The sequence below is a fragment of the Methanosarcina sp. UBA5 genome, from assembly GCF_002505485.1.
Taxonomy (GTDB): Archaea; Halobacteriota; Methanosarcinia; order Methanosarcinales; family Methanosarcinaceae; genus Methanosarcina.
In genome coordinates this window covers 37,738-80,734 of record NZ_DAVG01000028.1, presented here as the reverse complement: position 1 = coordinate 80,734, position 42,997 = coordinate 37,738, and the positions used below count along the sequence as shown (strand labels likewise).

The following is a 42,997-nucleotide window of genomic DNA, read 5'->3' as shown; positions in this document are numbered from 1 at the left end:
ATAAAAAAGCAGCGAAGAGATTTTTCAAAAAAGCTTTGAACTCTAATCATAATCAAATTCCAAGAGTAATAACAGTTGACAAAAATCCAGCTTATCCACCTGCTATAGATAAACTGAAAAATGATAAAATACTACCTATAAACGTAGGCATCCGACAAATCAAATATTTGAATAACATCATAGAACAAGATCATAGATCCATTAAACGAATAGTTAATCCAATGTTAGGATTTCAGTCTTTTCAATCTGCTAATAAAACTTTAAAAGGAATTGAAGCAATGAATATGATTAAAAAAGGACAAATCAAGAACTTAAATTACTCTGGCTTTAATGAAGCTAAATATATTAATCAATTATTTGGAATAGTTCTATAATATTAATACTTCTTCTTAAATATTTTAACTTTTATTCATTGTCTGTAGATTTACATGCTTATTCTGAGATTTTTTGCAACGGAACCAAATATAGCGATCTATTGAAATTTATGAATTTACAGGACCATTTAGCACACTGCCATTATCTAGGAAAAAGCAAATCTCAAATATTGGTAGAGTTTTTTGTATCTTTCACTTGTTCATCATCTGAGTTTTCAAAAATATTCCTTATAAAATACGTCATCAGAGCAACAAGTAACCCAAAGAAACCTGATATTATAAAAACCGTGTCAAGGTCAAAATGCAACAGGACTATACCAAGCACTACAGGAGAAAGACTCATACCAACGTACTTCATGGCGTTGTGAATAGCTAACACACCCCCTTTTGATTCTGAAGGGGCAATATGAATAATCTGTGCATCAATTGCTGTTTGAGCAAGCCCATAACCTGCTCCTGATAACAACATTAAAAGAAGAACTAAGACAATTGAAAATGCAACTGACATAGATAATAATGCCAATCCAAAAAGTACAAAACCAGTAGCAATAATTAATATTCTTGAATACTTAATAGCTAGAATCTTCACGCGGGACACAGTAAGAATAACAGCTATTCCCTGAAAAGCCAATATAAGCCCTGCTTCCTTTGCAGTATAGCCAAATATATTCTTAAGCATAAAGGGCGTGTAGATGATCACTGAATATAGTAAAAAGAAAATCGCAAAACTCAGGAATATCGTGTAAATTATTCTCAATTCCTTGAGTGCTTTAAACCCATCAAATATGCCTTTGTGATCATCATTGTCCTTCTGAATTCTTGTCTCTGGAAGGAAGGCCATCACAACAAAAGCAAATGGAAGTGAAAGTACATAGAAAAGGAATGGGTAATTCCATCCCAAACTGGCTAGTCCTCCGCCTATAAGAGGGGCAGATATCGAGCCGATGGCAATAGCCATACTAACCTTGCTCATAGCATGTAAACTTTCATGGCCTTTTTTGTACACATCTGCTATGACTAACATAGGCAAAGACGTCATCCCTGCTACCCCAATGCCCTGTATGAACCTTAAGATAAGAAGTAATTGCAGGTTAGAGGTAAAATAACTTACAAGTCCTGTTAGACCGTAAATCACAAGGCAGGGAACAAGTATATTCTTACGGTTCACACGGTCAAGAAAATGTCCAAATTGCTATTTAGCTACATTACAAGAACTAGATAAAGTAGGTAAATTTTTAGATATGATTTTTCATGAACCGTGCTCAGAAGCCTCTGGAATTGTCACTGACATGTTAAAATCTAAACGGTGGATGATCAATTTCAATCGCTTATTAAGAATGTCTGATGAGGTTACTAAAACTCTCGGTGAAGGGAAAATAAAAAGTACTCAGTATATTCCCCTAAAATTAGCAATACCAATGTTTGAACAAGCTTGTTTAGAAGAAGATGACGAATTACAAGATATTTGGTGTAAGCTAATATCTAAAAGCTTGGATCCAGAATTCGACGTAGCGATAAAACCTGCTTTTATTGATATCTTGAAAAGTATAACGTCATTAGATGCTAAAATATTAAAATATACGTTTGATTTTGTTTCGGAAAATTCCGCACCGAATCAAGAAGTTGATTTAAATAATTGTCCTGTAAGTTTGGATGAAATAAAAGATAAATTTTCCACAGTTCCATATTCGGATATTATGGTAAGTATTTACAATTTGAAAAGAGTTCAATGCATACAGGAGTATCTATATAAAAGCAGAGCCGTAAACGATTTTTCTTTTTCTGTAGGACGTGATCTGTATTATGTACTTACATATTTGGGGTCGGCATTGGTTGAAGCATGTATGAAATAACACCTTTCAATCATCAAAAACCATTTAGAATATTGACATTCTTTTCACCTTTTTCTCGTACTGAGGTTTATTAGATTGTAGCTGCAAAATTATGTAAAACCTATAAATCTACCAAAAAAACTAATTTTTCAGGGTGCTTTAATATCCGAACTTTTTGACCTACAAAGTTCGGATATTGAAGTGCCCTAAGAAATTAGATTCTTGCAACGGAATCACTCAAAGCTTTCTTAAAGAATCTCTTCGCTGCTTTTCTATTTCTTTTTGCACTTAACATGAAATCAATTGTATCTCCATTGATAAATTTTTGGAAAAAATAGAAATTTGAGGATTTACTTTGAGGCGGTAGCGTACCGAAAGTTCTGTAAAATATGATTGACTCTGTATCCTTTTTCTTTCACTACAAAAAACAGGATGCAGAGTCAATGGTTAATATGGTACTGTCAAGTTGACGGNNCCGTCAACTTGACAGTACCATAAAATGTACTTTTCTGAAAACAATCCTGAAAAAATCTACCTGTAAGCAACTTAATTTTCTTTATTTGATGTAATTATATCTTTAAAGTTCCTAGTGTCCCATAGGTTTTCAAAATCTTTATCTTTTTTTGCATATTCTTTATATTTAGGATCAAGTTCAATTGCACTTTTCAAATCTGTTAAAGCCTCATTTTTCTTGTTCATCAAAGACTGAGTACATGCTTTATTATAATATGTATTCGGAGCTTCTGGATTAATTTCTAATGCCTTTTCATAATACTCAATTGCTTTTGTATACTCCTTCATATCATGGTATACATTTCCCAGATTTCCTAGGCTTGTACCTCCTCCTTGTCTGTCCCCAATATCTTGAGCAATTTTTAGTGCCTTTTCATAATACTCAATTGCTTTTGCATACTCGCCAAGCTCCCTGTGCGCTATTCCGATATTTCCAAGGCAAATTTCTTCAGTTCCTCTGTCCCCAGTATCTTGAGTAATCTTTAGTGCCTTTTCATAATACTCAATTGCTTTTGCATATTCGCTAAGACTACGATATGCGAACCCTAGACTTGCAAGTGCTATACTTTCTTCTTGCCTGTCTCCAATTTCTTTATTAATTTTTAGTGCTTGCTCACAGTACTCAATTGCTTTTGTATATTCGCCAAGACCATTATATGCAGACCCTAGAATTCCTAGGCTTGAACCTTCTACGTGCCTGTCTCCAATTTCTTTATTAATTTTTAATGCCTGCTCACAGTACTCAATTGCTTTTGTATATTCACCAAGACCACTATATGCAGACCCTAGATTTGCAAAGGCTATACTTTCTCCGTTCCGGTTCTCAGTTGCTTTATTAATTTTTAGTGCCTGCTCACAGTACTCAATTGTTTTTGTATATTCGCCAAGAACAATATATACAATCCCTAATTTTTCAAGGCAAATTTCTTCAGTTCCTCTGTCCCCAGTATCTTGAGCAATCTTTAGTGCCTTTTCATAATACTCAATTGCTTTTGCATACTCCTTCATATCATAGTATACTGACCCTAGAATTCCTAGGCTTGAACCTTCTACGTGCCTGTCTCCAATTTCTTTATTAATTTTTAATGCCTGCTCACAGTACTCAATTGCTTTTGTATATTCACCAAGACCACTATATGCAGACCCTAGATTTGCAAAGGCTATACTTTCTCCTTTCCGGTCCTTAGTTACTTTACTAATTTTTAATGCCTGCTTATGATACTCAATTGCTTTTGTATACTCACCAAGATCACAGTATACATTCCCCAGAGTTGAAAGCTCAGTTTTTTCTCCGCATTTTCCACATATTCCACATATGTCCCCAATTTCTTTATTAATTTTTAATGCCTGCTCACAATACTCAATTGATTTTCTCGACTGTCCCAAATAATAGTATGCCATCCCCAAGATTTCAAGAATTGTACGATGATCTCTTTTGTCTTTTAGAAAACTTTCTTCTCCAAACTGATTTTTTGACAATATCTTTGAGCACAGGTCAACAAGCGCTGTGTAATTACCCCAGAGATTAAGGTATTTATGCAGATTATTGTCAATTATATGGAAAGCCTGATCATATTCTTCTGCTACACAGGCATGGTGATATGCTTCAATCAAAGGCTGGATATCTTCTTTTTTAGCAGGCTTTTTGGAAATGGGAAGGGAAAGGTAATAATCCATTGCAAGCTTGTGCACTTCTTTTTTGTTATCAAGGCCATCATATGAAAATTCCTGTACTAAGGAATGAAGCCAATAATTGCCTTTGTGGTCAGTTTCTAATAGCGACTTATCAATGAGATTCTTAACGGCATTTTGAGCTGTCGTTTCCGTAAACATCTTTTTAAGTCCTTTCATTCCTACAGGCTCACGATAAACAGAAATACGTTCAAGTAGCCCTATCTCATCCCCTGCTAACTTCTCGAAAAGTTTCCTCGCTTTTAAAATTGTGTCCTTTGTTTGTTCCTTATATAAGCTTAGATCTTCAAGAACGTCGCCTACACTATAATCTTTTACTAACTCTACAAGTAGCTTCAAAGCCAAGGGATGACCATCTACACCGTCAACCAGTTCTTTTAATTTATCAAGTTCTAAACTTCCAAGTCCATTTTTGACAAGATAATCAACTGCGAAATCCGTTCTCAAGCCATTGAGGTGATGCTTCTCTTCACCCTCAACTACATCGATAAGACTTTCTCCATTTTCAAGCTTGGGAAGAATACGGCTTGTGATAATGATTTTTGCTTCATGGGTATTATATCGCAGAGACGAAAAAAGAAGTTCAATTCCTTTATCACTGAACTTTGTATCTTCAAGTATTATGCTCAGATCATCAAAAAAGATCCAGATTTCGCTCATGTTATTAAGTTCGCCTATGAGATTATCCACATCAATTTTTCCGGGCTCTCTACTTTCTAATTTAAATGTTGTAATTTCAGGAGCTTTCATATAGGCTGCGAGTTTTTCAAGGATATCTCCCAGCTTAACATCCTGGTTTTCATAGAAGCTAAACCAAAAAGGTTCGGGGACATTTTCAGGTCTGAAATCTATAAGAGCTCTTGCAAAGGTAGATTTTCCCATACCCCCAAGCCCGCTGATAAGCAAAATATTGTGTTTTTCTAGATATGTGAGAGCTTTTTTAACTCATCAGCCCTGTTTTCAGTAACGAATTCCTTTAACTTTTCAGGATAATCTGGAAGAGCTGAAGAATTATAGCGGCTCATAATTTCCTGATTTATCGCTTCTTTCCTTCTCTCATCCCGATATTCAATGATTTTGATGTACTCTTCACCAGAAGAATTTTGAAAATTAAAAAATGTGTTATAGTTTCCTGTGGCGAGATGATTAATACTCTCTACATTGAAATTTATAGTAAAATTAATCTCCCTTGCTAAATTTTGGTCTTCCCTAAGTAATTTTAGGATTTCCTTTTGAAGCTCTTGCTTTGCTTCCGGGTTTTCAGAGTTCTCTGAAACTTTTGTAAGTACTTTTTGGAGGGATTCACTCATTTTTGGGCTTATTGTTTTCAGCAAAGACCTTGCCTTGTTCCAACCTGTAGAACCAAATGTATTAATTCCTTTCTCTAGAAGCAAATCTTTGCTTTTGTCTGCTACAGCTTTTCCTCCCTCGAGAAGCAGATCTTTGCCTTTGTCTGCTGCGGCTCCGATGCCTGCTGCAGAAATGAAAGGCAAGTAGGGGACAAGAGTATCTGTTGCTTGCTGGGCGAGGGTTGCTAGATCCATAAACTACTCCAATTTCTTTTTGGTATTAACACATAGGTAAAAATAAATTTTGTTATTTAGAATAGGTATAGACTTACCACTTCCAGCACCTGATTATTAATTTTTGAGTGCGTTCACTATGTAAAAGTTACTTTGCACTTAGAGCCTATCCGAAAAGTAAAATAACTATATTTTAGGTTAATGTTGATTAGTGGCTACACGAAAAAACGGACATGACTACGAGATCTCTGACGAATTCTGGACTAAAATCAAACCATTATTATCTCTCCCTAAACCAAAAAAGAAGCCTGGAAGACCTCGAAAAGATGATAGGAAAATACTGAGTGGTATTTTCTATCTTCTTCGTACTGGTTGCCAGTGGAAAGCTTTGCCACGCTTTTATGGAGCTCCAAGTACTGTCCATGATCGATTTCAGGAATGGCAAAGATCTGGGTTCTTTGAGAACATGTGGATAGCTGGTCTTCTGGAGTATGATGCAAAAAGAGGATTAGAGTGGTAGTGGCAAGCAATTGACGGTGCTATGACAAAAGCACCATTAGGTGGAACTGGGACCGGAGCTAATCCAACTGATCGTGGTAAAAAAGGTACAAAGAGGAGTATTTTAACAGAGGGTAAAGGTATACCACTTTCAGTAACTGTTGATGGAGCAAATCGTCATGATAAAAAGCTCGTAAAAAGGACTTTAGATGCCATTATTTTTGAAAGACCGTCTCCAGATGAGGGGATTCAGAATATCTATATGGATAAAGGATATGATTTTCCTGATATTAGAGAATTGGTTAAAGAATATGGGTATACGGCCCATATCAAAAGCCGTGGAGAGGAAAACATAAGAATAGAGATACCAGGTTTTAGGGCAAGAAGATGGGTTGTAGAAAGGACACATTCCTGGATAAACAGGTTTAGAAGACTGCTTATAAGATGGGAAAAGAAAATTGAAAATTACCTTGCTATGATATATTTAGCATGTGTAAGGATAACATTTAGAGCAACAGGATTTTTCGGATAGGCTCTTAATAAGTTAACCTGCTCTTGAGCCATATCACTCACTAAGTTATGGAAAAATATATACTTGTTGATTTATCTCACTATCTTTAGTGCCGAATCCAGCACAACGATAGCAGATAGTGTTTTGGGATATTAGCGTTAAGCCGCTTTTAACATATCTTCGAGCTTACCTGCCAAAAACATGTTAGTAGCTTGAGCCTGTAGGTATACGCCTTTAGCCTTCAAGGTGGCGTTTTTATTACTATGGATATTCATATATGCACGTATAAAGCTCGGAAAAGTATTTTCATTTGTTTGTGCATATTATTTGAACAATTTCAGGTTCGTTTTGGAGGAAATATCATGATGGAACTTATTCAAGGTTTGCCAGACAATGTTCTAGGTATTATTGGTAGTGGAACGATAACAGGAGAAGACTATGACACTATACTAATTCCTGCAATGCAAGACAAACTACAAAGGCACAAGAAGATTCGCATGCTCTATCAATTGAAAACAGACTTTTCACATTATGCGCTTGATGCTTACTTAGAAGATGCAAAAGTCTCGTGGCATACACTTTCATTTGAAAAAGTTGCAGTTGTTTCCGATGTTCATTGGATAAACGATTCTGTCAATGTATTTAAATTCATTATTCCTGTCCAAGTGAAAGTTTTCAGTAATAGTGAATTTGACAAAGCAAAGGCTTGGATCAGTGAATAATATTCTTTATATCTGTATTCCATGAGAGGTTGATAGAATGCTCTTCAAGTTTATTACTTATTTTGTTTCATAATCTCTGGGCATAAAGTGTTCTCTTATTTTAGAAAGCGTATCTTTATTTTAGAAAGCATATCTTTATTTTAATAGGCACATTTATATATTTTAAGTGCTATGTATGTATGTTGACAAATAAAGATCCGTATAATCATCTGTTGTTAAAAACCAATTTTTGATTTCAAACAAAGAGTTCTATACAATCTTATTTTTAAACAATTAACAAAAACTAAAACAAAGGTGAAACAAAAATGGCTTTTAATGACAGAAACTTCAGAGGAAATTCTAATTTCAGCGCTCCAAGAGAAATGCACAAAGCAACCTGTTCAGACTGCAATGTTGAGACAGAAGTGCCTTTCAAACCTGACCCAGAAAGACCGGTTTATTGCAGGGATTGTCTTCCTAACCACAGGACGCCCAGAGAAAATCGCAGATACTAAGTGTTATCCGCGTAACTGAGTTACATCAACACTTATTTTCTTTTCCACTTTTTTAAATAGACTCTAAAGTCACTTATAGAGAATAGCCACCTCTGAGATGATATCAATGGATCCAATGGAAAAAATTTTTGGAAAAACCGCACAGATGACAGTCCTTAAGAACCTGATCGAAAAACAGAACGAACCGACCTATCTTTCAGGAATAGCTGAAGAAACTGGATTGTCTCACGCCAGCGTGTCAAGAGTTATGACCCCTTTGGTTGCATCAGGCGTTGTCCGAGAAAAACCTCTAGGAAAGACTATCAGAATTTTCCAGCTTAACATGGACAACGAGGCAACAAGGTTGATCATAGATTTCTACAATAAAATAAACCAGATAATAGATTAAGTTTGAATAATAAGAAGCATGGAAAGTTGAAATTCTCAACTTACTTTTTTAAATATTTGTTTGTATTCGGGATATTATCATTTCTAAGGCTTCGGCGAAGATCCGGATCTCACTCTACCAGTCTTCGCGCTATCCTGAGCCGAAGTTTGGTTCAAATACTCAATTCAGATTCAAACCTTGTGATGAGGTTGCTAGAAGGTTTTCAGTTTTATTAATTGTTCTTCTTCTACCCAGCGACTGTTAAGTTTCGCAGCCGGCCCGCAAATCCACAGCATATCCCAGCTCCGGTAGAGCTTCAAGCTTAATTATTACAGCCAGCTAGCTTTGGATATTTGCAGCATATCACGGTGCCAACATTAACTATACAAGATTCATTCGTTGTGTGATTGATAATATAGAGTGTTTTGTTGGTGAAGTAGCCGTGACGTCATATTTTATTGACGCATTCACCTTTTGTTCCGGAAGTGAATCCTTTGCAACCCATTTGGGAGAATAATTAGGCATGGCAAACCGTTTAAGAAACTGATAGCATCACGATGAGCAATGCTATCATTTTATTTTTTAGCATATTCCTCACCGATTTTATTTGTGTTAACCTTCTACATATATTTGCCTATACTTCTGTAATCGTCCGATTCAAAGATATTGACTTCGCCGGTATAATTAGCAATACTTATATCATGATTTGTAATAAATATTTTTAAATAGTCATTGTCACTCGTTTAATATTAATTAGTAAGGAAGGAGTAGCGTGCCAAGATTTAAAGAAGCAAAGAAATGTGTCGCAGTCATACTCACAGCTCTTCCTGTAGAATATCTTGCGGTTCGTGATCATCTAACAGATATTGAGGAAAAACACATCCACAAGGAACTATTTATGAATGTGGAATCTTTTCAGCTAATGGCCAGTTATGGAATGTCGCGATAGGAGAGATTGGCGAAGGTAATGAACAAGCAGCTTTGGAAGTAGAAAGGGCAGTTTCGTATTTTGTTCCGAGCATTATAATTTTCGTAGGAGTGGCTGGTGGAGTCAAGGATGATGTAAAACTTGGTGATGTGGTAGTTGCTAGTAAGGTTTACGGTTATGAATCAGGTAAAGCTGGGGATAACTTCAAAATAAGACCTCAAGTGAGTTCGCCAAATTACAAAGTGATTAATAGAGCGAAAGCCGAGGCTCGAAAGGACGACTGGTTACAATATCTTGACGGGATAATACCTGATCCACAACCTACTGTATTCGTCAAACCCATTGCTGCTGGTGGAAAAGTATTAAGTTCATCTTTATCTGAGGCTTATAAATTGATTAAGTCTGATTATGGAGACACACTGGCTGTAGAGATGGAAGGATATGGTTTTCTCAAAGCTGCTTATGCTAACCCACAAGTAGATGCACTGGTGATTCGTGGTATTTCTGATTAAGAGCCTATCCGAAAAGTAAAATAACTATATTTTAGGGTAATGTCGATTAGTGGCTACACGAAAAAACGTACATGACTACGAGATCTCTGACGAATTCTGGACTAAAATCAGACCATTATTATCTCTCCCTAAACCAAAAAAGAAATCTGGAAGACCTCGAAAAGATGATAGGAAAATACTGAGTGGTATTTTCTATCTTCTTCGTACTGGTTGCCAATGGAAAGCTTTGCCACGCTTTTATGGAGCTCCAAGTACTGTCCATGATCGATTTCAAGAATGGCAAAGATCTGGATTCTTTGAACAAATGTGGATGGCTGGTCTTCTGGAGTACGATAATAAAAACGGATTAGAGTGGGAGTGGCAAGCAATTGACGGTGCTATGACAAAAGCACCATTAGATGGAACTGGGACCGGAGCTAATCCAACTGATCGTGGTAAAAAAGGTACAAAGAGGAGTATTTTAACAGAGGGTAAAGGTATACCACTTTCAGTAACTGTTGATGGAGCAAATCGTCATGATAAAAAGCTCGTAAAAAGGACTTTAGATGCCATTATTTTTGAAAGACCTTCTCCAGATGAGGGGATTCAGAATATCTGTATGGATAAAGGATATGATTTTCCTGACATTAGAGAATTGGTTAAAGAATATGGTTATACGGCCCATATCAAAAGACGTGGAGAGGAGAACACAAGAATAGAGATACCAGGTTTTAGGGCAAGAAGATGGGTTGTAGAAAGGACACATGCATGGCTAAACAGATTCAGAAGACTGCTTATAAGATGGGAAAAGAAAATTGAAAATTACCTTGCTATGATACATTTAGCATGTGCAAGGATAACATTTAGAGCAACAGGATTTTTCGGATAGGCTCTAAGGCGGAACCTCAAAATAATCCCAATTATTTTTGTGTCAAGTGCAGTTATCGGAGGCGCGACAAGATTGCTATGTGAGGATAAGTTTTATTCTGTGACTCTTTTTGATGATATAAGTTGAAAACTATTGCAGTATCAATCCCCATTTAAAAAAAGATGATGATGAATTACTTAGTATTAGAAAGGTTAAAAAGATAAGAATAAGAGGAATTGAGTTTTTCCTCATAGAATCAAAACTTATAATCTTTACATCAAAATTTTTTCTATTTTACCCTAACATTTCTATATTTTGTTTTCTGCGACCCCATTATTTTACCTGTCACAGCATTAAATTTAACCCATAGACCCGTTATTGGATTAAATACTTGAAACCGATCTTTTATGGCGCCAACTCTTCCGCCGTCTTTGTTTGTTGCTATATAATCCCCCCTTAGTTTAAACAGAGAGCCTATCACATAACTCAAAACTCCTTTACCAAATTTCAAATCAAGAATGATCAATGGGTTTCAGATCACGAAAAATCGTTCTTAAAGCTTTTATCTATTTGAGGATGAAACTAGTGCTGGGATAAGCTCAGATAATAACTAAAATGTGTAAACATTATTTAACTGTTTTTACGTATAGAGTTGAAACCTCGAAAATACTTAAACCATAATCTATGTGCAAGCTGTTTGATGAAGAATTCATGAAGAGATAGGATACACAACTCAAAAACCTACACAGGTACAACAGGTACGACAGATTAACCCTGAAAAACGATTGCTGAGATACTTTACTATATATAACTATAACTAATAAATTACTAAATACTACTACTAATGTGTTTATTCTTTGTCGTACCTGTCGTACCAAGCAAATTAGTAGGTACGACAAGAGATTCGATATCGGTAGTCTTTTGTCGTACCTGTCGTACCTGTCGTACCTGAATTTAAGCTTCCAATATTTCAGAAAAAAAATTGAAAAATTTTCTGGAAATTCACAAAAAAAATAAAAAATTTTTTCTCTAAAATATTTAGCCATTTTTTGCAATTTTTGGTACGACAGGTACGATAAATGGCAATCAGTATTGATTTCTTGTCGTACCTATTTTTCTACAGGTGCGACAGAGTGGTTACTGATACGGATTATCTTTTTGACCTAGGTACGACAACATCGGTTGACATTGTTGTAAAATATCCCGTACCCAGCGACACTACACTAAGAGCATATACAGGTACGACAACATCGGTTGACACTATCTTGAGTGTATATGTAAATATACTAAAAGAAAAGAAAGAAAAAAGGGGGTAATTTAATCCTTCTGCCAATAACTTCCGTGGAACACTTCACAGATACAGGGTATATCTGTGAACCAATGCTTACCGGCGCGTTCCATTTCATCTTTAACAACTTGTTTTACATATTCAGTCTGATTTTCGTCACACTCAAAAACAACCTCATCATGAACAGTAGCTATAAACTTCACTCCTAGAGGTTCTAATTTCAGGAAGATTTCATGTAAGGCAATTTTAAGAAGGTCAGCGCAAAAGCCTTGGATTGGGTAATTCTTACTCTGCCTTCCTATTTTACCGAGTACTTGATTTCTTATATCTCCTCTCATGTAGGCAATTGTTTCAGGTGAGGGTATTTTATGATGTGTATTTTCATACTGCTTGATTCGATCGGGTAAGGTTCTTTCAATGATTACTGAAGGGTCTTCAAATCGAATTAACCTTCCTGCTAATGTATGCACACACTTGTTTTGGAGACCGTGCTGGCTAGCTTGTTTAAGGTGTGCAGTGACTTCAGGGTATAACTTTTGAAACGCTTGAATATACTGACGAGCCTGGGCAACTGTGATATCTTCTCCGACATCAGATTTTATTTTCTTTATTAATCCTTTGCCAGTCATTCCATAATTAAGCCCAAAATTAACTGATTTTGCCATACCCCTCTGAGTTTTAGTTACCTCACCTTCAGACACATGAAACAATGTGGCTGCAGTTCTTTTGTGAAGGTCTACACCTGGTGTATTATAGGCATCGATATATTTTTTATCGTGTGCTGCCTGTCCGACTATCCTTAACTCGATTTGTGAATAGTCCGCTGTTACGATGTTTTTACCTTTTTCAGCGACAAAAATTTCCTTCCAATGCTTAGCTAATTTACCTCGCGCTGGTTGCTGTTGCATGTTAGGGGCTTTACAAGACAATCTTCCTGTAACTGCTCCAATTTGCATATAATCAGCGTGGACCCTGGTGGTAATTGGGTTAATGTAAGTAGGTAGTGTATCAACAAAGGAGTTCATAAATTTTTCACAGTCCCTATACTCAAGTATGGCATTTGTGACAGGTGTATCGTATTTTTTCAATTCATCCTTATTTGTCCCCTCTACGGGGATACCAGCATTATTGAGGGCTTTTTTAAGTTGCGATGGGCTATTTAAATTAATACTGGAGTCTCCTAGAAGGTGATAGATGGTGCTCTCTACCTCGTGCTTGATTTGCAGTGCGTTTTGTTTTAAGGGTTCAAGTTTTTCTAAATCAACTTTAATACCCGAAAGTTCTAGCCACACCATTGCTGGTATGGCTTTCATTTCAAGGTCTATAATAGTTTCTAAATTTAGCTGCTTTATTTTCGCTTGCTGTTGTTTATGAATTTCTGGAAGATATATAAGATCTTTAAGGGCATATTTTTGCTGTGCAGATGTTAATGGAACTCCATATTTGAAGCCTTTTTGTTCTTCTTTTTCCAGGTGTTCACCACAGTAACGGAGGACAAGGTCAGACAGGCTTGTCATATCTTTTTTACCTGCATACAGTCCACCGGACAACACCAATTCGGCTATCATTGTGTCATACACGTTTTTAAGCGTCACATTGAAATGGTGTTTCAGGAATTTCGCGTCGAATTTAATATTGTGTCCTACGATTATGTTATTTTCCAAAGCACTCTTAATGTTATCTAAATTTTTAGGGTCTTTGATTATAACTGATTTTCCTGAAGGCAGTAACATCTGAACCGTAACGATACGACTCTGAAAGACGTCAAGTCCGAGCTTATCAGTGTTATCTGTTTCGATATCAAGGTATATGAAGGGCATTTATATCAGCCCCTCAGACTCAAGTGCATTATAGGCTGCAATATCGTCTCCGATTGTCACAACTGGAAGGCTAGATGAAACAGTGGTTTGGGGTACTTGAGAAGCGTTATTTGTATCGTTTGGCTCTTCTGCACTAGTTTCCTGTTTATCCTGCTCTTCTTCAGGAATGCTTAAGTATTTGTAAAAGTTATTGAGTGGTATTTGAATTACACTCACCTTAGCTTGTCCGATACGAATTTCTTTAGTTTTGAGTGTTTTAACTTTTAGTTCACCGGTGCTTGTTTTCAGGCTCTTTTGTGATGTGTTGAGAATATTGTCATCTTTCCAAGCATTTGTGACAGTCTCATATTTACCTGGACCAAACTCTTTAAGAATAAACTTTTTAAGTGCTCCTTCGTTGAAGCACACTAATTGTTCCAAATCTTTTTCTTTAACACAGCCGTACATCTCGTGACTGATTTCTTTTACAGCTGTTTCAGGGTCTTCGAAATAGACTTTGTTTGCCACGAACCAGTTATACACCGCACGTAAGACTTTAATATGGTCAGCGGTAAAGCCCACCTCAGCAACGTTGTGGTTAAAGTATCGTGTACAGATTTCAACAGGGTCTTTAGGATCAATACTACCTATCTTGTTAAATACTCGCTCTAGAATTTCGCCTGCTGTAGCTGCAACTGCGTATTGTCTTTTAACACGATTTTCTGAAATTCCTTTAACGGTAGGAAGCCGTTCAAGGTTCTCATTGTAAATATCTTTAAGCTGGTCCTTTAAAGTCAGCAGCTCCTGAATGTATAACTCGATGATATGACCATAATTTTCTTCAATGAGAAACTTCATATCAGCGATGTCCTTTTGTGCTAAAACGGTGTCGACACCCTCAGTTAATGGCAGGACCCTGACATCTTCACCACCATTCGAATTTTCAGGGATGATGGGATTTTCGCCCGTCATTTCCAGTACGGTTGTCGTTTCAGTGGGGATGATAATCCCTGTCTTACCGTCGTTTCTGCCTTTCAATCTCTTACCAACATTACCGACGGAATAGGCTAACTTTCGGGCTGCTTCCATATTTTGGGATGTCTCATCCATAAATGTTGGGAGGTCAACACAATACGTCAGCATTCCCAGTACACCCACAGTAGTGGAGCTTCCCGCTGCTTGTTGGGCTAGTGGGTTACCGAACATGGAGGCTACAAGTTCGCTACTATCAGATTTAAGCTGTCCTGTTCTCGCGTGTTGATCGAGTAAATATGAAGGCATATGACGCAGTCTTAGGAGCGTTGCCGCGAACGCGTTGTACATCTTAAATCTAACTGCGGGAAAATTGATAATGTATTTTGCACCTTTTATCCAGTTTTCTAACGAGCCTGCAACAGCATAGTTTTCTGCTGTGGGGTTGTCTATTGGTAAAATTTCTCTCACACCTTCAGCAGTAATTGCACGGCTTCCAACTACAAATGTTGTGAAGTTCTTTTTCCAGCCATTTACAGAAACGGCATCTTCAACAGGCAATTTTCCTTTTGTTTGAGTCATGTAAATATCGAAATATTCAATCAGATCTACAGCACATTTTTCTTTAAACTGCATGTCAGTCTGGTGTAGCTTCAGCACTTCGGCTTTCTCCAGAAGTTCCGCAGTGGTCTTCCAAACGAATTTCTCATCGCCACGTATGTTTTTAATCTTAAGTTTATACAAAATTTCATTATGCCTGTCGATATTTACACCCATTGCTATAATTTGGCATGGTGTTGACGCAATACATGTTTCGACCTCATCACCGGATTTAAGCACAATATTCTTATAAATCCCGCTCTCTTTACAGTTAAAGGGGTACAAATCTAAACCTTCAGCACTGCGGGACTGTTTACCTGTGTAAACACATGTTCTTTTAAGAAGGGCTTTCCGTATTGTACGCTGCCCATATGTTACAGGCTCGCCATAGAAATGCCCACGTGATTCGTCCCACTTATCTCGGAACAGTTTAGATCGTCTAAATATTCGATCGATCTGTTCTTCATCCTGGGTATAAAAACAAATTTTGCCCACTAAAACATAATCGGCTTCGCTGTGGTCATTACCGTTATTGACCAAATCACCCTCATAAAATAGCTTTTTGAAGGTATCTCCAGCATTGTTTTTCTCATTAATCAGTTTCTCAAGAATTTCATCGTCAGAGAAACTTACAGGTGTTTTAGGTAAGATTGTTCCGACATGGGCGGCAATTTGTTTGAAATACTTTGAACGTAACGCCGTTAGGGCTTCTTGGGCATACTCGATACTTTGTGTTGCGCTGTTCAATCGGTGACCTGTAATAGTGAGGAGCTTTCCATACTGGTACACTTCAGCGTTATTTTTGTGTGTTTCTTCACCTTCAGGAAATTCGCCAAGACAGAGTGCACGAAGACCATGTCCGCTAGGTGACAACTCAGCATAAGTTCCGAGATTTAGTATTTCTTGCAGTTTTTCAGGGATGAAAGTTGCTGCTGTAGGGTCGAGATTTGCATGGTCGGGGCTGGCAATACTCTCGACAGTAACATTATCAAAGTCTACACCTACAATTTTAGGACAGTTTAAAGCATCGGCTACAGGCTTCTCAGGAAGTACGAATTGCAGACCTTTACAGTCTTTGTGCTCCTTAAGAACTTTTAAAGCAGTTTCAAAAGTCATCCATGAGTCTGGATTGGACCATCTAGCAACGCAGAGTTCTTCTTTTCCTGTTGCATTGTTCTTTTGCCAGGAGAAGCATAGTTTCTGTCTTTTTTTACCTTTCTCAGCCTTCCCTACTTTCCAGACTAGCCATTGTTTAAGGTCTTTTAAAAGTTGAGGGATACCGTCGGGATTAACCGGTAAATACTTTTCAGCCACCTTAAGCCCTCCTGCAGAAAAATGAATAACTCTTGGGGGTACCGACTGCGGCAACATGTATGAAGTGCTTGTTGCATTTCACTTTTTTCACATAGCTGTGGCTGTAGCGGCGGGTTTCAATGTCGAAAGTTTTAAATCCTAAAAGAGCGTATTGATTGTTACTAAACATAGAGATTTCTCCTAAACTTTTGGTGAGGTTTGGGAATTAACACAGACTGCGAGGCTCTATTCAGTAGGCGGGAACCTTTTTGAACGTGAGCCTTGTAGTTTAATGTAGCCTTCTCTTTTATAATACCTCTGTGCTTATTTTGCAATAGTTTTCCAGTATTTCTGTGACGAATGCAGACCGGCTTTGTGTCCCGCGTTCATAATCGATCCTATCAACAATATGTTCCGGCACGTATGCCACAATTGAGTATTTGTTTCCAAATATCGACAAGCTTTTTCATCTCCAAACTTTCCTTGACATATATTACTTTATGTTCCAAGTATATAAACTTTAACTTTTCTTTATAAACTTTCGACATTTTACACCGCATTTTGTCAGAAAATACGACATTATAAATCCGCAGAATAATCTAAATATATTTTGCAAGTTAAATGGAATCAGTTGCGGCAACTTGCGCTACTAGTTTTACATGAAAAGATATGTATGTATATGGTGACCAGGTCTTGATTTTAAAACTAGCTTTTTGTAAAGGGTGCGGCAAATCTGGTGATAAGCCGCTTTGTACTTAAACCTTTTTATTCTAAATGGAACCTAACTAAAAATACTCACACAGTCTACCATAACTGGTTGTAAAAATATTGTTGTGGTAAACTAAACTCAGAAAAACAGTTACGTAACTATAAAACAAGTGCAGAAGAAGGAGTGTAGGTTAAGTCCTTATCTTCTTTCTTCTGCTAGCTTAAATCGTGAGTATTCTCCAAATATTTTCCAGGTACTTTCCCTTACAGGTTCTTACTATTATCCTGGGTATTGAAGATCTTACTATTATCCTGGGTATTGAAGATCTTACTATTATCCTGGGTATTGAAGATCTTATTATTATCCTGGACTATTATCTCGGCAGTTATCCCAACTACTTCAGTAAAACAGGTGCAGAAGAAGCACAGGTCAAGCCCGCTCTAAATTTAATCTTTTTTCCCGTGCCGCTTTTCGCAAATCCTCAATTTCCTGCAAGTGCTCCTCAACTGTTAGATAAGCCTCACTGCGCAGCGATTTTACTCTCACCTCTGTTAACGCACTCAATCTCGCCACCTCTTTTTGCAGTGCTTGAATTTCCTGCCTTTCTACAACATGTTTTGCAGTTTCTGCTCTTAATACGTCGTTTTCTGTCTTAATTGCCCTGTATTCTGCGCTTTCAGACAAATCAAGCTCTTTTTGTATTGTTAAAAATGGAATATACTTTTTGTAAATTTCTTTCAACTTCTCAGGTGAAGCACGGAAATAGTGATCCTGCGTTGCAGGCAAATGGTGTCCCATGAGCTCCTCAACAGTGAAAAAGTCGCATCCCGCGTTCAATAAGGTAGAATTGAACCACTTTCGAATATTGTGTGATCGGATTAAATTATAGCTGCCCTTTTTTGTGTTTTTTCGAGCTTTTTCGGATAGCCTTCTATACAGCTCCCTCAGTCCATCTCGTGTAAACTTTCGGCGCTCTTCAGCTCTATTCACTAAAAAGGCATCTTCTATTTGGCGGATACAGAATAAAAAATTAGTCTCGTTGTTGATTCGTTGCTTCTCCAGTTGATTTTGTCTTTTTATCTCACCTGTTTTTACACTTCGCTCCCTGAATTCCAGATACTCCATAACTGCGTTTGTCGCTTCAGGTGTTAAAAACGTCACAAAATCAATTTCTGTTTTTTGGCGCCTTAGTTTCAGCGTTGTTATCCCCGTGAGGCTGTCATAACCGTTTTTAAAATCACTAATCTTTAAGCTTATTATTTCGGCTGCGGCTAAACCGCTCGATGCTGCCGTCAAGAGTACTGCTTTTTCAAGAGGATCACATACTTTTAAAACTTCCTGTAAATCAGTCTTATCGGGAATGGCATTGTTTTCCTGCAGTGTTGTAGCTTTATTTTTTTGTAGGTTAGGTAACTCGATATCAAAAAATCTGTAAAACGATTTCACAGGCGTTATGTAGCTTTTAATTGAAAGCGGCGCCATCCCTCTGTCAACCAAGCTGATTTTAAAATTAATGAGATAATTTTTAATGTGTCTCTTTCGCATCAGCAGCCCTGCTTCCTCTTCTGCTTCCTCAAGCAGCTCTTCAGGCGTCTTTTTTGTGAACTCTGTGAAATGCTGCATCCCCAAAAGATAAGTATCAGTAGAGGCATCACTAGAAACTGTGCTTAACCATTCCTGCATAATCGAATTTTTCTTTAATTCAGGTATCTTCATAACTCACACCCCAACTTGATATGTTATACTTTGCAAAGAACTCTCACAAGATATCCTATCAGGTGTGTTAAGCTCGAATTAGATTTCCCAGATTCCTTTTTCGAGAAACCAGCAGTAGAATTTTTTCCTGAATCTGAATCTGATTCTGGATTATCTTCACCATTTTCTTCTATTTTCTGTCCTTTTTCAGAGAATTCCAGTACCGAGTCAGTTTCAAGAGTGAGTTTTTTTTCCTGCTCTTCAAGGTTGTTTCCGGAATCAAGAGCAGCCCTGACCGTATAGGTACTTTCCGGCTCAAGCCCTAGAAAGAGGAACTCGTCATCATGTTGCAGGGAAGCTACAACATTCCCATCTTTCGCATTTCCGTCCTTCACATTCCCATTCTTCCTGAGTTCTACAGAACCCTTCTCCGGGAGTTCCACCTTCAGGTTTACATGGTCCGTTAGAAGGATCTGTTTTCCTTCTGCAAACCTTGGCCTGTCTGGAATATCAAGAATTCCAAGCAGAGTAGGAGCAAAGTCTTCCTGACCGTGTTCTTCCCTGAGAACTCCGTTTTCAACGTCCTCAGCATGCAATATAAGGGGAACGAGCTGTGCTTCATCCGTGTCAGTGAATTTTTCGGACTGGTGCCCACCTTTGGAATCGTCTTTGGAAAAACCCATCCCGTGGTCTGCGGTCAGTACAAAGGCAAGGTTATTTTTCTTGCAGAGCTCATAGAGTGGAGAAATTTCGGTATCAAGGCATTCAATGCAGTCTATATACCCATAATTACCCCGGTTGTGCCCGCTTGAATCTACAGCCCCTACATTGACAGTGAGCAGGTACTTTTGTTCCGGCCTGTTTCTGGCCATGTACTCAACAATATCGCATGCAGTCTTGACTCCCCATCGGTCATATCCACTATACCTTTCCCGGATCTCTTTTGATGTAACATATCCGGGCGCCTTATTAGCTGCTTTTTCCATAACCTGTAACAGTCCTTCAGGTACCTCCGGACTGTCAGGGGAAGGTTCGGGTTGCTCAAGGATAATTTTCATTTTATTTATCGAGTTATTTTCATCCCTGAGAATAGCATCCTGTTCGGCACGGATTGACCAGGAATCCCCTTTTTCCATAACTGCAATACAGAGATAGCCTTCTCTGTGTAGAATATCAAAAATGTTGGCATCTTTGAAGCTTACAAGCTCACTGTCCGCACCCGGATTTCCCGTGACAAGGACTGAATTTCCTCCTTCGGTAAAGGTTTGAGGAGCACGGAATTCCAGAACTCTAGCACTTTCTTTACTTATTTTTGGCAGATTTTCAAGTTCGGCTTTCTCAAGGGGCGTGCCGTCAAGTGCATGCGGTGTAAGCTCAGGATAGATAAAAGGCGCACTCAGGCCGTCTACGATCAGCACGACTGCGCCCTGGAGTGTATTAACAGGATTTACCTCCACTTCGGTCAGTCCGGAGGCAGGGGCTGGAAAAATGAAAAAGACAATAAGCGTTACAAGAAAAAACAGAAATGGGAAAGACCTGGATTCTCGGACTGCCTGGAACATTATAAATTATTTCAGTTTCATGCTATAAAGAATTTACTTTTAAGGATAAAATTTATGCCAGGTATCCTGTATTACTTTTCGGTTTTACTTTCCTCTTCTTTCCTTACCCTGTTTTATGTTATGATTTTTTGCATTAATTGTTGTGGAGTCTACTTAGTACATCTGTTCTAAACTTTTTGATTTTTCAGTTTCAGTTACCTTTTTAAATATCTGTTCTGTCAAGAAGAGTAAATTCTTATCACATTTGCCGCAAATATCTATAAATCTGGCAAAAACTATTTTCGGATCAAAAAACAGGAAATGTTCCTATGAAGATGAACCCACGCTGTACCTATTGCCTGCTTTCAAGAGTACACTTCCAGTCTAAGCTTTCTACTGATGATGAAGACCTTATAAGCAAGACCATCAAGGAATGCCTTGAAGTTGTGACCAAACATTACAGCCCCGAGGCAGTATCTGCTTCAGTAGCCACCAAAGTTCACAGAAAATGTTATGAGGTTCTGGGAGACAATGACCCTTATGAGGTAACAAAAAAACTTATCAACCAGGCTGCGCTGAAAGTCCTGCCTGTAGCGAAGGAAAAAATTTATGAAAATTCTCCGGATAACGGGGAACTTTTCAGGCGGGCAGTGCTGGCATCCGTGGTTGCGAATTACTTTGATTTTGGAATTATGGGCTTTGATGCCAGTGAAGATAAGTTTGAGGCTGCTTTTAGAAAATATTTTGAACACGGGCTTGATGTGGATGACACGCCTGAAATGCTTGGGCTCATGCAGGATGTTGTTTACATTGCAGACAATTGCGGAGAAATTCTCTTTGATACGCTTGTTTTTGATATCATCAAAAAACTCGGTGGAAAGATTACACTTGTAGTCCGGGGCGGGCCGATTTTGACAGACGTGACTTTAGAAGAGGTAAGAGAGTTCCAAATAGATAAAAAAGTCGATCGAATCCTGACTACAGGTTCAAATGCTGTAGGTGTCCTGATCGAGGAAGCTCCGGCCGAACTGCTTCAAGCAATGAAAGATGCAACCCTGATTATCAGCAAGGGCATGGCCAATTACGAAACCCTCTCCGAGCATAACTTCGGGCCTATTGCGTACATGCTTCTTACGAAATGTGAGTGTGTTGCTGAAGACCTGGGGCTTGAACAGGGCTTATCTGTCGCAAAACTTTTGAACTATCCATGAGATTTTTCTTGGAGATATTTCGGAAGCTTCTTATCTATCAGGCTCACTAATAGCTATGGCTTAGCTATGGATAGTGTAAAAACAATTTGACGAATGTAGTGAAATGCTAATACCACGGCATAGAATGTATTTATACTAAATTAAGACCGACGAAAATTGAAAAATTTAAAATGAATCGTAAGGAGAAATAAAAAAATGTGTGAACTCAATGTATTCTTGCTTCGTGGAGATGAGCGTGAGAGAATTATGGATTCTGTAGCAAGGATCCTGGTTGAAGGTAATTCAATTCAGCTTACCGGGATTCTCGGAGATCAAATGACTGTCGAAGGCTCAATCAAAGAAGTTAACTTCTCACGGGGAGAAGCTCTTATCCTTGCAAATTAAACTTTTTATTTTTCCTTTTACCTCTTCTTTCAGATCTTACATTCTTTTCATATATCCTGTCTTTTTCTGTCATTCCCTGTCTTTTCATATCTCTTTATGTCTTTTCCTGACTTTTTCTATTTTCTTTTTTTCCTGCAGTTTCTTGTCGTTCCCTGATGTTTCTTCATTTCTTGTTATCGATCTATCTGAAAGTGTATGGGCGAGCCGTTTATAATAAGATGATATACAACAACTGGATTTGAAGTGGGAAAGTTAAAGAAATGTAAGAAAATTTCAGACAACAGTAAAGGCATCTACGGAACAGTCGATACAGAAAACCGATTGTCTGACCTGCAGCTCGTGAGCTTGCTTTAGATTGGCTTGAAGGCGAAAGGGAGCAAAAAGCATAAAGATGAGGATTTATTATATGAAAAATGTAGAAGAGGGCTGACAAAATCTCACTTTTTTCACATTTTATTGTTTTCTCAATTATTTTTTTTGCGGCTAAATATCTCTTTACTACTCAGTTTTTGGGCATAACTTATAGGAAAAGGATCTGTAAGCTCCAGAATTTAGGAATCTCTCTTCTAGTTTCTTTAATTAATAAGATCTCTCGGGAAAAGCATTTATCTGACCTTATCTATAACTCAATATGATCTAAGATACCAGTTTTGAGCTTAAGTCAAGACGTTCAAAGAATGTCTACTAAAGTGGTATATTGGATCACACATCGGGTAGTTATAACAAACAAAATTTGGTTAAATAGTTGTATCTGAAGAGTAATACTCTGTGAAAATACATTTTAAATTTATGTCCACATTTTGGATTCTATAATCCACCGTCTAAAGTCTAAAATTACTATCCGGAAATATTTTAAATTTTCAGTGATTTAGGTTATACATCAAGTTGGGTATAAGATAAAACAGGATTGGATAAAATGGTTAAAGCAAAAATCGCAGTAAATGGTTACGGAACCATAGGAAAAAGAGTCGCAGATGCTGTACGGGCTCAGGACGATATGGAAGTTATCGGAATTTCCAAAACAAAGCCGAACTATGAAGCTGCAGTGGCTCACCAGCTAGGATATGATATATATGCCCCAGCTGCAAATCTCGGAGCTTTTGAGAAAGCTGGGATGCCTGCAGCCGGCACAATTGAAGAAATGGTCGAAAAGGCTGACCTGGTTGTGGACTGCACGCCTGGGGGAGTTGGTGAAGGAAATAAGCCTATGTATGAAAAAGCCGGGGTAAAGGCAATCTGGCAGGGCGGCGAAGATCATTCACTTGCAGGTTTCTCATTTAATGCGATTTGCAATTACGAGCAGGCTGTGGGTCGTGACTTGGTCAGGGTTGTCTCATGTAATACTACAGCACTTTGCAGGGCTATTTATCCGATAGACAAAGAATTAGGGGTAAAAAAAGTCAGGGTAATTCTTGCAAGGAGAGCAACCGATCCTAACGATGTAAAAAAAGGGCCAATTAATGCAATCGTACCCGATCCTATCAAGCTTCCGTCTCATCATGGGCCTGATGTGAAAAGTGTGCTTCCGCAGATCAATATTACAAGTGCAGCCCTGAAGATTCCGACAACCCTAATGCATGTACACACTGTGAATATGGAAGTCGATAAGGATTGCACTGTAGAAGATATTAAAAACATCTATGGTTCCCAGCCCAGGGTCCGTTTAGTAGGACAGGGTATGTCGTCGACAGCCGAAATTATGGAATTTGCTAGAGATATGAGGCGCCCCAGAAACGATATGTGGGAAAACTGTATCTGGCCTGAATCCATAACTGTACAGGACAAGGAACTTTACTTCTTCCAGGCTGTCCATCAGGAATCGATTGTAGTTCCGGAAAACGTGGATGCTATCAGGGCTATGATGGAACTTGAAAGTGACGGTGCAAAGTCAATTGAAAAAACAAATAAGGCTATTGGCCTGTATAACAAGTAAGATTGCGGAATCAAAGTCTCTCTATAGAGACTCAAGTTTTTGAGGGCTCTGGATTTCTAATGCTAATATCTGGAGTCCTATTTTTAATAGAACACGAATTCTAACAAAGAAGAAGATATTGTTACAAAAATAGAATGTAGTTAACCCAAAAAATTGACTAGTAGCTGTTCAAGATTGCCAGATCTTGAACAGCCATATACAATGACGAAAGGAATACCTTTGCCATATTACATACATCAACTGGGTATAAGTACTCTAGTATAAGTAGTTTCCCTTTAAATTTACTTATCTAGTTGGCATTCGTTAAGTCAAGTACTTTTGTCATTTGTATTGGTCATACAGCTACTATCAATATCTGTTACTACATTCCCCTGACAGAAATAATTTATACTGAGGTGTACTAATGAAGATAGATGTAGTAATCAGTGATATTGATAAATCTGCAGTACAGACGAATAATCTGATTTTAATCATCTTTCGAAACTTAATAACAGTTTATAAAACGACTGGTTTAAGCAAAAGAAATATTAAAATCAAAGACATGCAAAAATTTGTTATAGAGTTGACTATGCTGGTCATGACTATTTATTTCTCAGTTTGTTTTTTATATTATATATTTAGACAATAAATATCATGATTAGATCAAATAATCAAAACTTACTATGGATATGGCTACATCAATGTGCAGTTATATCCAACTAAACTTTTTGTCCTTAATTCATTTTCTATGAGCAAGTTCTAAGCGATAAGGATATAACAAAAAAGTAAGTCTATGAAATTGGGGTTTTGAAATTCTGGTTTTGATCTTCCAGTAATATCAAAGACCGAAAACTCCTAATCCTAATATTCATATTAGCACAAAAGAATTTGTATTTCAATTGGAAAAATGGTTCAAATATGGATTCAGCAGATTCAGGCTTTTTGAAATTATCGCGGGAGGCTTTCAAAGCCGCATCGGACTCCATTTGTGATCTTGAAGGTACTGATGCAGCATATAGCTTTGTTTGTATGGGAGCTGACGGGACGCCGACTACCAGAATAGATCTTGCAGCAGAGGACGCTATCTTTGAGGTTCTTAAAGCCGATGGCAGGTCCATGAGGATTATAAGTGAGGAAATGGGAGAGCTTATTTTAGGAGACTCCCCTGAATTTTCAGTTGTTCTTGACCCTCTTGACGGGACCTATAATTCCTCTGTAGGGATTCCTTTCTACAGCATTTCACTAGCTGTGACCTCCTTTGATCTTTCAGATCTAAGGTTTGGGTATGTGAGTAACTTTGCATTGTCTGAGGAATATTATGCCGAAGCCGGAAAAGGGGCTTACCTTAACGGAAAAAGCATCAAACCTTCCATTAATTTGGATCTGAATGAATTGTGTGTCAGTGTTTACGGCTACCGGCAAAATGTAGAGAGAACCCGAAAAATATACAAGAACATCAGGCGGGTAAGGTTGCTTGGGAGTGTAGCTCTCGAACTGTGCTATGTAGCCTCAGGAAGACTTGATGCTCTTGTAGATGTTCGAAATGCTCTGCGTGTTACGGATGTTGCAGCAGGGCAACTAATTCTGGCAGAAGCAGGAGGTTTTGTCACAGACGGGTATGGGAATTCCCTGAGACTTCCGGATAATGTTACAGCCAGAGTAGAAATGGTCGCATCCAATGGATATGTGCACGAAAAGCTTCTAAAGTTACTTTCGGGAGGATAAGTTGGCAATAAAGAAAATAGGAATATCTGCGCGCTGCGACAGGCCTGAAGTAATTGAAAAGGTGAGTGAGATTCTTGCCCATTTCAGCTCGAAGGTCCAAATTTATATCGCCACTCCCACAGCTGAGGTACTCGGAATAGAAGGCACTCCGGTTGAAAGAATGAGGGAGAAAGGAGTGGAACTCATCATCAGTGTAGGAGGGGACGGTACAGTCCTCCGGAATATCGCCAAGATGAAAGACCCTCTTCCTATACTCGGAATTAATATGGGTACTCTCGGCTTTCTTGTAGATGTTGAGCCCGAAAATGCCCTTGAAACCATAGAAGAAGTGCTTTATGGTTTTTCGTACAGCGAAAGAATGCGAGTCGATGTTTTCCTTAATGGGGAAATGCTTGAGACTGCAACGAACGAGATCGCGATAATGTCTGCAAAGCCCGCGAAGATCATTCAGTTTGAGGTTTATGTCGGAGATTGCCTTCTTGACTCTATGCGTGCGGATGGTGTAGTTTTTGCAACCCCTACAGGCTCTACTGCCTATGCTATGAGCGCAGGCGGCCCTATTATAAGTCCAAGGGTAAATGCTATCGTGGTCGTCCCTGTCGCTCCTTTTAAACTCTCCTCAAGGCCCTGGGTTATCCCGTCGGACAGCGAGATTACTATAAGACTGTCGGCTCCAAAAAAAGAGGCAGTTATTGCAATTGACGGGCAGAAGTCCTACAGGATCAAACCCGATGATGTCGTCAAACTTAAGAAATCCAGATATCCTGCACGTTTTGTAAAGATTTCGGATACCTGCTTTTATGAAAGGGTCCAGAGGAAACTTACCTGAGAGAAAAATTTTACCTATTCTTTATGAAAAAATATAATTTTTATTGAGAAAAATCTTTCCATATTACTAGAGAAAAACCTTTACTTAAAGTTTAAGTTTTCCCATTAAGTTCAGTGTTTTTCTCTAATCTGGAGATCTTTTTATCTTTTTATTCAATTTTTAGCTGAAAATCTTTTGATATAATCTAAATTGCCAAATTTGAGTTTATTTCTGTCTAGTTTTTCGAGAAGCCGTTGCCGGAAATTCAATTCCTCCAAGGAAAACATTTATACATATGCAGGTAAAGCTATGCTTAATTTTGACGAGATACAAGATTTTCTGACTTTTAGGGGCGTTTGAGCCCTGGTACCTCCTTATTCAGCCTTTGAGTTATTTTTCAGATAAGTCATCTATATATCATTAAAAATAATTAAGAAAATGCCTCACAGTAATCAAAAATCGCAGGAAGTAGTAGTAATGTCAGAGAGCGAGCAGTATTCCAGAAATAAACTTATGGATTTTATCGAACATCGCCCCTTAGATATCGAAATCTGTGACGTGACCCTACGCGATGGGGAACAGACTCCGGGCGTTGTGTTCACGAAAGAACAGAAGCTGGCGATGGCCAGTGAACTTGATTCTATGGGTGTCGAAGTTATAGAAGCCGGATTTCCGGTGGTTTCCGCAAATGAAAAGGAAACCGTTAAGGAAATTGCAAACCAGGGCTTTAATTCAAGGATCTGCTGCCTCTCAAGAGCAGTAAAAGGAGATGTGGATGCTGCCCTTGAATGTGATGTCGATATTGTGAGTATTTTTATTGCAATGTCAGACATGCACCTCAAATATAAGTACCATCGAGGTTTTGAGGAGATGCTTGGCTGCGCCAAGGAAACAATTGAATATGCAACCGATCACGGGTTGAAAGTACGTTTTGCAGCCGAGGACGCAAGCCGGACCCCGATCGACCGCCTTAAACAGGCTTTCAGGGAAGTCGAAAATGAATATAAGGTGCAGTACGTAAGCCTCGCAGATACTATCGGTATCCTTAACCCTACAACGACACACTATCTTGTTAGTGAAATTTTCAAGGAAGTCAATACCTCGATCTGTATCCACTGTCACGACGACCTCGGAATGGCTACTGCAAATACCCTTGCAGCCGCCGAGGCCGGGGCAAAACAGCTCCATACCACAGTTAACGCAATCGGGGAAAGGGCAGGAAACGCTTCCCTTGAAGAAGTAATGGTAGCCCTCAGGGTGCAGTACGGCATCGACCGCTATGATACCACAAAGCTGACCGCCCTTTCTAAAATGGTCTCGGAATATTCAGGCATCACGCCCTCGGTAAATAAAGCCGTTGTCGGGCAAAATGCCTTTACTCACGAATCCGGAATCCATGTTGCAGCAATCCTGGAAGAGCCGCGCACCTATGAACTCTTCCTTCCGGAAATGGTTGGCGGAAAGCGCAATCTTGTTGTAGGAAAACACACTGGTACAAAAGCCCTGAGAGGGATTATTAACAGCATAGGTTTCTGCCTTGAGCGGGAGGAACTCTGCGCCCTAATCGAGAAAGTCAAGGTCTGCACCGAAGAAAAACATAAAAGTATCTCACGGGAACAGCTTGAAAGACTGATTACACAGGTCAGGCAGGAGAAGAAGACAACAGAAAAGGGAGAAGAGAAGTTTTCTATTTGAAAACTCCTTACCTACTTGAAAAATCCTTATACTTCTTTACATTTTAATTTAGTTTCTCATTATTTTCTATTTCCTTGCCACCTTTTCTTATTTACTTCTCAGCGTTTTAGACTTATTCCGATCAACAAAAGTTAAGAAATGTAGGTGGAGGCCCACTCCGGTCTTTCCGGCGGGTTTGCCTCCAGTATTTCTCTCCATTTTTCATCGGTCAGGCGGTCAGATATGGGCTGCTTGAACTCATAATGGCTCATAACGGGCCCTGCAGCAAGGAAAACCCTGCCGTCAGGAAGCTTGTAAGCCACAGTCACCATATCCACGTATCCTGTCCCTTCTTCAAGTATGAGTCCATCATTTGGTTCAGTGTAGACATCTGCAACAAGGGTAGTTTTCCTGGCCTCTTCGTCAACACTCGCACTTGCTGTAATCATTTCTCCAAACTTGGAGATGTAAACCTTATCTTCCTCTGTCAGTTCCTTGTTTTCAAGTTCCTTTTCGGAAATCTCGATAAGCTTTTCCAGCACGCTCTCAAGGCTTTCAAATCTTCTTCCGGTATCTTCATCAAGAACCTCCAGTTCCTCAAGCCCATCCGCAGTCATTCTGGTAAGGGCTAACAGCCTGCTATAAAATTCGGGTACAGGTTCCACATATCCTACGGGTTTGTCGCCAAACACAGGAAGATCTTCCGCTATTCCATAGGTTTGCTTGGCATAGAAAATCGTATCGTGCCTGAGTTCAGTCCAGGAAGCCAGCGATGTACTCAGTTCCTTGTCTTGCCAGGCGTCGGTCTGCATAAAGGTTGGATAGCCTGAGCCGTAGTCCTTCATGAGGGGCTGAAGGGAATATAGCCAGGACCAGTAGAGGTTCCTGTTCCAGTCGGCTGCGCTGAAGTTCGAAAACTCCGAATCCAGTTCTCTGTACCGGAGACTGTAATTTTTATAACTGGAATCATTTAGTTCGTCGAGCCAGTAAACAGCCCTTTCCGAGCCCAGCAGAGCCATAGCATCAAGCCCTCGAGGGAAGCCCCTGTTGTTTCCGTACTCGGAAGCTCTATAGGTAAAAGGCAATTTTTCCTGATTTCCAGTGTACTCTTTAGTATAGGGGCCTATAAGCCTGAAGAAGATATAAGAATCAGGAGTAAAACGCTGCCCCATGAACCTGAATCCTTTCGTATCCTCAAGGAGTTCGTCAGCCTGTTCAGCCGTCAGAATGGCCTCGTGGGCTCCACTTCCCGTACCTCCGTAGATCTCCGGGCTTCTATATCCGGCAAGTTCCACTTTCAGCTCTCCTATTGTTGTTGCGTTAAAATTTCTTGACCCGTTTCCAAATACTGACTCCGTTGCTTCCATATATTCGTAAGGTCCGAGATCGTCAGAGACGCCCACGTAAAAAGCAGTAATTGTATATATCCGGTCCCATTTCTTGAGGAGATCGGGATCGTCTTCGAGCTGGGAAGTTATCAGACCTGCCTGGATAGTCTGGATGCGGGCATCTTTTGCAGGGTCTTCCGATTCAATTAATTTCTCTTTCAGCAGCATGCTCATTCTGCCATGCCAAATAAACGCCCTGAAATAGTTTTGCAGTATTTCGGAGCGAGTATAATGGCCTCTCGGGACGTACTGCGAATAATCTTCTTTATACAGGAAAATTGGAGAAAGTTCAAAACCCTGGTGAGCTTCGATCAGGGCAAGTTCGGCTTCAACATCTTTTTTTACAAAAGCAGGAATTTCAAACTGATACTTTTCCTTTGTTGCAGGATCAAAGTATACTCCTGCTTCAGGGCCGTAAGGATCTGTTATCTCCTTTATCTGCTCCTCTCTGGGCTGGAGCAGGCTTAAAGCAACCGAAAAGTAGGCTGCGTTCCTTCTCGCGGCTTCCTTTTCTTCTCCTGAAGCTCCATTATAATCCTCAACAGATGCATTAAGCAGGGATTTATCAAGTTCCCACAAAAGGCCGTATAATTCATCTTGTTCGATCTGGCTCATACTGTCATCAAACTGGATGTGATAGAGATGGAGAAGCGTGTCCGAAGTTATGAAAATCAACTGCCCTTCGTTCTCAAGGCTGTCATACATAGCGGTAATGTCATCTTCTTTGGGATTGTAAGGGTTGGAAATAACCACAAATCCATTTTCTTTCAGCTTCTCCAGAGCTGCTTCATCGGTCAGAAACTTTTGAGAAAACTCTCCATAATTAATAATATCGAATTCTTGCAGGGGAAGTTCGTATTGGGAAGCTTTTAGTTCTATGTCAAGAGCGTCAAGCCTGTAATTTTCTGCAAGCGACGAATTCTCGGTTTCAAAGCCGGAAAGATTTACTGCTTCGGTTTTCAGATGACCCGTTGAAGAGCTTCGATCACTGTTCACTTCTTCTATCGTTTCAGTCCCATTCTTTCCGTTTAACCCGGAACTTTGCTCCAAGCATCCTCCTGTAAAAAGGGAAACAAGAAGAATAAGAAACATCAAAAGGGTTACAACTGTCTGAGGTAGATTCTTCATTCTTTCATCTCGGTCGCTCTGGATCTGTATCTGATTCGAGCTTTGCTCACTCAGAAGGTGGGGTTTACTTTCTAAGTCCATAGGTTGAGATTTTAGGTTCAGATATCCTGTTTTGCAACCGAAGACCAGTATAGGGGGTCAAAAATTTCAAATATTAACTTTTTATGTTTGTCGGACTAAATATTTCAAACTATCTAAAATTCTGTTAAGTTAAGTCCAGCTAAAAAATATGCTATAATAGTATGTGAAAGAGATAAAAAATAGAAAAACTAGAAAACAGTACACTGAACGAAATAAAAATTGGAAAATTAGAAAACAGTATATTGAAAGAGATAAAACTGGGTCGTGCATTAGTAAGTGAGCTCATTCCAAAACCAATTTTTATCTTCATATTAATCAAAGTCGCACCACCACTCAAAATTCCGTTAAAGGAAATAATAACCCTAAACAATTTGGTTTGAGCAGAAATTAATAACCGAAAAATGAAATTGATAAATAATATAATCATCAACGGTTACCTGGGAAGTTTTCCATCCCCGCAGCAAGCTAGCGGGGTATCGACGGAAATAAAAGTTTAAAAGCCATTTTCGTGATAGGAAACTTATTGATCATTAGGAATTTGAAAACTCATAGACTCTTTTTTGAGTTTTAGGATAGGCTCAGTGGTTGATATTTTTTCTTTGAGTGTTTTTGCGAAGTTGCATAGTTCTCTAAGCTTACCTGCTTACAGGAAATTGAGTGTACACAAAGCAGAAAACGAGAGCAAAAAGCGAATGTGTGAGTACTCTGGAAAATATCGACTGACTATTGAGAGATCACTGAAGTTCAAAATCAAGCAAACTTGACTAACAATCAAAGTAAAAACGTGAGAAATGCCAGAATAGTTAAAATCATGTCAGGATGGTTAGAACCATTTTTACTTTGCTTTCCCGTAGATCTGGTTAATAAATAATTTTAAGTCCGGAGAGTTAAAATTTTTACATTTAGAAGAAGAAAAAAGGGTTTTTCTTTCCTCTTTTTCCCTTACCTCTTTCTTACTTACTCATTCGGACTTAGAGGGTCTATCCTGAAAAGCAGAATCATGAATAGTGCAGTTACAGTCCCTGTCCCCCATAAAAGCGGGTCTTTTGTAAAATTCAGGAGCACCCCCATTACCAGCAATAAAGTCCCGATAGTCAGTAAAATCTTAAATTTTCTCTCCAATTTTTCCCCCTCATTTCCCTTTTGAGTATTAATTCTTAAGTATCAGTTCAGGCACTGAAAAGCGCCCAACAATTTTTCCCTGAAGATAATTGATTTTTCTTCATTATCTATTTTTTGACATGATTTCTTTTGTTTATAAATCCCAGTAAAAACTAAATTAATATACTTAAGAAGATATGTTTGAACAGGAAAATAACACGATGGTAAATATTAATTTGAGATATGGGAAGTCGTGGGAACACTGTACCACAGGCTGGAAGGAGAGAAAATGCAATTCAAGCCTAATAAGATTCATCTGAGTACAAACGATTTTGATACTCAAATGATTTAATGGCTATCGGGGCTGGCCAGGGAAGATAAGTCTCAACAAGAGATAGCATATTAAAAATCTTTTTCTTTATGCTTATATAATTTCCTGTTGTTTTATGCTTGATGCCTTCGTTTATGGGAACGCCACTGGATAATTATTTATAATAAGTGTAACTAGTTATATTAAATGGGACTTACGCACTTCAGACTGATTTTTGACATCACAGATAAGTGTGCTACCAGCCAATAAAATCATAAAAAACCGATTATTAGCCAGCAATTAACAGAAACTGGTTCAGAAAAATTTGTCCATTAAATCTTATTAAAAAAGGCTATTAAAGTTGTTTCTGCCAAGCTGAATAGTTGAATAAAAGCGTAAAAAAGTTACAATAGGTAAAAACACAAAAATTAATATAGTTCGTTCAAGAGACGAAGTTTCTATACTTAATCCTGTAAACGAGTGAGAAATATTAGATATCTCAATATTTTATCTAAGATTCGTTTAAAAATTTATTTAAGAGATGTTTAAGAGCTATTTAAAAATTATTTTAGAGTATTCTCGTGATCGGATTTCCAGTTTAGATCTGGAATTTTTAAGATTTGTGTAGCTGAAATGAGGAAGCAGTAGAATGTGAATTCAAGCTGCGAGATAATCTATGGGTGATAGAATTGTTGAATAAAATGTTAAAAGTCTTTTTCCTTACAAGCTTCCTTATACTTACATACATTCCTGCTGCTTTGTGCATGGCACCACCAGTTGTCTACGTTGCGGGAAATGGAAGTAGTGGTGATTTCAACTGCTCTGGGGAAAATGATCACATCCCAATTAACCAGGCTCTTAAATTTGTAACCGAAAACCCTGGTTACACAACTGTTTACCTTAAGGGGCCCTTCACATATGTTATAGACGATACCCTTCAGATTGGTAACAACACAATTCTTGAAGGAGATTCCAATGCAACAATAAAACTGGTAAGAAATGCTGGGTGGTCATCCACTAAACCCTTGATCAAAGAAAGAAATTCCAGCAGCCATGATATTACAATTCGCGGTTTTACTATTGATGGAAACCGGGAAGGAAACACTAATGTAGAAAGCGGAAATGGCTACCACAATCTTATCCACTTCAGCGATTGTCAGAATATAAATGTATACAATATGTATTTGACCAATAACCACGGAGATGGCTTGAAGACTGACTATTGTTCAAATATAAAATTTTATAATAATAAAGCATACTTACTGGGACATGACGTTCTCTATGCCAGTATCTGTTCAAATGTGGAAGCCTACAATAACATGATTACCTGCAGGACAAATAGCGGCCTGAGATTATATAACACAAACCATGCGAAGCTCTATGATAATATAATTACATCAGAAGGTTCTGGGGGGGTAGGAATTGAAATCCAGAGAGATGGGGCACCCATGGATGATATTGAGGTGTACAATAACAAAATATATGAGACTGCACTTGCAGGTATCTGGATTTTCTCGCAAGGATCAGATTCCGAATCACCCACAAATGTCCACGTTCACCATAATCAGATCTATGATACTGGAACAGTTTCAGGCAATGAAGTAATAGGCGGAATCTTATCCGTCGGATTCAACGCTACCATTGAAAACAACGTGATAGATGGCGCATATGGGGCTGGTATTGTGCAGAATGATGCCTTTTTCTCGGCTCCGGCTGGTTCAGGGTATGTAGTTACAGTAAAAAATAACATAATAACGAATACTCGCACATCAGCAGTTGGAGGAAATGGGTCTGGAATATGTAACAGGCTTATAAACACGCACTCTTTTATCCTGCAGAATAACTCATTATATAACAACGCTGGTGGGAACTATATAGGTATTCAGGCACCACTTTCGGATATAATAGCAGATCCTCAATACGCAGACAGAGATAATCATGACTATCACCTGAAGTCAAAAGCAGGTCGCTGGAATGGGAGCTGTTGGGTGAATGACAATATAACTTCTCCATGCATTGATGCCGGATATCTTTTCTCGGATTATTCTAACGAACCAGAACCTAACGGTAACAGGATCAACATAGGTTGGGATGGAAATACGTGGTATGCTTCAAAATCCGAACTGGAAGTTTTAAACAGTAATAGTGACAGTACCAGTGATGACAGTGATAGTCATGGAAGCGGTGGTGGCGGTGGTGCAGTCGGTTCCCCTGAATCTGCAAAAAACGTTGAGGTAAAGGAACTTTCTCAGGGGTTCATTACAAGTGACAAAAATATCAAGTTTGATTTCACAAAGAACTCGACCTGCGTTGTTTATGCAGGCTTTTATGCAAAAAAGACACTTGGTAAGACAACAACCATTGTAGAGATGCTGAAAAATAAATCTACTCTAGTTTCCGAACTGCCTTCTGGAGAGGTCTATAAATCCTTTAATATTTGGGTTGGGAACGGAGGAATTGCAAACTCAAAGAACATAGAAAATCCGGTCGTATGTTTCAAGGTTGAAAAATCCTGGATACAGAATAAAAATATAAATCAGTCTTCAATCATCCTGAACATGTACAATGATACAAAATGGGATCCGCTTTCAACTAACCTGTCAGGGGAAGATGACACGTACCTGTATTTCATAGCCGAAACCTCTGGATTCTCTCCCTTCGTAATAACAGGTAAGACAACAGAAAAAGAGATTTTGGCCCAAATCCCGCCTGAACCTGACACTCAGAGTCTTGAACAAGAAAACGTATCTACAGGATCAGATGTCGAAAAGGAGCCTGAGCAGACAGGAAACGCAAGCACACCTGGGAAAGAAAATGTAAGCCTGCCTGGATTTGAAATCGCTTTTGGTATCGTCTGTCTGCTTAGCATACTCTTGTACAGAAGAAAATAGATAATAACGAGCTATTGCAGGCGGTGGATTATCGATTAAGAGCCTATCCGAAAAGTCAGTAATGCATATCGAAAAGTTGCAATAGATATAAATCTCCGGGCATCCGTTCCGGTTTTGCATATTGCATATTGTAAAAGTTATAGCAGGTAACCACTTTTCGGATAGGCTCTAAATCTGACAAACACTTTTTGTCTTGTTTAAGAGTCGTTCTATTTAAGAGCCACTCTTATGCTTACGGTTTTCGGTTGGCGTACTTTACAACTTTTTTGGACCCCAGTACCTCTAGAAATTAACAAAAGATCCCAGAACAATATCTTCTGCATTTCCCTTTTATGAATATTACAGAAAGCCCGGAAAGCGCAAGTTTTGCCTGAATCAATTCCGAAAGTTTGGGATTCAAGATCAGCTTTTCGATTTCATGCCCTGCCTCTATCTCATTCTTAGTTTTACCCGTCAATTCTTCTGTCTTATCCGTCAGTTCTTCTATTTTATCTGCCACCTTCTGAGTTCCGTCCACTGATTCCTCTTCACTGGCATCGATATAAAAGACCGAAACGTCAGGGGTTATTGCCTCAACCACTTTCTTGAGATCTGGGACTGCCTGCCCGCCTGTCATAGCTGCGACTTCATTCTGGAGTACGAGCACAAGCAAATTGCAACCTGTAGTCGCGGCACTCAGAAGTCCGAGAATACCTGAATGTGCCAGGGCGAAATCTCCGATAACGGCTATGCCCTTTTTCTCAAAGCCACATGCAACCGAGATCGCTGAGCCAAGCGCAAAACTAACATCAACTGCTGCAAGGGGCTCGGGCGCGCTCCGGACGGAACAGCCCATATCACCGGCAATTCGCACGTCAAGCGTGCTGAGAAAGCGGTAAAGGGGAAGGTACGCGCAGTCGTCGCAGATCCCAACCCTGTTTTTCTTTTCAGCGTCAAGAGAAGTGGTATCTGCAGGTTTTAAAATTTCTTCATCAATGTGCTCAAGGGCAAACTCAAGATCTTTAGGCCTAACCTGCCCGTATGGAAGATGTCCTGTCTTTTTCCCATAAATTTTGCCCGTAATCCGAATCTGCTCTTCTATAAAAGGCTCGGACTCTTCGGCAACGAGTACCTTCTGGTTACTATTCAGAAAAGCCTTTATCTTTTTGAGGGGAAGGGGGTTTACAAGGCCGAGAGACAGGTGAGATATTTCAGGATAAGAAACCTCAGCATGAAACTCGTTCTGCTTTTTCAGTATTTCTTCCACGATCGAAGATGTGAAACCTGAGGAAATGATCCCTAGATATCCATGCCCTGAACCTGATCCGTCTCCTGTATTTTCCGCTCTCCTTTCCTTTACCTCGTTAAATTCGGTATTTTCAGCTTCTTCTTCCAGCAGAGGATAGGTTCTGGAGTGAAACAGCCGGTGTTTTTCTACCATCCGATTTCTCCAGATTTCACGGTCAAACTCAGGATGAGGGGTTGAAGACTTCCTACAGCGTTTTATTTTCCCTTTATTTTTTTCCAGACCTGCAGTGACCCTCAGGAGAACAGGCGTTCTTGTCTCTTCAGAAAGCTCGTAAGCACGTCTCAGGGCCCTGTATGCCATATCTGGAGAAGATGGATCAAATACTGCTATCTCTGCTATACGGCCGTACCAGCGAGAATCCTGTTCATTCTGAGAACCCTTTGCGCCAGGATCATCTCCTGCAATTATAACAAGGCCGGCTCCTATCGTATGTGTTACCGAGGTTATAAGAGGATCCGAAAGCAGGTTCATCCCCACGTGCTTCACAAGCACAAGTGACCTTCTACCGGAAACCGACGCTCCTAGAGCGGTTTCAAGGGCAACTTTCTCGTTTGTGAGCCACCTGGCACTATAATCCTGCAATATTTCGGAAGCTGCTGCCTCGGAACCCAGATTTTTCGATTCAGAGGCATCTAAAAGCTCTTTTTCCGCGGGTTTTTTCAAAAAAAGTTCCATAAGGGAGGTAACAGGATACCCGGGGACACCTGTTATGAAACTGACATCACTGTCAAGAGCTGCAAGGTAAAGGGCTTGAAACCCAGTGTATTCTGGTGCTTCTTTTTTTTCTTTCAAACTGATCCCACACTGCGGAATTCAGAAGATGCCGAATTCAAAGTTTCCTGGAACCTGAGACTCCATCTAACCCAGGATTCTAACAACTTAAACCCGATTTGAGGTTTCTATTTCGGCTTCTTTGCTTTTTAGATCCTGTATCTTAAATGTTGTTTTTAAGCTTCTCGATGGCAAGAGGCTTGATCTCAGTACCTGGAATTATGGACTCATCAGGTCTTCCGAACCAGGGGAGAGAGGCAAGTGCACCTATTACTCCGTTGCCGTCAAGCAGGACTTCCACACCGTTTTCTCTGGCGCACTGCAAAGCCTCGGATTTCAAGATCCTTTCAGTCCGACAGCGGTTGCTGTACTTATATAGCCCGTTTGCATAGAAATCCGAAAGGACAACCATTCCGGTTTGGGGCGAAACAGTGTATTTTTTAAGCGCTTTTTTGAAAGCATCTACTAGCCTTGATTTCGCTTTTTCATTCACACAGCCGAATTCAAGCACTGTAGACATGCAGTTCTGGGTCTTTTCCGGAACAGGGAAAAGCTGAACAAGAGCATGGGAAAGATAAACGGCTTCATGGCAGTCCAGACTCTTTGCAATATTGTGGGTTAGGGTCCAGGTAGCTCCTACTTCTTTTGAGTCAGTATCATCTATGCCTATGAGGACACGGTTCCTGCGTGGAACTGCAATCGTTCCCCTTGCGCATTTCTCGCCTCCTGATTCGGAGATCTTATAACGAATAATTCCGTCTGCAAATGCCCTACAACGGGTTGCGCCAACACCTCCGCCTCCTAACCCGGCATAGGTGATCTCCACCTCATCCCCATTCGCGATCACTGATTCGATACCTGCAGCCGCGATGGAAGGTTTGAGTTCCAGGTTTGAGGTTCCGGTTTTCATTAAATAGCGGATCATATTTCCGGTCGAACGGGCTTTCAGGACAAGGGGCGCTTTTGCATAATGGTAAAGGGACCAGCAGGCCCCACTATAACAATTGGAGTGCTCAATTATCTCTGCATACTCATTTGCCGCGTCACAGATAGCATAAATGCCTTTATAAGGCACAGTATAAGGATCATCCAGGATTACTTCCTCAATGTCCCTGCTGTCCAGTGCACAGGCGTTTATATGTTTTGTAATTCAGAAGACCTCCTTTTTAAGGGAATAAGATACTGGGAGGGAAATTTGTTTGGTCGAAATGCCCATCTCTTATAAATATATATAGATATCGTAACCTTAGTAAATTCGATAAGGTGAAATTCGATAACACGGATTTGGCCGAATGATATATTGCGTGTAAACAACTTAATTATGATATTTGACTGGCTCTGATAACAGATGTCCACAGGTTCCAATTTAATAAATCACTCGCGCTCAATGTGAGGCAACCTTTATAATATAACTATTTATCTTTTTATCGGTAGGTTTGTCAGCTGTTTTTTCCATGAAATTTAAAGGAGACTTTTAAAGGAAACATTGAAACCTTATTTGATTCACTGGAGACGCTCAATTATTATGAATTTTTTTCAATATCCATGCCATGTTTTGGCCAAGGTTTTTCATACTATTAATGCCTTCTTGATCCTGTTCTACCTCTCCGATAGAGTTCCCGTAAGCCATATTCCAGTAACTTGACCCTACGAGAAACATTTCTTTGCTATGTAGAAAATTGTTCAGGATATCAAAGGCACTTATAGCACCGCCTCGGCGAGCAGCTACAACTGAGGCTCCAACTTTATGCTTGAAAAGTCCGCGATTTCCTGCAAGTACCATACTCGCCCTGTCAATTAAGGCCTTCATTTGGGAGGTCACACCAGCTGAATATACCGGTGACCCGAGAATAATTCCATCTGAAGCAAGCATTTTTGCAAAACACTCATTAAAAAAATCGTCTGTAATAACACATTGCTTATTTTTGTTTTTATGGCAAGCCCAACAAGCTTTGCATCCTTCTATGTTTTTTCCAGATAGTTGAATAAGTTCGGTTTCAATGCCCTCTTTTGTTAATTCTTCAAACACGGTTTGAATCAGGATTGCAGTATTGCCGTCTTTTCGTGGGCTTCCGTTAATGCCTATAACTTTCATAGTCTCCAACTACTTTTTTTCGTATTTCTCAACTTGTTCTTTTATTCTTGTTTCAATTACGAAAGTGACTAGAAAATGACTATATTGAGATTTTCTCTATTGAACGCTTCTACATTGAGTTCTTACGTTGAGAGTTCCTACATGAGATTCCCTACATTAAACTCTTCTATATTGAGAGTCTCTACATTGAGAATTTCGGTCTTTAAATTATTTTATCTTACAAAACCTTCATCTTTAAGGCTCACGTATCTGCCTTCCCCGATAATAATATGGTCAAGCACATCAATTCCAAGGAGTTTTCCTCCTTCTACCATTTTCTCGGTGACCATTATGTCCTCTCGGCTAGGGCTTGGATCCCCTGACGGATGATTATGGACCATGATTACCGATGCTGACGATTCCATAAGGGCGGACTTGAAGACCTCACGCGGATGAACAATGCTCGCATTCAAGCTGCCGATAGATACGACTTCTTCTTTCAGGATTTGATTTTTTGTATCAAGGCAAAGTGTTATAAATTTTTCTTTTTTTTGTTCGCGCATCTTAGGGTACATAAGTGTATATACATCCTTTGGGGAGCAGATTTTTCTTTTTGGCTCTTCCACAAAGGTCTCAAGCCGGCGGGCAAGCTCGAAAACCGCAGCTATCTGGGCAGCTTTTGCCTTTCCAACCCCGTTCTCCTGCATGAGCCTTGAGACATTTGCAAGACTGAGTTGCTTGATGTTATATTTTGAGAGTATCCGGCTGGACAGGCTGACAACATTCTCTTGCCTTGACCCTGTCCTCAGGATAACTCCAAGTAGTTCCGCGTTCGAAAGCGACTCTGGACCATTTCGAATAAGCCTTTCCCTTGGACGTTCTTCTTCAGGAATATCGTGAATCCTGATATTATTTACTTCCATAGTTTCCCCCCTTTTCCCATTAAAGAAAATTTCTGTATAAATTCAAATTTTAAGTTAATTAAATAAAGTAGTTAAACTCTTGATAGATAATATCGAAGTCTCTATATTTGAATCTTCACAAAACACTTAATAAAATTAGATAAAGATAAAAATGCCGGCCCTTACTTATACCGGAAAGCGCATAACGCTCTTTGATGAAAGTCATTTCAGTTGTCGGGTATAAAAAATCGGGTAAGACATCCGTAGTTTCAGCCCTTGTCCGGAATCTTTCCGGATTCGGGAAAGTAGGCACGATAAAACAAATGGGAGAGCAACGCCTCAATCCAGCAGAAACCGATACAGACGGACATTTCGATGCCGGAGCTGATACGGTAATAGGAATAACAGGCACTGAAGCAACAGGTACTGAGGTTGCTAGCTTTTCCAGAGACCTGAACATTGAGGACGTGCTTGATATGCTTTGCGACCAGGGGCTCGATTTTGCCTTGGTAGAGGGGTTTAAAGAAAGCAATCTTCCGAAAATTGTGATTGGCGACCTTCAGGGCATTTCCAACGTCGTTTTCAGGCTGCCGGCAGACATTGATATGCACGAAGAACTCACAGCCTCTCTTGTAGGAATAGCCCTCGCCCAGCCTGATCAGTACACTCTGGAAGCCCTTATAAAGAAAGCTAGGAGAAACCCTGCCATCCGAAAAGCAGGTGCAATAGGAACCTTTTCCGGCATTGTCCGCGAGCTGGCCGGAGACGAGAGAACCTCCAGGCTCGAATTCGAAAAATACGAACCAGAAGCTTCAAAAGCCCTTGACCGGATCCGGGAAGAACTTAAACAAAAAGAAGGTATCCTTGAAGTTCTGATCCACCACAAAACAGGTGTTATCAAAGCCGGAGAAGACATAGTATACATTGTTGTCGCAGCTGCCCACAGAGCAGAGCTTTTTCCAGCCCTTAGTGAAGCCATAGAACGTCTAAAAGTCGAAGCTCCGATCTGGAAGAAGGAATTCACGGAAAAAGAAGAATTCTGGGTCCATGACAGAGAATAAAATAAGAGTCAGGCCTGAAATATGAAAAAAGCCGAAAGAAAATACGGAAGAAAAATACGAAACCATAACCCCCGGAAATGATCTAATGGGCGAAAAAACAGAACTAAATATAAAACGAAAGAAATTCAGAAGCGCCATCGTGCTGGCAGGCGGCAGGGGAAGGCGGATGGGTTCAGTCGAAAAAGCCCTTATCGAATTTGAAGGAAAAACAATTCTTGAGCGCCTGCTGGAAAGCCTTTTCCGGGTTGTAGATGAGGTTATTGTCTCGTTCCGGGACAATAAGCAGGAAGAAAAGTTCAGGCCGGTGCTTGAAAAATTCACTGACCATGAAATCCGTTTCTGTTTCGATACTCTGGAAGACGCCGGCCCTCTTGAAGGCATCAGAGCGGGACTTCTCGAATCCAGATCAGAATATTCTTTTGTCTGCGCAGGCGATATGCCTTTTATAAATTTCAAGGTTGTAGACCTGCTTTTTGAAAAAGCAATCGGCCATGATGCTGCCCTTCCGAAATGGGAAGATGGAAAATTTGAGCCTCTACATGCGGTTTATTCAAAAAAAATGATTTCTGAAATTGAAAAAGCCTTTGAGAAAGGAAAACGCTCAGTTCTGACGTCGGTTTTTGAAATGAAAGATGTGGTTTTTGTTGACGTGTCGGAAATTCGAGAAATTGATCCTGAGTTAAGGACTTTTGTGAATATAAATACGGTTGACGAGATGCAACGTATTATAGAGCTTTCGAACAAAAAAGAAAACTCAAAATAAATTCGATCACAAATTCAGGATAATTTTTGGAATATTAAATTAATAGAATTTCGTTTTCTAGTTTTTAACTCTATACTTTTCTATCACTTTTTTCTTTTAATTAAAATAGAAAGTTATTTAGATAACAACGATTTTTATTTTTATAATAGGCTGTCACTTTGTGTAGAATGTTTTCAATATTTTTGAAATAGCAAATATTGAGTTTTTAATTCTTTTTCTGTAAGGCAGGGACTTCAGATGGAACTAAATGAGATCAAAGGCCTGATCATAAAAGCTAAAGAAAGTAACGCGACTACACTAGACCTTTCGTCCAAAGGACTGACTTTGCTGCCGCCTGAAATATTGGAGTTAAAAAATCTTACCAAACTTTACCTCTATGGGAATCAATTGACATCGCTTTCATTGGAAATTGGAGAACTCAAAAACCTTACTCAATTTAACATATCTTTTAATCAATTGACTTCGCTGTCACCAGAAATCGCAAAACTAAAAAATCTTACAAAAATTGACATATCTTTTAATCATTTGACCCCACTGCCACCAGAAATTATAGAACTCAAAAACCTTACTCAACTTAACATATCTACTAATCAATTGACTTCACTACCACCAGAGATTGCAGAACTCAAAAACCTTACTCAACTTAACATATCTGGTAATCGATTGACTTCACTGCCACCAGAAATTGGAGAACTCAAAAACCTTACTCAACTTAACATATCTGGTAATCGATTGACTTCGCTGCCACTAAGAATCGCAGAACTCAAAAACCTTACTCAACTTAACATATCTGGTAATCGATTGACTTCGCTGCC

33 protein-coding genes and 3 pseudogenes are annotated in these 42,997 nt (G+C 39.3%); 20 read left to right on the top strand and 16 right to left on the bottom strand.

Annotation, left to right across the window (positions count from 1 at the left end; translation table 11 throughout):
• A partial coding sequence (locus BP621_RS02875; RefSeq protein WP_292387852.1) for a DDE-type integrase/transposase/recombinase occupies positions 1 to 374 on the top strand: 374 nt, incomplete at its 5' end.
• Positions 375 to 537: 163 nt separating this feature from the next.
• Here BP621_RS02875 and BP621_RS02870 read toward each other — a convergent pair.
• A pseudogene (locus tag BP621_RS02870) lies at positions 538 to 1,551 on the bottom strand (MFS transporter); the annotation flags it as partial.
• Between the two features lie 160 nt (positions 1,552 to 1,711).
• Here BP621_RS02870 and BP621_RS02865 point away from each other — a divergent pair.
• On the top strand, positions 1,712 to 2,227 hold the full coding sequence (locus BP621_RS02865) for an Abi-alpha family protein (protein WP_292387851.1): 516 nt from the start codon (positions 1,712 to 1,714) through the stop codon (positions 2,225 to 2,227).
• Between the two features lie 217 nt (positions 2,228 to 2,444).
• Here BP621_RS02865 and BP621_RS02860 read toward each other — a convergent pair.
• From BP621_RS02860 to BP621_RS02850, 3 genes and pseudogenes are all read right to left on the bottom strand, one after another.
• Positions 2,445 to 2,519: pseudogene (locus BP621_RS02860) on the bottom strand (IS6 family transposase); the annotation flags it as partial.
• Between the two features lie 233 nt (positions 2,520 to 2,752).
• Positions 2,753 to 5,293, bottom strand: coding sequence for a tetratricopeptide repeat protein (locus BP621_RS02855; protein ID WP_292387850.1), 2,541 nt, complete (start codon positions 5,291 to 5,293; stop codon positions 2,753 to 2,755).
• A gap of 38 nt (positions 5,294 to 5,331) precedes the next feature.
• A complete protein-coding gene (locus tag BP621_RS02850) occupies positions 5,332 to 5,955 on the bottom strand; it encodes a hypothetical protein (RefSeq protein ID WP_292387849.1) in 624 nt (207 codons plus the stop codon).
• Positions 5,956 to 6,145: 190 nt separating this feature from the next.
• On the opposite strand from BP621_RS02850, the pseudogene BP621_RS02845 reads away from it, so the two are divergent.
• The 7 genes and pseudogenes from BP621_RS02845 (at position 6,146) to BP621_RS02815 (ending at position 10,834) form a co-directional block, all read left to right on the top strand.
• Positions 6,146 to 6,964 (top strand): annotated as a pseudogene (locus BP621_RS02845) (IS5 family transposase).
• 341 nt (positions 6,965 to 7,305) lie between these two features.
• Positions 7,306 to 7,665, top strand: coding sequence for an STAS/SEC14 domain-containing protein (locus tag BP621_RS02840; RefSeq protein WP_292387848.1), 360 nt, complete (start codon positions 7,306 to 7,308; stop codon positions 7,663 to 7,665).
• 305 nt (positions 7,666 to 7,970) lie between these two features.
• Positions 7,971 to 8,159: a CxxC-x17-CxxC domain-containing protein gene (locus BP621_RS02835; RefSeq protein ID WP_292387847.1), complete on the top strand. Its 189-nt coding sequence runs from the start codon at positions 7,971 to 7,973 to the stop codon at positions 8,157 to 8,159.
• Between the two features lie 106 nt (positions 8,160 to 8,265).
• Entirely contained in the window at positions 8,266 to 8,547 is a 282-nt protein-coding gene (locus BP621_RS02830; protein ID WP_292387846.1) for a helix-turn-helix domain-containing protein, read from the top strand.
• A gap of 751 nt (positions 8,548 to 9,298) precedes the next feature.
• Positions 9,299 to 9,475, top strand: coding sequence for a hypothetical protein (locus tag BP621_RS02825; protein WP_292387845.1), 177 nt, complete (start codon positions 9,299 to 9,301; stop codon positions 9,473 to 9,475).
• A 32-nt stretch (positions 9,476 to 9,507) separates the two neighbouring features.
• Complete coding sequence (locus BP621_RS02820; protein WP_292387844.1) at positions 9,508 to 9,966, top strand: hypothetical protein; 459 nt, start codon at positions 9,508 to 9,510, stop codon at positions 9,964 to 9,966.
• A 49-nt stretch (positions 9,967 to 10,015) separates the two neighbouring features.
• Positions 10,016 to 10,834, top strand: a complete 819-nt coding sequence (locus tag BP621_RS02815) for an IS5 family transposase (protein ID WP_292387843.1) — start codon at positions 10,016 to 10,018, stop codon at positions 10,832 to 10,834.
• Positions 10,835 to 11,102: 268 nt separating this feature from the next.
• Here the strand turns inward: BP621_RS02815 and BP621_RS02810 are convergent, their stop codons facing one another.
• Positions 11,103 to 11,339: a hypothetical protein gene (locus tag BP621_RS02810; RefSeq protein WP_292387842.1), complete on the bottom strand. Its 237-nt coding sequence runs from the start codon at positions 11,337 to 11,339 to the stop codon at positions 11,103 to 11,105.
• A gap of 553 nt (positions 11,340 to 11,892) precedes the next feature.
• On the opposite strand from BP621_RS02810, the gene BP621_RS02805 reads away from it, so the two are divergent.
• Positions 11,893 to 12,129: a hypothetical protein gene (locus BP621_RS02805; RefSeq protein WP_292387841.1), complete on the top strand. Its 237-nt coding sequence runs from the start codon at positions 11,893 to 11,895 to the stop codon at positions 12,127 to 12,129.
• A 1-nt stretch (position 12,130) separates the two neighbouring features.
• Here BP621_RS02805 and BP621_RS02800 read toward each other — a convergent pair whose 3' ends face one another.
• The 5 genes from BP621_RS02800 to BP621_RS02780 all read right to left on the bottom strand — a co-directional run bounded on the left by BP621_RS02800 (position 12,131) and on the right by BP621_RS02780 (position 20,731).
• Positions 12,131 to 13,921: a DNA polymerase gene (locus tag BP621_RS02800; RefSeq protein WP_292387840.1), complete on the bottom strand. Its 1,791-nt coding sequence runs from the start codon at positions 13,919 to 13,921 to the stop codon at positions 12,131 to 12,133.
• A complete protein-coding gene (locus BP621_RS02795; RefSeq protein ID WP_292387838.1) occupies positions 13,922 to 16,786 on the bottom strand; it encodes a DUF927 domain-containing protein in 2,865 nt (954 codons plus the stop codon).
• A gap of 1 nt (position 16,787) precedes the next feature.
• Positions 16,788 to 16,955, bottom strand: coding sequence for a hypothetical protein (locus BP621_RS02790; RefSeq protein WP_292387837.1), 168 nt, complete (start codon positions 16,953 to 16,955; stop codon positions 16,788 to 16,790).
• A gap of 948 nt (positions 16,956 to 17,903) precedes the next feature.
• Entirely contained in the window at positions 17,904 to 19,190 is a 1,287-nt protein-coding gene (locus tag BP621_RS02785; protein ID WP_292387836.1) for a tyrosine-type recombinase/integrase, read from the bottom strand.
• A gap of 23 nt (positions 19,191 to 19,213) precedes the next feature.
• On the bottom strand, positions 19,214 to 20,731 hold the full coding sequence (locus BP621_RS02780) for a sulfatase-like hydrolase/transferase (protein WP_292387835.1): 1,518 nt from the start codon (positions 20,729 to 20,731) through the stop codon (positions 19,214 to 19,216).
• A gap of 308 nt (positions 20,732 to 21,039) precedes the next feature.
• Between BP621_RS02780 and BP621_RS02775 the strand changes: the two genes are divergently transcribed.
• The 6 genes from BP621_RS02775 to BP621_RS02750 all read left to right on the top strand — a co-directional run bounded on the left by BP621_RS02775 (position 21,040) and on the right by BP621_RS02750 (position 28,445).
• Entirely contained in the window at positions 21,040 to 21,921 is an 882-nt protein-coding gene (locus BP621_RS02775) for a damage-control phosphatase ARMT1 family protein (RefSeq protein WP_292387834.1), read from the top strand.
• 195 nt (positions 21,922 to 22,116) lie between these two features.
• Positions 22,117 to 22,305, top strand: a complete 189-nt coding sequence (locus BP621_RS02770; protein WP_292387833.1) for a CooT family nickel-binding protein — start codon at positions 22,117 to 22,119, stop codon at positions 22,303 to 22,305.
• A 916-nt stretch (positions 22,306 to 23,221) separates the two neighbouring features.
• A complete protein-coding gene (locus BP621_RS02765) occupies positions 23,222 to 24,238 on the top strand; it encodes a type II glyceraldehyde-3-phosphate dehydrogenase (protein ID WP_292387832.1) in 1,017 nt (338 codons plus the stop codon).
• A gap of 897 nt (positions 24,239 to 25,135) precedes the next feature.
• Positions 25,136 to 25,942 (top strand): bifunctional fructose-bisphosphatase/inositol-phosphate phosphatase, encoded by an 807-nt coding sequence (locus BP621_RS02760; RefSeq protein ID WP_292387831.1) that lies wholly within the window; start codon positions 25,136 to 25,138, stop codon positions 25,940 to 25,942.
• A gap of 1 nt (position 25,943) precedes the next feature.
• Positions 25,944 to 26,771, top strand: coding sequence for an NAD(+)/NADH kinase (locus BP621_RS02755; protein WP_292387830.1), 828 nt, complete (start codon positions 25,944 to 25,946; stop codon positions 26,769 to 26,771).
• Between the two features lie 456 nt (positions 26,772 to 27,227).
• Positions 27,228 to 28,445, top strand: a complete 1,218-nt coding sequence (locus tag BP621_RS02750) for a homocitrate synthase family protein (RefSeq protein ID WP_292387829.1) — start codon at positions 27,228 to 27,230, stop codon at positions 28,443 to 28,445.
• A gap of 131 nt (positions 28,446 to 28,576) precedes the next feature.
• Here the strand turns inward: BP621_RS02750 and BP621_RS02745 are convergent, their stop codons facing one another.
• A complete protein-coding gene (locus tag BP621_RS02745) occupies positions 28,577 to 30,940 on the bottom strand; it encodes a DUF3160 domain-containing protein (protein ID WP_292387857.1) in 2,364 nt (787 codons plus the stop codon).
• Between the two features lie 1,038 nt (positions 30,941 to 31,978).
• A complete protein-coding gene (locus BP621_RS02740; protein WP_292387828.1) occupies positions 31,979 to 32,143 on the bottom strand; it encodes a hypothetical protein in 165 nt (54 codons plus the stop codon).
• Positions 32,144 to 33,133: 990 nt separating this feature from the next.
• Between BP621_RS02740 and BP621_RS02735 the strand changes: the two genes are divergently transcribed.
• Positions 33,134 to 35,323, top strand: coding sequence for a PGF-pre-PGF domain-containing protein (locus BP621_RS02735; RefSeq protein ID WP_292387856.1), 2,190 nt, complete (start codon positions 33,134 to 33,136; stop codon positions 35,321 to 35,323).
• 289 nt (positions 35,324 to 35,612) lie between these two features.
• Here the strand turns inward: BP621_RS02735 and BP621_RS02730 are convergent, their stop codons facing one another.
• The 4 genes from BP621_RS02730 to radC form a co-directional block, all read right to left on the bottom strand.
• Entirely contained in the window at positions 35,613 to 37,403 is a 1,791-nt protein-coding gene (locus BP621_RS02730) for an indolepyruvate ferredoxin oxidoreductase subunit alpha (protein WP_292387827.1), read from the bottom strand.
• A 142-nt stretch (positions 37,404 to 37,545) separates the two neighbouring features.
• Positions 37,546 to 38,457: a methanogenesis marker protein 11 gene (gene mmp11, locus BP621_RS02725; RefSeq protein WP_292387826.1), complete on the bottom strand. Its 912-nt coding sequence runs from the start codon at positions 38,455 to 38,457 to the stop codon at positions 37,546 to 37,548.
• A 441-nt stretch (positions 38,458 to 38,898) separates the two neighbouring features.
• The gene (locus BP621_RS02720) at positions 38,899 to 39,477 is read right to left on the bottom strand and encodes a flavodoxin family protein (RefSeq protein ID WP_292387825.1); all 579 of its coding nucleotides are present in this window, start codon (positions 39,475 to 39,477) and stop codon (positions 38,899 to 38,901) included.
• A gap of 212 nt (positions 39,478 to 39,689) precedes the next feature.
• Complete coding sequence (gene radC, locus BP621_RS02715; protein WP_292387824.1) at positions 39,690 to 40,379, bottom strand: RadC family protein; 690 nt, start codon at positions 40,377 to 40,379, stop codon at positions 39,690 to 39,692.
• Between the two features lie 194 nt (positions 40,380 to 40,573).
• On the opposite strand from radC, the gene BP621_RS02710 reads away from it, so the two are divergent.
• From BP621_RS02710 to BP621_RS02700, 3 genes are all read left to right on the top strand, one after another.
• On the top strand, positions 40,574 to 41,419 hold the full coding sequence (locus BP621_RS02710) for a molybdopterin synthase (RefSeq protein ID WP_292387823.1): 846 nt from the start codon (positions 40,574 to 40,576) through the stop codon (positions 41,417 to 41,419).
• Between the two features lie 85 nt (positions 41,420 to 41,504).
• On the top strand, positions 41,505 to 42,182 hold the full coding sequence (locus tag BP621_RS02705) for a molybdenum cofactor guanylyltransferase (RefSeq protein WP_292387822.1): 678 nt from the start codon (positions 41,505 to 41,507) through the stop codon (positions 42,180 to 42,182).
• 237 nt (positions 42,183 to 42,419) lie between these two features.
• A partial coding sequence (locus tag BP621_RS02700; RefSeq protein WP_292387821.1) for a leucine-rich repeat domain-containing protein occupies positions 42,420 to 42,997 on the top strand: 578 nt, incomplete at its 3' end.

What these genes read in the sequence shown, in the direction of transcription:
- BP621_RS02865 (WP_292387851.1), top strand. Translation starts at nt 1,712, where the DNA reads ATGTCTGATGAGGTTACTAAAACTCTCGGTGAAGGGAAAATAAAAAGT.
- BP621_RS02855 (WP_292387850.1), bottom strand. Translation starts at nt 5,293, where the DNA reads ATGGGAAAATCTACCTTTGCAAGAGCTCTTATAGATTTCAGACCTGAA.
- BP621_RS02850 (WP_292387849.1), bottom strand. Translation starts at nt 5,955, where the DNA reads ATGGATCTAGCAACCCTCGCCCAGCAAGCAACAGATACTCTTGTCCCC.
- BP621_RS02840 (WP_292387848.1), top strand. Translation starts at nt 7,306, where the DNA reads ATGATGGAACTTATTCAAGGTTTGCCAGACAATGTTCTAGGTATTATT.
- BP621_RS02835 (WP_292387847.1), top strand. Translation starts at nt 7,971, where the DNA reads ATGGCTTTTAATGACAGAAACTTCAGAGGAAATTCTAATTTCAGCGCT.
- BP621_RS02830 (WP_292387846.1), top strand. Translation starts at nt 8,266, where the DNA reads ATGGATCCAATGGAAAAAATTTTTGGAAAAACCGCACAGATGACAGTC.
- BP621_RS02805 (WP_292387841.1), top strand. Translation starts at nt 11,893, where the DNA reads ATGGCAATCAGTATTGATTTCTTGTCGTACCTATTTTTCTACAGGTGC.
- BP621_RS02800 (WP_292387840.1), bottom strand. Translation starts at nt 13,921, where the DNA reads ATGCCCTTCATATACCTTGATATCGAAACAGATAACACTGATAAGCTC.
- BP621_RS02790 (WP_292387837.1), bottom strand. Translation starts at nt 16,955, where the DNA reads ATGTTTAGTAACAATCAATACGCTCTTTTAGGATTTAAAACTTTCGAC.
- BP621_RS02785 (WP_292387836.1), bottom strand. Translation starts at nt 19,190, where the DNA reads ATGAAGATACCTGAATTAAAGAAAAATTCGATTATGCAGGAATGGTTA.
- BP621_RS02780 (WP_292387835.1), bottom strand. Translation starts at nt 20,731, where the DNA reads ATGTTCCAGGCAGTCCGAGAATCCAGGTCTTTCCCATTTCTGTTTTTT.
- BP621_RS02775 (WP_292387834.1), top strand. Translation starts at nt 21,040, where the DNA reads ATGAAGATGAACCCACGCTGTACCTATTGCCTGCTTTCAAGAGTACAC.
- BP621_RS02770 (WP_292387833.1), top strand. Translation starts at nt 22,117, where the DNA reads ATGTGTGAACTCAATGTATTCTTGCTTCGTGGAGATGAGCGTGAGAGA.
- BP621_RS02765 (WP_292387832.1), top strand. Translation starts at nt 23,222, where the DNA reads ATGGTTAAAGCAAAAATCGCAGTAAATGGTTACGGAACCATAGGAAAA.
- BP621_RS02760 (WP_292387831.1), top strand. Translation starts at nt 25,136, where the DNA reads ATGGATTCAGCAGATTCAGGCTTTTTGAAATTATCGCGGGAGGCTTTC.
- BP621_RS02750 (WP_292387829.1), top strand. Translation starts at nt 27,228, where the DNA reads ATGTCAGAGAGCGAGCAGTATTCCAGAAATAAACTTATGGATTTTATC.
- BP621_RS02745 (WP_292387857.1), bottom strand. Translation starts at nt 30,940, where the DNA reads ATGAAGAATCTACCTCAGACAGTTGTAACCCTTTTGATGTTTCTTATT.
- BP621_RS02735 (WP_292387856.1), top strand. Translation starts at nt 33,134, where the DNA reads ATGTTAAAAGTCTTTTTCCTTACAAGCTTCCTTATACTTACATACATT.
- BP621_RS02720 (WP_292387825.1), bottom strand. Translation starts at nt 39,477, where the DNA reads ATGAAAGTTATAGGCATTAACGGAAGCCCACGAAAAGACGGCAATACT.
- radC (WP_292387824.1), bottom strand. Translation starts at nt 40,379, where the DNA reads ATGGAAGTAAATAATATCAGGATTCACGATATTCCTGAAGAAGAACGT.
- BP621_RS02710 (WP_292387823.1), top strand. Translation starts at nt 40,574, where the DNA reads ATGAAAGTCATTTCAGTTGTCGGGTATAAAAAATCGGGTAAGACATCC.
- BP621_RS02705 (WP_292387822.1), top strand. Translation starts at nt 41,505, where the DNA reads ATGGGCGAAAAAACAGAACTAAATATAAAACGAAAGAAATTCAGAAGC.